52 protein-coding genes and 3 pseudogenes (1 of these 55 running past the window's edge) are annotated in these 57,671 nt (G+C 58.4%); 16 read left to right on the top strand and 39 right to left on the bottom strand.

The window, feature by feature from the left end:
- From C7401_RS31180 to C7401_RS31170, 3 genes are all read right to left on the bottom strand, one after another.
- Positions 1 to 256, bottom strand: the 5' end (the start) of a protein-coding gene (locus C7401_RS31180; RefSeq protein WP_112175253.1) for a VOC family protein. It extends 383 nt beyond the left edge of the window; 256 of the gene's 639 nt are visible here — the first part of the coding sequence; it begins with the start codon at positions 254 to 256; the stop codon falls past the left edge of the window.
- A gap of 46 nt (positions 257 to 302) precedes the next feature.
- The gene (locus tag C7401_RS31175; RefSeq protein ID WP_258397307.1) at positions 303 to 1,478 is read right to left on the bottom strand and encodes an acyl-CoA dehydrogenase family protein; all 1,176 of its coding nucleotides are present in this window, start codon (positions 1,476 to 1,478) and stop codon (positions 303 to 305) included.
- A gap of 130 nt (positions 1,479 to 1,608) precedes the next feature.
- Positions 1,609 to 2,916: an MFS transporter gene (locus C7401_RS31170; protein ID WP_112175251.1), complete on the bottom strand. Its 1,308-nt coding sequence runs from the start codon at positions 2,914 to 2,916 to the stop codon at positions 1,609 to 1,611.
- 364 nt (positions 2,917 to 3,280) lie between these two features.
- Here C7401_RS31170 and C7401_RS31165 point away from each other — a divergent pair, with 364 nt between their 5' ends.
- From C7401_RS31165 to C7401_RS31155, 3 genes and pseudogenes are all read left to right on the top strand, one after another.
- Entirely contained in the window at positions 3,281 to 4,483 is a 1,203-nt protein-coding gene (locus C7401_RS31165) for a porin (RefSeq protein ID WP_112175250.1), read from the top strand.
- 29 nt (positions 4,484 to 4,512) lie between these two features.
- Entirely contained in the window at positions 4,513 to 5,133 is a 621-nt protein-coding gene (locus C7401_RS31160) for a flavin reductase (RefSeq protein ID WP_258397298.1), read from the top strand.
- A 145-nt stretch (positions 5,134 to 5,278) separates the two neighbouring features.
- Positions 5,279 to 5,884 (top strand): annotated as a pseudogene (locus tag C7401_RS31155) (IS6 family transposase).
- A 317-nt stretch (positions 5,885 to 6,201) separates the two neighbouring features.
- Here the strand turns inward: C7401_RS31155 and C7401_RS31150 are convergent.
- Positions 6,202 to 7,122, bottom strand: coding sequence for a LysR family transcriptional regulator (locus tag C7401_RS31150; protein ID WP_112175249.1), 921 nt, complete (start codon positions 7,120 to 7,122; stop codon positions 6,202 to 6,204).
- A 249-nt stretch (positions 7,123 to 7,371) separates the two neighbouring features.
- On the opposite strand from C7401_RS31150, the gene C7401_RS31145 reads away from it, so the two are divergent.
- A complete protein-coding gene (locus tag C7401_RS31145; RefSeq protein ID WP_112175248.1) occupies positions 7,372 to 7,872 on the top strand; it encodes a hypothetical protein in 501 nt (166 codons plus the stop codon).
- 114 nt (positions 7,873 to 7,986) lie between these two features.
- Here the strand turns inward: C7401_RS31145 and C7401_RS31140 are convergent.
- From C7401_RS31140 to C7401_RS31125, 4 genes and pseudogenes are all read right to left on the bottom strand, one after another.
- A pseudogene (locus C7401_RS31140) lies at positions 7,987 to 8,188 on the bottom strand (IS6 family transposase); the annotation flags it as partial.
- 699 nt (positions 8,189 to 8,887) lie between these two features.
- Positions 8,888 to 9,724 (bottom strand): IclR family transcriptional regulator, encoded by an 837-nt coding sequence (locus C7401_RS31135; protein WP_181565739.1) that lies wholly within the window; start codon positions 9,722 to 9,724, stop codon positions 8,888 to 8,890.
- A 218-nt stretch (positions 9,725 to 9,942) separates the two neighbouring features.
- On the bottom strand, positions 9,943 to 11,055 hold the full coding sequence (locus C7401_RS31130; protein WP_181565738.1) for a porin: 1,113 nt from the start codon (positions 11,053 to 11,055) through the stop codon (positions 9,943 to 9,945).
- Positions 11,056 to 11,174: 119 nt separating this feature from the next.
- Positions 11,175 to 12,548 (bottom strand): MFS transporter, encoded by a 1,374-nt coding sequence (locus C7401_RS31125; RefSeq protein ID WP_112175245.1) that lies wholly within the window; start codon positions 12,546 to 12,548, stop codon positions 11,175 to 11,177.
- Positions 12,549 to 12,938: 390 nt separating this feature from the next.
- Between C7401_RS31125 and C7401_RS31120 the strand changes: the two genes are divergently transcribed.
- Together C7401_RS31120 and C7401_RS31115 are read left to right on the top strand one after the other, a co-directional pair.
- Positions 12,939 to 13,949, top strand: a complete 1,011-nt coding sequence (locus C7401_RS31120; protein ID WP_258397297.1) for an SMP-30/gluconolactonase/LRE family protein — start codon at positions 12,939 to 12,941, stop codon at positions 13,947 to 13,949.
- Between the two features lie 59 nt (positions 13,950 to 14,008).
- A complete protein-coding gene (locus C7401_RS31115; protein WP_112175243.1) occupies positions 14,009 to 15,616 on the top strand; it encodes an AMP-binding protein in 1,608 nt (535 codons plus the stop codon).
- A gap of 1,025 nt (positions 15,617 to 16,641) precedes the next feature.
- Here C7401_RS31115 and C7401_RS31110 read toward each other — a convergent pair.
- Together C7401_RS31110 and C7401_RS31105 are read right to left on the bottom strand one after the other, a co-directional pair.
- On the bottom strand, positions 16,642 to 17,280 hold the full coding sequence (locus C7401_RS31110) for an NADPH-dependent FMN reductase (RefSeq protein WP_112175242.1): 639 nt from the start codon (positions 17,278 to 17,280) through the stop codon (positions 16,642 to 16,644).
- A 12-nt stretch (positions 17,281 to 17,292) separates the two neighbouring features.
- Positions 17,293 to 18,657, bottom strand: coding sequence for an LLM class flavin-dependent oxidoreductase (locus C7401_RS31105; RefSeq protein ID WP_373864470.1), 1,365 nt, complete (start codon positions 18,655 to 18,657; stop codon positions 17,293 to 17,295).
- Positions 18,658 to 18,817: 160 nt separating this feature from the next.
- Between C7401_RS31105 and C7401_RS31100 the strand changes: the two genes are divergently transcribed.
- Positions 18,818 to 19,735 (top strand): LysR family transcriptional regulator, encoded by a 918-nt coding sequence (locus tag C7401_RS31100; RefSeq protein ID WP_112175240.1) that lies wholly within the window; start codon positions 18,818 to 18,820, stop codon positions 19,733 to 19,735.
- A gap of 63 nt (positions 19,736 to 19,798) precedes the next feature.
- Here the strand turns inward: C7401_RS31100 and C7401_RS31095 are convergent, their stop codons facing one another.
- The 4 genes from C7401_RS31095 to C7401_RS31080 all read right to left on the bottom strand — a co-directional run bounded on the left by C7401_RS31095 (position 19,799) and on the right by C7401_RS31080 (position 24,463).
- Positions 19,799 to 20,950, bottom strand: coding sequence for a porin (locus tag C7401_RS31095; protein ID WP_112175239.1), 1,152 nt, complete (start codon positions 20,948 to 20,950; stop codon positions 19,799 to 19,801).
- Between the two features lie 123 nt (positions 20,951 to 21,073).
- Entirely contained in the window at positions 21,074 to 22,414 is a 1,341-nt protein-coding gene (locus tag C7401_RS31090) for an MFS transporter (protein ID WP_112175321.1), read from the bottom strand.
- Between the two features lie 63 nt (positions 22,415 to 22,477).
- Positions 22,478 to 23,611, bottom strand: a complete 1,134-nt coding sequence (locus C7401_RS31085; protein ID WP_112175238.1) for a CaiB/BaiF CoA transferase family protein — start codon at positions 23,609 to 23,611, stop codon at positions 22,478 to 22,480.
- A gap of 45 nt (positions 23,612 to 23,656) precedes the next feature.
- Positions 23,657 to 24,463 carry a citryl-CoA lyase gene (locus C7401_RS31080; protein WP_112175237.1) on the bottom strand — a complete coding sequence of 269 codons (807 nt, stop codon included), beginning with the start codon at positions 24,461 to 24,463 and terminating at the stop codon, positions 23,657 to 23,659.
- 142 nt (positions 24,464 to 24,605) lie between these two features.
- Here C7401_RS31080 and C7401_RS31075 point away from each other — a divergent pair, with 142 nt between their 5' ends.
- Complete coding sequence (locus tag C7401_RS31075; RefSeq protein WP_112175236.1) at positions 24,606 to 25,418, top strand: IclR family transcriptional regulator domain-containing protein; 813 nt, start codon at positions 24,606 to 24,608, stop codon at positions 25,416 to 25,418.
- A 279-nt stretch (positions 25,419 to 25,697) separates the two neighbouring features.
- Here the strand turns inward: C7401_RS31075 and C7401_RS31070 are convergent, their stop codons facing one another.
- Positions 25,698 to 26,570 (bottom strand): LysR family transcriptional regulator, encoded by an 873-nt coding sequence (locus C7401_RS31070; protein WP_112175235.1) that lies wholly within the window; start codon positions 26,568 to 26,570, stop codon positions 25,698 to 25,700.
- 232 nt (positions 26,571 to 26,802) lie between these two features.
- Between C7401_RS31070 and leuC the strand changes: the two genes are divergently transcribed.
- From leuC to C7401_RS31055, 3 genes are all read left to right on the top strand, one after another.
- Positions 26,803 to 28,215 carry a 3-isopropylmalate dehydratase large subunit gene (gene leuC, locus C7401_RS31065; RefSeq protein ID WP_112175234.1) on the top strand — a complete coding sequence of 471 codons (1,413 nt, stop codon included), beginning with the start codon at positions 26,803 to 26,805 and terminating at the stop codon, positions 28,213 to 28,215.
- A 10-nt stretch (positions 28,216 to 28,225) separates the two neighbouring features.
- Positions 28,226 to 28,921 carry a 3-isopropylmalate dehydratase small subunit gene (gene leuD, locus C7401_RS31060; RefSeq protein ID WP_112175233.1) on the top strand — a complete coding sequence of 232 codons (696 nt, stop codon included), beginning with the start codon at positions 28,226 to 28,228 and terminating at the stop codon, positions 28,919 to 28,921.
- 938 nt (positions 28,922 to 29,859) lie between these two features.
- Complete coding sequence (locus tag C7401_RS31055; protein WP_112175232.1) at positions 29,860 to 30,540, top strand: IS6 family transposase; 681 nt, start codon at positions 29,860 to 29,862, stop codon at positions 30,538 to 30,540.
- A gap of 363 nt (positions 30,541 to 30,903) precedes the next feature.
- Here C7401_RS31055 and C7401_RS31045 read toward each other — a convergent pair whose 3' ends face one another.
- On the bottom strand, positions 30,904 to 31,308 hold the full coding sequence (locus tag C7401_RS31045) for a winged helix-turn-helix transcriptional regulator (protein WP_112175231.1): 405 nt from the start codon (positions 31,306 to 31,308) through the stop codon (positions 30,904 to 30,906).
- Between the two features lie 90 nt (positions 31,309 to 31,398).
- Here C7401_RS31045 and C7401_RS31040 point away from each other — a divergent pair, with 90 nt between their 5' ends.
- Together C7401_RS31040 and C7401_RS45715 are read left to right on the top strand one after the other, a co-directional pair.
- A complete protein-coding gene (locus C7401_RS31040; RefSeq protein WP_112175230.1) occupies positions 31,399 to 31,992 on the top strand; it encodes an FMN-dependent NADH-azoreductase in 594 nt (197 codons plus the stop codon).
- A 135-nt stretch (positions 31,993 to 32,127) separates the two neighbouring features.
- Positions 32,128 to 32,838, top strand: a pseudogene (locus tag C7401_RS45715) (DUF2867 domain-containing protein).
- Here the strand turns inward: C7401_RS45715 and C7401_RS31030 are convergent.
- The 13 genes from C7401_RS31030 to C7401_RS30970 all read right to left on the bottom strand — a co-directional run bounded on the left by C7401_RS31030 (position 32,839) and on the right by C7401_RS30970 (position 45,782).
- The gene (locus C7401_RS31030) at positions 32,839 to 33,120 is read right to left on the bottom strand and encodes a YciI family protein (RefSeq protein ID WP_258397295.1); all 282 of its coding nucleotides are present in this window, start codon (positions 33,118 to 33,120) and stop codon (positions 32,839 to 32,841) included.
- A 37-nt stretch (positions 33,121 to 33,157) separates the two neighbouring features.
- Positions 33,158 to 34,123 carry a sugar ABC transporter substrate-binding protein gene (locus C7401_RS31025; protein WP_220092875.1) on the bottom strand — a complete coding sequence of 322 codons (966 nt, stop codon included), beginning with the start codon at positions 34,121 to 34,123 and terminating at the stop codon, positions 33,158 to 33,160.
- 74 nt (positions 34,124 to 34,197) lie between these two features.
- Positions 34,198 to 35,898, bottom strand: coding sequence for a GMC family oxidoreductase (locus tag C7401_RS31020; protein WP_112175228.1), 1,701 nt, complete (start codon positions 35,896 to 35,898; stop codon positions 34,198 to 34,200).
- Positions 35,899 to 35,901: 3 nt separating this feature from the next.
- Positions 35,902 to 36,960, bottom strand: coding sequence for a maleylacetate reductase (locus C7401_RS31015; protein ID WP_112175227.1), 1,059 nt, complete (start codon positions 36,958 to 36,960; stop codon positions 35,902 to 35,904).
- Between the two features lie 35 nt (positions 36,961 to 36,995).
- Positions 36,996 to 37,598, bottom strand: coding sequence for a malonic semialdehyde reductase (locus C7401_RS31010; protein ID WP_112175226.1), 603 nt, complete (start codon positions 37,596 to 37,598; stop codon positions 36,996 to 36,998).
- 63 nt (positions 37,599 to 37,661) lie between these two features.
- On the bottom strand, positions 37,662 to 38,510 hold the full coding sequence (locus C7401_RS31005; protein ID WP_112175225.1) for an NAD(P)-binding domain-containing protein: 849 nt from the start codon (positions 38,508 to 38,510) through the stop codon (positions 37,662 to 37,664).
- Positions 38,511 to 38,561: 51 nt separating this feature from the next.
- Entirely contained in the window at positions 38,562 to 39,536 is a 975-nt protein-coding gene (locus C7401_RS31000; protein WP_112175224.1) for an ABC transporter permease, read from the bottom strand.
- Positions 39,533 to 40,420, bottom strand: a complete 888-nt coding sequence (locus C7401_RS30995; RefSeq protein WP_258397294.1) for an ABC transporter permease — start codon at positions 40,418 to 40,420, stop codon at positions 39,533 to 39,535. The genes C7401_RS31000 and C7401_RS30995 overlap by 4 nt, the downstream gene beginning before the upstream one ends.
- A gap of 67 nt (positions 40,421 to 40,487) precedes the next feature.
- Positions 40,488 to 42,074, bottom strand: a complete 1,587-nt coding sequence (locus C7401_RS30990; RefSeq protein WP_112175315.1) for a sugar ABC transporter ATP-binding protein — start codon at positions 42,072 to 42,074, stop codon at positions 40,488 to 40,490.
- A gap of 26 nt (positions 42,075 to 42,100) precedes the next feature.
- Complete coding sequence (locus C7401_RS30985) at positions 42,101 to 42,997, bottom strand: NAD(P)-dependent oxidoreductase (RefSeq protein WP_112175223.1); 897 nt, start codon at positions 42,995 to 42,997, stop codon at positions 42,101 to 42,103.
- 41 nt (positions 42,998 to 43,038) lie between these two features.
- Positions 43,039 to 44,397, bottom strand: coding sequence for an amidohydrolase family protein (locus C7401_RS30980; protein ID WP_112175222.1), 1,359 nt, complete (start codon positions 44,395 to 44,397; stop codon positions 43,039 to 43,041).
- Between the two features lie 60 nt (positions 44,398 to 44,457).
- Entirely contained in the window at positions 44,458 to 44,793 is a 336-nt protein-coding gene (locus C7401_RS30975; protein WP_112175221.1) for a Dabb family protein, read from the bottom strand.
- A 104-nt stretch (positions 44,794 to 44,897) separates the two neighbouring features.
- Positions 44,898 to 45,782 (bottom strand): intradiol ring-cleavage dioxygenase, encoded by an 885-nt coding sequence (locus C7401_RS30970; RefSeq protein WP_112175220.1) that lies wholly within the window; start codon positions 45,780 to 45,782, stop codon positions 44,898 to 44,900.
- A gap of 111 nt (positions 45,783 to 45,893) precedes the next feature.
- Between C7401_RS30970 and C7401_RS30965 the strand changes: the two genes are divergently transcribed.
- Positions 45,894 to 46,847 (top strand): LysR family transcriptional regulator, encoded by a 954-nt coding sequence (locus C7401_RS30965; protein ID WP_112175219.1) that lies wholly within the window; start codon positions 45,894 to 45,896, stop codon positions 46,845 to 46,847.
- 3 nt (positions 46,848 to 46,850) lie between these two features.
- The gene (locus C7401_RS30960) at positions 46,851 to 47,201 is read left to right on the top strand and encodes a sensor histidine kinase (protein WP_112175218.1); all 351 of its coding nucleotides are present in this window, start codon (positions 46,851 to 46,853) and stop codon (positions 47,199 to 47,201) included.
- Here the strand turns inward: C7401_RS30960 and C7401_RS44575 are convergent.
- Complete coding sequence (locus C7401_RS44575; protein ID WP_220092873.1) at positions 47,178 to 47,600, bottom strand: response regulator; 423 nt, start codon at positions 47,598 to 47,600, stop codon at positions 47,178 to 47,180. The two genes, C7401_RS30960 and C7401_RS44575, sit on opposite strands and share 24 nt — an antisense overlap.
- 117 nt (positions 47,601 to 47,717) lie before the next feature.
- On the opposite strand from C7401_RS44575, the gene C7401_RS46175 reads away from it, so the two are divergent.
- Positions 47,718 to 48,260, top strand: coding sequence for a transposase (locus tag C7401_RS46175; protein WP_112175217.1), 543 nt, complete (start codon positions 47,718 to 47,720; stop codon positions 48,258 to 48,260).
- 117 nt (positions 48,261 to 48,377) lie between these two features.
- On the opposite strand, the gene C7401_RS30950 is transcribed toward C7401_RS46175, so the two are convergent.
- The 9 genes from C7401_RS30950 to C7401_RS30915 all read right to left on the bottom strand — a co-directional run bounded on the left by C7401_RS30950 (position 48,378) and on the right by C7401_RS30915 (position 57,359).
- Positions 48,378 to 49,595, bottom strand: a complete 1,218-nt coding sequence (locus C7401_RS30950; protein WP_112175216.1) for a porin — start codon at positions 49,593 to 49,595, stop codon at positions 48,378 to 48,380.
- Positions 49,596 to 49,808: 213 nt separating this feature from the next.
- On the bottom strand, positions 49,809 to 50,636 hold the full coding sequence (locus C7401_RS30945; protein ID WP_258397293.1) for a porin: 828 nt from the start codon (positions 50,634 to 50,636) through the stop codon (positions 49,809 to 49,811).
- Positions 50,551 to 50,973, bottom strand: coding sequence for a porin (locus tag C7401_RS45710; protein ID WP_258397292.1), 423 nt, complete (start codon positions 50,971 to 50,973; stop codon positions 50,551 to 50,553). The genes C7401_RS30945 and C7401_RS45710 overlap by 86 nt, the downstream gene beginning before the upstream one ends.
- A 321-nt stretch (positions 50,974 to 51,294) precedes the next feature.
- A complete protein-coding gene (locus C7401_RS30940) occupies positions 51,295 to 52,032 on the bottom strand; it encodes an EthD domain-containing protein (RefSeq protein WP_112175215.1) in 738 nt (245 codons plus the stop codon).
- Positions 52,033 to 52,091: 59 nt separating this feature from the next.
- Positions 52,092 to 53,426, bottom strand: coding sequence for an MFS transporter (locus tag C7401_RS30935; protein ID WP_112175214.1), 1,335 nt, complete (start codon positions 53,424 to 53,426; stop codon positions 52,092 to 52,094).
- A 367-nt stretch (positions 53,427 to 53,793) separates the two neighbouring features.
- Positions 53,794 to 54,714, bottom strand: coding sequence for an SMP-30/gluconolactonase/LRE family protein (locus tag C7401_RS30930; RefSeq protein WP_112175213.1), 921 nt, complete (start codon positions 54,712 to 54,714; stop codon positions 53,794 to 53,796).
- Positions 54,715 to 54,727: 13 nt separating this feature from the next.
- Positions 54,728 to 55,297, bottom strand: coding sequence for a nuclear transport factor 2 family protein (locus tag C7401_RS30925; RefSeq protein WP_112175212.1), 570 nt, complete (start codon positions 55,295 to 55,297; stop codon positions 54,728 to 54,730).
- Positions 55,298 to 55,506: 209 nt separating this feature from the next.
- The gene (locus tag C7401_RS30920) at positions 55,507 to 56,448 is read right to left on the bottom strand and encodes a LysR family transcriptional regulator (protein WP_112175211.1); all 942 of its coding nucleotides are present in this window, start codon (positions 56,446 to 56,448) and stop codon (positions 55,507 to 55,509) included.
- A 566-nt stretch (positions 56,449 to 57,014) separates the two neighbouring features.
- On the bottom strand, positions 57,015 to 57,359 hold the full coding sequence (locus tag C7401_RS30915) for a hypothetical protein (RefSeq protein WP_112175210.1): 345 nt from the start codon (positions 57,357 to 57,359) through the stop codon (positions 57,015 to 57,017).
- Positions 57,360 to 57,671 lie beyond the last annotated feature (312 nt).

Raw genomic sequence — 57,671 nt, 5'->3', positions numbered from 1 at the left:
AGCTGAGAATGGTCGGCTGTGCCAATGCGGCGATCGCTGCAGCCAGCCCGCCGCGGGATTCGGGTTGAGCCGGATCCGGCGCAACGATTTCAAAAAAGCTGCTCGGACTAAGGCCAGACAAGCGGTTTCGCGTCCCAAAGCCCGCATGGCTGCCGCCGGTCACCGGTGCAATACCGGTGAGGGTCTCGAACGACGCGCACGCCGCATCCAGATCGGGCGCGCCCCAGGCAATGTGATCGAGTAACATTGTTGTCATTGGAAAGTCCTTAATTTGATTGATCGAGTTGATCTGACCGCGACGCTTACAGAAACAGCTCGTCGGGATCGCCGTTAAGCATGGCCTGCCCGACCGCTTCAAAATGGGCTGTGCGCGACTGCAATTGCTGCGATAGCGTATGGATATCGCGGAAGCGCCGCTCGAACGCGCTACCGACGAAGATCGCCGTAGTGCCGGCGCCCCGATATGCGGCGTCGGCCACTTCCACCGCGGTCTGGATCGCGTGGGTCGCCGCCAGGCGCACGCTCAACCGGTCGTCGAGCGCGATCGGCCGAATCTCGTCCGCGCGGTGCCAGACCGTCTTCAGGACGTCAATCAACCATGTGCGCGCCGCTCCGAGCCGGGCCTCGAGGCGCGCATATTCGCCTTGGACGACAGGATCATCGGCGAGTCGCTTGAGACCTCGCGGCGTCTTATGGGTCGCGAGATCGGCGAATGCGTCGAGCAGTCCGCGCGCCAGTCCCAGCGCGACCGCGGCCACGCCGACGGCGTGCAGCCCCTGTGTGGTGAATGCATAAAGGGGGCCGGGCTCTTGCCGCAGCGACGGGTCCTCGCCGAAAGTGCCGCTAAACGCTTCTGGAATGAACAGATTGTCGACCCGATAGCCCTCGGAGGCAGTACCGCGCATCCCGAGCGTGTGCCAGTTGTGCACCGGCTCGGTATGAGACTTGCGGAACAACAGCGAACGCACCGTCGGACGGCCGAAGCGATTCAGACGCAGCGCGCCGTCCGGCTCGACCACCTGGCAATGCGCGGCGAGCCAGTCGGCTTGACGGCTGCCACTGCAGAAATTGGCCCCTCCATTGATCCGGTAACCGCCCGGCACGGCAAGCGCCTTGAACTGATGGGGTGGACCCGATGCGACGATCGAGCGCGGATCGCCAAAAATCTCCGCGGCAGCTTCATGTGGAATGTACGGAACGATCAACGTGTGACTGTTGGCGACATACATGTTCCAACCGACTGCGCCATCGTGTCGACTCAGTTCTTCGATGACCTCGACATAGGTCCAAGGCGTCGCTTCCTCACCGCCGATCGAGCGCGGCAGCAGGATACGCGCGATTCCCGTGGCGTGGATCCGTTCGAGCAGCGCGTTCGGAAAATCCTGAAGCCGCTCGATTTCGTCGGCCAGCGCATCGATCAGCGGCCCCAGATCGCGAGCTCGCTCGGTCGCGTTCTGCGCAAAGGTTCGGGGTAGCACAGCTTCCAATCTCAGTTCTCCTATCAATAGATGATGCGCGGTAGGGAGTTTAATATCGGCGCATCATTGCACAACGCACACCCAGCAATCACCTGATACCCCTCAAGCATATCGGCGCGCGTCACGCTTTTTACTCTGGCGCTGCCTCTTCGCGGTGTGGCAAGGTCAGCACGATCAGCGCGGCGACCACGACCAGCGCCGAGATTGCCAGCAACGCACCGGTGAAACTACCGGTCGAATGCTTGATGCTACCCATCATATAGGGCCCGACAAAACCACCGAGGTTGCCGAGCGCACTAATAATGGCGAAGCCGCCAGCGGCTGCGGCGCCGGACAGAAACGCCGCGGGCAAGGTCCAGAACACCGGCAGTGCGGCAAACACGCCAAAGCTCGTCACCGACAGCGCAATCATCTTGGCGACCGGATCATCGAGAAAGGTCGATGCGGCCAGCGACACACCGGCGATCAGAATGCCGAGGCCGACGTGTTCCTTGCGTTCACGCAATCGGTCGGAGCGTCGTCCCCACCAGATCGAGCCAATGGTGCCGAGAAGATACGGGACTGCGGTGACGAAACCCACCGCAGTCAGGCTCAAATTGAAGTCACGGACGATCTGCGGCATGAAGATCGCCATGCCAGAGATCGCCGCCGCCATGCCAAAGCACACACAGGACAACAACAAGACCCGCGTGTCGAGCAACGCTTCCCGCACGCCGTAGTTCTTGAGTGCAACGCGCAAACGACGTTCCGTTGCCATACGCTCAGTCAGCCAGTCGCGCTCGGCCGGGGAAAGCCAGCGCGCATCCGCCGGCCGGTCCGCCAGATATTGCAGCACGAGAAAGGCGAGTACGAGCGTTGGGCCCCCTTCGATGACGAAAAGCCACTGCCAACTCGCCAGTCCGGCAACCCCATCCAGATGTTTCATCAGCAGTCCGGACGCGGGGGCGCCAAGCACTGACGAAAACGGCACTGCCGCCATGAAGTAGCCGATGACCCTGGCTCGGTAGTTCGCGGGAAACCACAGCATCAGGTAATAGAGAATGCCCGGAAAGAAGCCGGCCTCGGCCGCGCCGAGCAACATACGCAGCACGTAAAACACCTCAGTGGCCGCCAGATGCGTGGCCGCTGCGATCGACGGAATTGCCGCCATTGCGATGGACAACACGCCCCAGCTGAACATGATCCGAGCGATCCATTTGCGCGCTCCGACGCGCTCCAGCAGCAGATTCGACGGCACCTCGAAGATGAAATACGTGAGGAAGAAGACGCCCGCGCCAAAGCCGAACGCCGCAGCATCCAGGCCGAGGGTGTGATTCATCGTCAACGCGGCAAAGCCGACGTTGACACGATCGATGTAGGCAAAAAAATAGCATACGATCAAGAACGGCACTAAGCGGATGGTCGCTTTCCTAATTGTTGTGCTTTCCAGCAAATTCATTCACCTGCCTCCAATTTGCAAATATCGTTTCGGCCGAGACCGACTACGCCGGGTCCGACTCAAGCATGGTCTGAACGATAGTCTCGCCCGACCGATCGGCGCCATACGCGCCAAAAGATGATGCTCATAAACCGTATTGATGGCAGGAACGGGCCAGTACATGCGCGACTCCTCGCGTATGACGGGTAACCCCAATTGCGCGGGTACCGCGACGCCATACACGCGATTTATGCGTCGTATATTTTTTACGTGATGGCGAGAGGGCACAGGCTCGCACTATCGTGCTTCTGAACGACTGGCGCGACACCGCAACGACGGTGTGTACGAACTGGCGTTTTGATCCCTCACTCGCTAGCGGAGACCAATGAAAAAGACCCTTGCCACCCTCGCCGCGCTGAGTAGCGTCAGCGTCGTCGCTCATGCGCAGCAGAGCATCACGCTATACGGCATCGTCGATGCCGACCTTAACTACATCAATCATGTCGGTGTCGCGCAGACTCCGGCCAGCGCAGGCCACCCGGCGACCCTCACGAACAGGTCGCTGCTGAGCCAGAGCGGCAATGGCTACCAGGCGAATCGCTGGGGTCTGAAAGGCAGCGAAGACCTGGGCGGCGGAAACAAGGCCTTTTTCCAGCTCGAAAATGGCTTCAGCATCAATACCGGCGCGTTCGCCGCGAGTGGTAGCGAATTCAATCGGCAGGCTTTCGTCGGACTGTCCAATGCGCGCTACGGAACGGTATCGCTCGGTCGTCAATACGACGCTATGTTCGACCTGGTGGTGCCGTACGGCCCCTGCTTCTATTTCGGCAGCTACGTGTCGGACTACGCGGGCGACATCAGCGAATACGATGGCTACGCGCGGGTGAACAACGCAATCAAATACCGCACGCCGACGTTCGGCGGGGTCACCGGCGAGGTGCTATACGCACTCGGAGGCGTGGCGGGTTCGCTGAGCCAGCAGGGTACGTTGAGCGCAGCGCTTCAGTATGACAACGGTACGGTCGGCGTCGGGATCGGATACCTGCGTTCAGACAATTCCGATTCACCCTCCAACACCTGGAACGGTACCACCGCGGGCAACTTCGCCAGTTCAGTCACCTACGGGTTCGCCGGTGCGAAGCGCGTTCAATTGGTCGACATCGCCGGTGTCTACCGTTTGAACGCATTGTTGCTCGGCTTGAATTACGGCTATGTCAATTACACGCCATCTGGGGTGTCGCTGTTCAAACGCACGCTAACCTATAACTCGGTCGGTGCCAGCGCCTTTTATCAGATCACCCCGGAACTCGGCTTAGGGCTAGGATGGAACTACACGCGCGGCACCTCGATCGACGGCATCGCGTCGCGTCCGTACTATGAGGCGTTCACCGTCAGCAGCAACTACAACCTGTCGAAACGTACGATGCTGTATGCGGCCGCATCCTATCAAGCGTCAGGCGGCAAAACGCTCGACGCCTACGGCAACATCGTCACCGCGACCGCGTCAATCGGCGATTCGGCCACGGGCTTCTCGTCGGGTTCGACCTCGCAGTTCCTGGCACGCATGGGCATTCGTCATCTGTTCTAGGGCGCTGGGCACACCAGCCAAACGATGCTGTGTACAAAATATTGGCCGCCTCGATTTTTATTAATATTTTAGTTATGCAAAAAAACTCCGCGAACTTAGATACCCTTCGTTTAGCTGTTCAACCCGCCTCGTTCGAGATCGATTCGATCACCCGTCGACAGTCGTTTCGTAACGCGATGTCGCGTCTGGCTGCCGGCGTCAACATCGTGACCACCGATGGGCTAGCCGGTCGCGCCGGCTTTGCCGCCACTGCGATATGCAGCGTGACCGATACTCCGCCGACACTGCTGGTCTGTCTGAATCGGAACTCGTCCGCCTTCGCCGCTGTGAATGGCAATCGCACTCTGTGCGTAAACGTGCTCGACGACAGCCATGCCGATCTGTGCCGGCTATTCGGCGGCGGCACGCCGCTCACGCAGCGGTTCAGTTCGGGGGCGTGGGGAGTCGGCGACGGCGGCTGTCCGCGGCTCGACGGTGCGCTGGCGTCGTTCGACTGCCGTATCACTTCGATGACCTCGTGCGGCACGCATGTGGTGCTGTTATGCGAGGTGAATACCGTGATTACCCACGAGGGCGGCTCCGCGCTGATTTACTTTGCTCGGGGATATCATACCTTGGCGGCCTGCCAAACTGACACGAGTTCGTCATAAGTACGCTCGTTGGGAGATATCGAACACGCCAACGTCGCGAGCGCAGCGCTCACTACGGCCTTGTCAGGTTGAAGGTGGCGCTGGGTAGAATGGCGGAAGGAAGAAGAACCCCTCGCCGTATCACGGCTTCCGTTTTCCGGCTGCGATCCTCAGCGGTGCGGCGCGCTGGTACCACCGCTTGAACGTGAGCCTGCGCGACATCGAGGAATTGCTGCTCGAGCGCGGCGTGACTGTTACGTACGAGTCGGTGCGCAACTGGTGTGATCGGTTCCGCACGATGTTCGCCTGCCGGGTGAAAGCGGTGCGGCCGCGCACGGGCACGAGGTGGCATCTTGATGAGCTGTTCGTGAAACTGCGCGGTGAGCCTATGTCTTGTGGCGCGCGGTGGATGAGCACGGTGTCGAACTAGATATGCTGCTGCAAAAGCACCGCGGCAAGTCCGCTGCAAAGCGCTTCCTAACAAAGGTGCTGCGCCCGTACCCGGCGCCGCGCAAGATTGTCACTGACGAGCTGCGCCGCTATCCGGCGGCAAAGGCCGATGCGCCGGCGTGAGAGCCAGATGCAGGGTTTCCGTGATCCGCAGCGCACACAGTACTTTCTGTCTTGCTTCGGCACGCTCCGTCGGCACTTCGCGTTGCCCCGGCACACGAGAGAGCAGGTGATCATCGCGCCTCACTGCGGGCACGCCTGGCCAGCCGGTTACAGCACTTTCGGGTCGACCAGCAACTGCAACGGGGTACGTTCCGGCTGAAATGCGCGATTGCGAGCCTCGCGCACGAGTTCCTCACCGAGCGCGTTCCGCTGCGCGTGCGTAAGCGACGTGGCACCTGCCGGGCGGTGAACAGATACCACAGGCCAATCTGGCCGATCACGCTGTTGAACCCTCCTTCGACGACGAACATGTCTGCCAGCCATGCAGGCCGGCAAGCCCGTCGAGTTCGAGCAACGCGCGTACACCGGACCACCGAAAATGAATGTGAACGACAAACCAGCATTCGCAGTCTTATCCGGTCGCGGGCGGGAATGCTTTTCGAGGATGCCTACGTGCCTCGCGCGAACTGCAGACAGTCACCTTGACTCTTTTGAGCGGTAGTGTGTAACCAAAAAGTCCCGAAACCACTTGTGCCCTTCATCGTCATGGGTCCGCGCATGCCAATAGAGGGAAATGGGGATCGGAGCGATGTCCAGAGGCGGTCTATGAACCCTCAAAGGCAAGATCCGTTCGCCGAAGCGCGCCAGCCGTTCGGGAACAGTAGCAATGAGATTGGAGTTTGCAACAACAGAAAGCAGCGGCACGAAGCTGGACTGCCGCAGCGCTACACTTCTCCTTAAGCCTTTCGCCTGCAGTGCCTGTTCTATCGGACTCGAATACATATCCTTGTCGAACGGGAAGACCTGCGCGTGCGGCAACGTTATATACTCGTCCAGAGAAAGGAAATCGCCCCGCACCCCACTGTGTCCATCCCGCGAGATACACATGTACCGCTCTGTCAACAACAACCGCGTATATAAGCTGGGTGCAGCGCTAGGGATGCAGCCAATTGCCAAATCAATTTCGCCCTCGCCCATCAGTGCGTCGAATCTCTGCAATGGAGGCCTCGAGACGATCGTTGCGTTTGGGGCGACGATTGCCAAAGGCGTGATCACCTCCGGCAACAGGATCTGCTCCACAAAATCCGTCCCGATGATGGTGAAAGCACGGTGGCTTTCCGCCGGATCGAAGTGGCCCGGTGTCGACAAAAGATTGTCTATTTGAAGGAACACCCGGTCTAGATTTTCGAGCACCATTTCTGCACGCCGAGTCAGGCTTAAACCGCCCCCGGTCCGGACAAGTAAAGGATCCTGAAATACTTCCCGCATTCTCGCCAGCGATGCGCTCATGGCTGGCTGTGTAATTCCCAATTTCTCAGCTGCCCGCGTCACATGCCGCTCCAGTAGCACTTCACGCAGAGCAACAAGCCGATTCAGGTCAATTTGGCGCAGATTCATTCGACGAGCGTATCATGGTGGAGCCTATGGGCTACTATCAAATTCAGCTTTGCAAATGATGTGCTGAGTGCCTGATCCAAGAGGCCGCTTTCAGAATATCCCAATATGGGTGCAGCTCTCTTACACCGTCGCCAGGCCAGTGCAACGTCCGGGATGAGGCGGCACAGCCGGTGTAGACTGAAATCTCGACCTCGCTGACGCAGAGAACAAGATGGGTGCGATTACGGGGAGTTTTGCGCGGATGCCAGCATGCTCCTGCGCGACCAGCCGTGCGGAACTGCCGCTCGGCTGTTGCAACACGTCATCGCATGGGGAAACGGTCGCAACATTGTTTGCGCCTTTCTGCTTGGTGACAATGAAACGTTGATCGAGGAAGAGTTTGATCCGTTCCACCTCCAATGGCATGATTGGTCCGAGGCTTTTCAACGCTGGCGCGTTGTGCCCGAATTCGAACGGTTCGACGAGACCGGGCACTGGATCCGCGAGCCGCCCCCTTTCGAAACGGGTCATGTCGACTGGGATGCCGGGCAAGCGGCCGTGCAGGCGAACGGCAGGCCTGCGCCTCGCGGGCTGAAAGGCGCGCAAGAACCACTACCTATTTCGATCGCCGACCAGTTTCCCGACCATACTACCCTTCCCCGCTGCTCGCTCCGGTGCGAGCCCGACGATCCGTATTGCGGCGCAGGTAGCAATATTCAGTATATTCGGTCGCGATGGATACAAGAGACGAAGGAATTGTCAATTTACTGACGCGAGTATGCACAGACATAGTATTGGTAGGACTCCTTTCGATAAGGGTGAGATTTCAGCCGGCTCAGTGACGGTCAACCGGAACCGGCTGGCCAGGCGTGCCCGCAGTTATGCGCGATGATCACCTGCTCTCATCGTGTGCCGGGGCAACGCGAAGTGCTGACGGAGCGGGCCGAAGCAAGACAGAAAGTGCTGTGTGCGCCGCGGGTCACGGAAACCGTGCATCTGGCGCTCACGCCGGCGCATCGGCCTTTGCTGCCGGATAGCGGCGCAGCTCGTCGGTGACAATCTTGCGCGGCGCCGGGCCACCTTCAACCTGACAAGGCCCGTGATACATCCCGCGCAACCCGTACTCACCAATCGGGAAAGCAGTTGACCACGTGCATGACCCGCAGCATCGCCTACGCCTTGGCTCATCACGCCGACCACGGCCATCAGGACCGCTCCGGAGTGCGTGCACCACACCGGCCAGCATCCGGAAGGCCGAACGCGTGCTCATTTCACGCGCCGCGCCTTCGCGCCGCACCAAATCCGTACTGGAAAGGACGTTCCCGACCTCCCGGCGTGGCGATATGCCAGGACAGTGGGTACTGGGCTAGCTATCAGGGAAGAGAAAGTCATGGACAACATGACACGTGTCGGCGTGAATCTGTGAAGAACGTCATCACGCGGCCTGACGGAGCCAGTTGCCACATCAACCGGTGGTTGTCGCCAACAAGCTCGCGAGAGTCCGGTGGATAATTCTGGCCCCAGAGCAATCGCACGATCCGGGTATATGGGGCCGCGCCCCGGAACCGCGGCGCCCACACACCGCAACCGGGCAACCGGACAGATGAACAATCTGGCGTCTAACCGTTGGCCACAAAAGGGAACCCGACACACGAGGACTCAACAGGCATAGCCGACAAGGCCCCAGGCGCTTCATCGATTTGCCGCATTCTGGATCGACCTCCAGTTGCGCGATCGGGGCCTGGCCACGGCAATGTTAGTGCTCAGCCAGGTCGCCCATATGCGCTCACAACTCTCGCTTAAAGAAGCGTTCGAGCTCCCGGGCACAATCCACCATTTCAATCCCCATCTGCTCAAGCTTCTTCTCTGGAAGAAGCTTCGGGGGCCCCCCGCATACGAAGCTCAAGACGTTGTCCCGGTTCAGGTCGAGCGCCACCGGTACAGCAACCTCACTTAAGTGTGGCTTCCATTCGGCTTGTTCAAAGCAGTAACCGTTCGCGGCAACCGAGCGCAACGACCGGTCAATACTTTTGCTGATTGAACGCCAGCCGTCCGTATGTTGGGTGCTCATTTTCTCCAGCAAGAGTGTTCTGGCTGCAGGCAACAATCCTGCGAGGTATGCATGACCAGACGCTGTCTGCGCAATCGGTACGCTTGCGCCCACCCAGGCGCGCAGTTGAAAACCCGGGTCATTTTCCATGGCCTCGACAGTGGTCATTTGGAAGCGGTCTCGCATGGCAAGAAGCAGGGTAGTACCGGGGGGCGCCGAAAGTCTCTGCATCAGCGGGCGTATCTGCAAGCGAATATCAAGCCGAGACAAAAAAATATGCGCAAACGAAAGTACGCCAGGCGCAAGAAAGTATCCGCCCGACTTCGGATCGATAGCGACGTAACCCATGTCGGCAAGCGCGTGAATCAGACGGGAAACCGTCGCCTTCGGCAAACCCGTGCGTTCGGCGACTTCCTTGTTTGCCAGTGGGCCATTATCAGACGAACGAAACGCCTCAAGTACTCGGATTCCACGCACCAAGGTCGCAGCGGCGCGCGTTTCAGCCAGGTCAGAGCCCCCATCATCTGCGTGTGCCTTTCCGGCGACTGGTTCGGATTTTGACGATCTTGGCATGTCTCTCTGACTCCCGGGGCCGGCCCACATGGGCCTTCTGGGCGCCCCGTTTTCGAATTTACTCTATGGAAATTGCTGCTGCGATAGCAACTGAGTAGTATGCCACAACACAGTCTGTATGCCATCCAGATGTTGCGGCACAAAAAGGAGGGACCCTGCCGCGGCAAAGCGCGGCTCACATAGCGTAGATTCGAGCCCCCTGGAAAAGCTCGGCCAGCTTAGAAGTCGTGCGTAATTCCAAGCCCCAAATAAACCGAAGACCTTGCCCCGGTCGCCAATGGAGTCCCTGTGTCGAGCGCAGATCCCCAGGCGTTAAACCGCTCATAGATTGAAACGAGCTGAACTGATGTACGTTTTGATAGCAAGTACGTCGGCACAAGATAAAACTTGTCGGCAACCTGGTCAGGCAAGCCGTCCTGTGTGCGCTTGCCATGATAATAGGCCACAACCAGTTCGCTCGTCGGGGTCACAAACCAGTCTGCGCCTGCTGCATACACCTGGGTTTTCATGTTCCGGTATGGCTGTGCAGGGGTCGAGAGGCCGCTTTCGATCCTGTTCTCTGTGTAACTGGCCTTGAGTGTGAGCGTGCCGATCTTGTATGAGAGGCCTCCGGCGACTGCCCGGAACGGAATGCCGGTCGCATCCTTGTACTGCATGTATGAACCGCGAACGGAAAGTGCGGCACCATCGTAACCAAGCAAGAAACCATATGCGCTGTTTGCAGAGAAGTTTCCTGGCGCCCCACCAAACGCGTACAAGGCACCACCACTCAGGCCGTTCCCGGCTTTAAAGACATATTTGGCTGCGTTATCCACACGGTCCAGACTCGCTCCGGATACACCTGGATTTGGGCCGAAATTATTCTGGATGACAGTTCCGGGCCCTCCGAGATAGCCAAACCGGACATTCATATTTGTGGCAGCGGCTCGCGCGCTCAATGGATCCACGACGTAGAACGTGTCTGCGAGCGTATTGACCTGTCGGCCGAACGTTAGACTACCCCACGTGTTGCTCGTCACTCCGACAAACGCATTGCGATCGAAGAGCTTTTGCTGACTGGCTTGTGAGCCCGAATTCACGACGATCGTGGATGCCATATTGAAAATCGTAGACCACCCTCCACCCAGGTCCTCACGACCACTGATACCCCAAAGCGATGGGAGCCAAACACTGGAGTTCATGGCCTGAACCGTTCCACCTGGTGATCTGTTCGTCTGGTTCACAAGCCCGGTATCCAGCCGCCCAAAAAGCGTAATGCCAGAGTTCACATATTGCGCATTTGCAATGCCAGACCATAAACCGATTATTAGCAATGCTAATTTGCTTACCATTTCCGTCTCCTTCATACTTTTTTTAATGAACTACAGCTACATCACGATCTTTTTAAATTGATTCCCTTCTACCTCTATTCAGCGCGACCCCGTCGACCTACAATGGTTGATGGTGACGATTAAATTGTCGAATCCTTTCCAAGATAAAACACGAGACTGCGCAATGCATATGCCAGGCAACCCATCGCCAGATAGGAGAGCATCAGCATGAAAAGTGGTGCGCAGAGTCCATAGATCGTTGTCGTCCAGACCAAGATGAGGGGCAGAGGACCGCCAAACGCCGCGACTCCAACGTTATATGCCAATGCGTATCCTGTCTGGCGTACCGCCGTTGGAAACATCGATGAAAGCAGTCCGGGAATCGGGGCGACAACCGCGCCACTGGCGATTGCAACTGGGACGATTGCCCAGATCAACGCTTGCGGATCACCCCCCAACGCCCTGAGGTTGCTGAATAGCCACGCGCTCGTCAGCGCTGCAACCAACGCCCCGATTCTCATTGTTTTCGCCCAACCGAACCGGTCGTACAGCAAGCCCCAGACCGGCAGGGAAATCATGATGCCCACCACGGAAGACAAACTGGCCGCAAGAGAATCGGCATGTGTAATACCCATTTGAGTTTCAAGCAGTGACGGCCAATATTGAAAATAGATTACATTTGTTATCGTCATGGCAAAAATCGCTAAAAATCCGAACAAACACGATTTTTGATGATCGCGAATGACGCTCCTGGTCGGCGTCGTGCAAATGTTCGCCGTTCGACTTCTCATCTCGACGAATAATGGCGACTCTTCAAGCGACTGGCGCAGGTATCCTGACATCAATCCGAACGCACCACCGATCAGGAAAGGGACACGCCACGAAAGAGACGGGAAATCGGGGACAACGGAGGCGATGAAATCTGCAACCATTGCTGCAGCCGTGCCAAGGAGAAAACCACCGTATGCCATTGACTGGAGAACCCCCCCGGCAAACCCGAGTCTCCCCGAACGTGCGTGCTCGGATACAAACACCGCCGCAGAAGGAAGTTCCCCGCCGACAGCACAGCCTTGGAGCACCCTCAGCAGAAGGAGTAACAGCGGAGCACACCAGCCGATGCTAGCGTACGTGGGCAACAGGCCAATCAAAAGAGTCGACGCTGACATTAGCGTCACCGTAAAAATGAAGAACCGCTTTCTTCCGAATCGATCAGCGTAGTGGGCGATAACAAGACCGGCCAAAGGCCTGATCACAAAGCCGATCGAATAGATACCAAAGGTTTGGGCTAGACGAAGACCACCTGATAGCCCGGCGGGAAAGAAAGCTGCGCCGATCTTGGTCGCCAGGTAGACGTACACGACAAAGTCGTAATACTCGAGCATCGCACCAAGCGAAGCCAGGGTGAGATTGCGTCTAAACCTTCCGATACCCTCTCCTGCCGCGGCAGGATCGTCTGGCCTGCCAAGCTCCGCCCGGGCGTTCGGCAGTGAGGCCTTTGATGAGTCCTGGATCATGTCGTGTCTCCTGTAACCTCTTATGAAACTTGCGTTTTATATGTTGGAACTCCGTTTCACTCGAGAAACGATGGTATTCCGCGTTTGGTGCACTGTCAATCAGCGAACACATCAAGGCATGGTTCGTGTGCCGCCCGTTGCTCCGGTGAACTGATCGCTTCCTCTCGGTCGATTCGTTCGAACACATACCGACACTTTTCCTGATCACCGTCTTGCTTGTGCCGGACGGGGCTGCTGAGCCTCAAAATCCGCGACGCCGACAGCAAAGCATGCGAAACCGGGTGCGCCGCCATCCATTCGTAACTCCTGTCGACGCACGACGATCGCGTTGACAGCACCCGTTTCAACGCTCTAAGATAAAAAAATAAATATGAAACGTTGTTCCATTTAATGAAACATGAACTGGGTGCCACCATGCTTGAAGTACGGATCATTGCCTCTGGGCTGCGTTTTCCCGAAGGTCCTGTTGCACTGCAGGACGGGAGCGTGCTTGTCGTCGAAATCGAGCGGGGAACATTGACCAGGGTTTTGCCAACCGGAGAAACGCACGTCGTTGCCAATCTGGGTGGGGGGCCAAATGGAGCCGCCATTGGGCCGGATGGTCGCTGCTATGTTTGCAACAGCGGCGGCTTTATGTTCCACGAAATCGACGGTGCAACTTTACCGGGGCTCACGCCTGCCGATTACACAGGCGGCTGGATCGAAGCGGTTGATCTTGAAACAGGCGTGCGCGAAGTTCTCTACAGGAACTGCGGCAATAATTCCCTTCGTGGTCCGAACGATATCGTTTTTGATGAACATGGCGGATTCTGGTTTACCGACACGGGAAAGGTCACGGCACGGCAACGTGATCGTGGTGCGGTGTATTACGCTCGCACGGACGGTTCGATGATCAGGCAGGTCATTTTTCCGTTGGACGGGCCAAACGGAATCGGCCTGTCCCCCGACAATCGCACGCTGTACGTGTCCGAAACGTGGACTGGACGCGTCTGGTCCTATGAAGTAACCGGCCCTGGCGAAATACGGAAAACCGTTGGCGGAGTGCCGTGGGAGCGGGGCAGCCTGCTTGTAGGTCTTGGAGGCTACTCAGTCCTTGACTCGATGGCAATCGACATTGAAGGCAATGTCTGTGTCGCAGACATCCCTTATGGCGGAATCACCGTCATTTCACCTTCAGGTGAGGTCATCGAACGACACCCACTGCCCGACCGGTTCGCGACGAATATCTGTTTCGGTGGGCCGGGACTTCGTACAGCGTACATCACCCTCTCGTCAACCGGAAAGCTGGCGTCAGTCAACTGGCCTCGCGCAGGGCTGCCGTTGCACTGGCTCAACCGGACAGAGCATCCCGTCGCTGAGTGCGATCAGATTGACCACCCGTCCGGGTCACGAGCGTCTTGAGGTTTGTCGGGATTCCCGGCCGGACGTAGGTGTTTGAAAATTATGACAGGAGGCAAAAAATGGATATCAACGGAAGAACTATCCCATGGCAGAACCTGGATCAATTGATCCGCGAGAAGGCGGCGAAGCATGGAGACAAGGTATTTGCTGTGATAGACGGAGACGACCTGACCTATCGGGATCTGGAGATCACTTCACGAAAAGTCGCATTTCGTCTCCTTTCAAAGGGCATCAAAAAGGGGGATCGAGTTTCGACCCTGCTATTCAGCTGCACGGAACTTATCATCACCTGGTTTGGCGTCGCCCGAATGGGTGGAATCTGGACACCGCTCAACTCGGGACTTGTCGGCGCTGATCTTGAACACACGTTGCGCGATTCGGGTGCGAAAATACTCGTGACCGATACCGAAGGCTTGGACAAGATTGAGCGCCTCGACCCGGAACTGCGGCACCAGTTTTCGACGTACTGCATCGATGGCGGGCGGCGTGGCTACGCCTCGTTTGCCGAACTGCTTATGGGTGAAGAAGCCGACCAGCCTCTGCCCGTGGTCGCCGCAGGAGACCCCGCCGTCATCCTGTACACCGGTGGGACCACCGGGCTCCCCAAAGGGGTGGTCCTGTCATCCATTTCGCTCATCTACGCCGGCATTCGGTACGGCGAGGCCTTTGATGTGCGCCCCAATGAACGACACTTTACGACTCTGCCCCTATTTCATGCAATCGCGGTTCAGATGGCTTTGGTCGGCCCGTTGATGTACGACATGACAACTGTGATCGATCGGCGTTTCAGCGCATCGAACTACTGGCAGCGAGTGAGGGAGACCCGCGCGAATGTGATCGACCCCATCGGCGCAATGCTGACCATGTTGTGCCAGCAGCCCGAACACGCGCAAGACGCCCAACATGATGTAAGAGTCGCGATCGGGGTGTGGAACCAAATTCCGGCAGAAATTCCGGCGTTGTTCAAGCAGCGTTTCGGCGTTCCAATGGTTGATGTCTATGGTTTGTCCGAAGGTGGGGGAGCATTGATCACCACCAACCGGCTTTCTGACTACACAGCTGGTTCCAACGGAAAATGCCACGGCTGGTACGACATTGCCATTGCCGATGAGCACGGCATTCCAGTGCCCACCGGCGAAGTTGGAGAGCTCCTGCTGCGACCGCTTTACCCCCATCTGTGCATGATTGGCTACCACAATGCGCCACAGAAGACGCTGGAATCCTTTCGCGATCTGTGGCTGCATACCGGAGACCTCGCGCGTGTTGACGCCGATGGCAATATGTTTTTTGCTGGGCGTATGGCGCACTGGATACGGCGCCGAAGCGAAAATATTTCCGCATATGAGATCGAGGCCGTCTTGAGGAACCATCCAGCGATAGCGGACGTAGTAGTGGTTGGTGTCCAGGCCGAAATTGGCGAAGACGATATAAAGGCCTTCATCATACCCATTCAGGGCGAGCGCCCCATCGCTGCCGAGCTTGTTTCATGGTGTCGAGAAAAGCTTGCAGCATTCAAAATCCCTCGCTACATCGAGTTTATCGATGCGTTTCCCCGTTCTTTGGCCAAAGGCGAAATCGAACGCGGGGTACTGAAGAAAATGGCGCATGACAATGCGTGGGACAGAGAAAAGGAGGAACACGTGGTAACCCGGAACTCGCGACGCTAAGCTCGGTCCATTGACAGGGCATGGATAGCAATGGCTACCTTGATCGCAACCGCGGCTCACGGCTGCGACCTCAGCGGCACGTCGAAAGCAGCCGGTACCCACACCGGACGCGGGTTACTGGCTACCACGGTTACTGTCCGCCCGGCGTTGTCTGCAGCGCCGGTGGCATGCAAGGTGCCATTGTCCCTGCCCCATTGATATGCGAAGCGCTGTCAGCGCCCTGCCTGCGCGCAGCGCTTCCTGCAGAAGTGGTGACCGTACCAATCGAGGATTTCGAAAAATCCGGAAACTCCGTGGTCGATGTGCGACGCATACGTCTTGTTCCGGGCATGCAGGGACCTGCCGGTATCGGTAAGTGCCTGCAACATCTGGATCACTTGAACGTGCCGATCCACTTTATATCGACGACGCGCATGGACCCATTTGCGGGCGTCCACATCAGTCCATTCCAGACACGTATCCGAGTCGTGCCCGCTAGACAGGTTGCCGGGCTACATTTCGCGGTCTTCGCCATGCTTGTACTCGTTCATGCAGCCCCGGTACCTCATGGCCCCTGACAGACTAGCAATTCCGACGCCGTTTCAGCAGTTTTTTCAACATCCGAAGAGCAAATGGCCGGGCTGAACGGAAACCCGTCGACGAGATGCCGCACTGGCCCCTCATGAGGACACCCGCCCCGGGAATGATCAAGATCGTTTGCAGGATCTGGCAGCGGACCACCATGTTCGATCAGGTCCCCATGAAAGATGCGACGGATGTAGAAGCAGTCGATCGCGCGCAGATTTCGTCAAGTAATTTTACACGCGACAATACTTGACGAATCGTGGCCTGCGGACTCACGCTACCAGCCACGCGCCCACGATCAGTCGGACGGAAGCGCCGAAATCAGTTTTGCGCTATTCGTGTGTCAGTCCGCCGGTCGACCGCGCGCGATGACCTCGCAATTCAGATCAGCACTGGCGCTGCCTGAACGAGTGCACTGCGAGGCCCCAGGTCTTGAGAGCTGTTGATCGCAATCCGGCCTGTTAAGCCGCGAGACGATTCAATGTCGCCCAGTGAACCGTCTGATGCGCCAATAGCTCCAGCTGACGCATGACGTTCTCATCCTTTGCGTTGCCGCCAACGAATGGTTTGTCACTGACGTTGAACGTGGCGCCGTACGGCGTATTCCATCCCCGCAGGCAATGGACGATCGAACGCAGTGTCGTCAACGTCGAGCCCAACGCCTGCGGTCCTTCCGCGCAAACGATCGTCCCGACGGAGCGACCCTCGAAATACGGACGCCGGTCTCCGCGTAAGTCTTCGACGTAGTCGAGCGCATTCTTCACCATCCCTGAAACGGAACCGTGATAGCCGGGCGATGAGATGATGATACCGTCGGCGCGCCGCAGTGCTTCGATCATCTGCGTCGCATGCGGGTGGCGTTCCGGCGAACCCGGATCGAATACCGGCAAATCGATCGAGGTGCCGGCAAAGAGCTCGGTCTGGGCACCATACTGGCGGGCGACCTGCAACGTGAGGCGTAGCGCCGTCTCTGAGGTTGAACCAGGTCGCATGGTGCCGCCGATTCCGACGATCAATGGTTGATCACGCGGAGCCGACGTCGATGCGCGACACTCACTGATCAATCCGGGGCGGGCGTCATTCGCTGTACTGTTCGTCATCTTTCACTCCTTTCAGGCGACATGAGCACGGGTCGTCGGTATCCGGTGCGCAACGCGCGGCAAGCCGAGATTGTCACGTAGCGTCTTTCCGTCATACTCGGTGCGGAACAAGCCGCGACGGCGCAATTCAGGCACAACCAGGCGCGCAAAGTCATCAAATCCCCCCGGATGATGAGAGGCCATGATGTTAAAGCCGTCGGCGCCTTCATTGATGAACCAGTTCTCCAATTCGTCGGCGATGTCCGTCGGCGACCCGACGATCGTATGAAGACCATGCGAGCCGATTTGTCGAATATAGAGTTCGCGTATTGTCAGGTTTTCGCGCCGGGCAGTCTCGACAAGGCGTTCGCGCAGGGCTTTCTGCTGGTTACTCGGGGGCAAATGTTCAGGCAGCGGGCCATCCACGGGATAGCTGCGCAGGTCGACCCCCATCAACTCTCCGAGCAACGACAGGCCAACCTCCGGATGAACAAGCTCAAGCAATTGCTCATTTTTTTCCTTCGCTTCAGCCGTCGTTTCGCCGATTACCGTGAAAACGCCAGGTAAAATCAGCAGGTGATCCGGATCGCGCCCGTTTCGCAGCGCGCGTTCTTTCAGGTCCTTGTAGAACATCTGCGCGCTGGCAAGACTGTCCGACGAACCAAAGATCACGTCCGCTATTTGTGCAGCCAATGCGCGACCAGGCTCGGACGCGCCGGCCTGCACGATCACGGGATGGCCTTGCAGCGGTCGCGCGACATTCAACGGACCTTTGACCGCGAAGTGTTCGCCCCTGTGGTTCAGGTAGTGCAGCTTGTCTGGATCAAAAAACAGGCCGCTCTGCTTGTCGCGCGTGAACGCATCGTCCTCGTAGCTGTCCCAGAGACCCTTCACAATATCGACGAATTCGTCAGCCTGACGATAGCGCGCATCGTGCGGAGCATGCTTGTCCCGATTGAAGTTCGTCGCGGTCGCTTCCACAGCCGAGGTGACGACGTTCCAGGCAGCGCGACCGTTGCTAAGGTGGTCCAGTGATGCGAATTTACGTGCAATATGGTACGGCTCGTTAAATGTCGTTGATGCGGTCGCAGCGAGACCGATATGCTCGGTCGCAACAGCCAACGCTGACAACAGGGTCAGCGGTTCGAATTGCGAAACGGAACGCGATGGATCGTGGCTCAACGCAGGTAGATCACGCTCATAGCCTCGTATCCCGTCGACGTCTGCGAGAAAGAAAAGGTCGAATTTCGCATTCTCGGCAGTGCGAGCGATATCCCGCCAGAACGCGAAATCCAGCTCCGCCCCAAGCGGAACCTCCGGTAGTCTCCATGCCCCCTCGTGATGCCCGTTTGCCCGGACAAATACCCCCAGCTTCATTTGATCATTCGGCTTGCGCACTTTTTCCCACTCCCATCTCTAAACAAGCGTTGAATAGTGTTGCTTCACCCAGCGAGCGGACGTCACGCTCAGAACAATCCTAGTCGGCTGGGAATAAGCCGAATAGACAGACAGTGTCGATCGCGATAAAAAGCATTGAATCCATTGCAACAGGCGAGTGATGAAACTGCACCAGCTGGAAGCCTTGATCGCGTTGGTTGACGCCGGTAGCGTGCGCGCGGCCGCGCGACAACTCGAGATCACCCAACCTGCGATGACTGCCCGGATAGTCGAACTGGAACGCGAGGTAGGTGCGTCGTTGGTCAATCGCACGTCACATGGCACGTCGTTGACCGAAGCCGGCCGCGCGTTGTTCGCTCACGCCAAAGCTATCGGCAATCATCTGCGACGGGCAGAGGAGGAAATCAGTCAACTGACCGACATGAAGATCGCGACAGTCTCTGTCGGTGCTTCACCGCTTGCTGCCATGGAGCTCCTTGCGCCGCTGATCGATAGCGTACAGGGTATTGAGAAACGCATTCAGATTCATGTCATTGAAGGACAATTCCACGAAATGTCTGTTTCGTTGCGCGAAGGTGCACTCGATATGGTTATCGCACCGCTACCGGTCGAAACCGGATCACACAATATTTACCATTTCGAGCAGCTCGTGGCGTACCCGCTGTATGTGGTCGCGAGGGTCGGACATCGTTTCGAACAATGCACCAGCGTTGCCCAGATCGCCGAAGCGCAATGGATCGTTGGCGCAACGACCACACTGCGACGCTCAACCCTTGAGGAACTGTATCTACAGTATGATCTCGGGCAACCTGTGATTGCGGTACGGGCTGACGCCGTAACCATGGTTCAGGCGACCGTGGCAACGAGCGAACTACTCGCACTGTTGCCACAACCGATGTTTGTCAATTGGGAAAACATCACCGCACTGCCGATTCGGGAGCCGATTCGCTCGATGCACCTAGGGTTGATTACGCTCGCCGGGAGTCCACTGCCGCCTGCCGCCGGGCGTCTGGTGACGCTGATTCGGGCGCGTTCGCGAGTGCTCGCGAACGCGTTAGCGCTGAAACGCGGCGCGTAGTTAACGCGCGCCAGGAGATTCGTATCCGCGATTTGATAGCACTGCCGTCGCGGTTGTATTTACTCAGAACCTGTGGCGAATGCCCACAATCGTTGCGACCTGACTGGCGGTCGAAGATGCCGACAACGCATTGATGTTCGCGACCGCCATGTGACCGGTCGAGTCTGTGCCACTCGCGCGCTGATAAACGCAGTCGAGGTAAAGGTCAGTGCGCTTCGACAGAAAATAGTCGGTCCCCACAACCACCTGATTGTAGTGCGCCTCGTTTACACCGTAGCCGCGCGTGTAGTCGTAGGCTGCGCCAACCAACCAGAACGGCGTGATCTGGTATTTAAGGTTGAACTCAACATTATGGAATTTGGCCGTACCCGCAGTAACCTGACCTGCCGCAACGACCGGGGTCGTACCAAGGTTTCGAAATTGCGTATTGCTGTATGTCGCGCCAAGCGTTGCTGAGCCGAGCGTGTAGGAACCTCCGGCCGAAATCACCTCTTCGGATCCCGCCGTCGCATAGCCAGATATGACCGTCGATCCCCCCATGTTTGAGCCGCTCGCACTGGATGCAGACATATTGCCATACAGCGAGAAATTCGGGTTTTTGACGTTCAAATACGCTACGCCTAGCGCAAATGGCCCGTTGCTATAACCGATCCCCCCGGAGAAAATCTGATTTTTGCTGAGTTGTCCCGCGACACCACCAAAACTGTATAGCGCCCCAAACTTCAGGCCCGCATAGTTAGCGCTTGTGTACTTGACAGAATTGTTGATCCGGTTCGTGTTGTTCATGTTGTCGAGATCGCCCGGGTGCGCTCCGAAATAGGTCGCCCATTGTGTCCCGACTTCGAATGGCCCGGTGAAGTCGACAACTGAATCATACTGACGACCCAGTGTCAACGAACCATAGTCGGAGGAAATCCCGACATATGCCTGGCGACCGAACAGGTCACCACCTTGTGCGAGTCCACCGGTATACATGTTGAAACCGTTTTCGAGTACGAACACCGCCCTTAATCCGCCTCCAATATCCTCGCTTCCACGCAATCCCCAGCGATTCCCCTGAAGATTGCCTGCTCCGGTGGTGTAGAGCGGATGACCCTTCGAGTTATTGTTGTAGATGAAACCAGCATCGGCGACGCCGTACAATGTCACACTGCTCTGAGCCTGAACGACGCACGTGAACGATCCAAGTACGGCAGCGGTCACAAACCATTTCATATGTTCTCCTTAATATTTGTATCAAGTTTTATTTATGACTTTTTTTGTCGACAGGATGCCGACGACTACGGGTAGCAGACGTTGGGGCAGCGGGAGTGTCGTCGACCGTGTAAGCCCGGTCGTCTATGAATCGCTGACAGTGGAAACCAGCTCACGTGGCAGCGTCAGGATCAGGATGCAGCATGCCAGCAGCGAGGCACCGAGCACGTACGTGCCGTCGGTCACGCTACCTGTCATGTTTTTGACGACGTTGGTGATCATTGCCCCGGCAATGCCAGACAGACTCCCGATCGAATTGATGAGCGCGAGTCCAGCGGCGGCCGCAATGCCCGACAACAACTGTCCAGAGAACGACCAGAACAGCGGAATGATTGCCATGATGCCTGCCGCCGCGACGGTAATCAGCAGCATCGACAATGGCAGATTGCCGGCGAAGCGCGCACTGAGTATCAACGCAATGCCGGCTACCAGAGCCGGGACTGCAGCATGAAAGCGCCGCTCCTGCGTCTTATGCGAGTGAATGGCGTTCGCGATCATCGCGACGCCGGATACCGCGTATGGAACTGCAGCGAGCAGTCCAACGTGGAATGCATCTTTCAGGCCGCTCGCCTGGATGATTGTCGGAAGCCAGAACGACAATCCATAGAACCCGGTCAGCATTGTCAGCGAGATTAGCGCCAACGTCCACATTCCACGACTCCTCAAGGCGGCGCCAAAGTCATGGATTTTCTTGCTGTGTTCGCGTTGCAGGATGCCTTGCCAAAAGTGCTTTTCTTCCTCACGCAACCATGTCGTCGTCTCGATGCTTTCGGGAACCGAAAGGAACACGACGAACCCCAGGATGACCGATGGCACGGCCTCCACCAGCAGCAGCCATTGCCAGCCTTGATATCCGAGGACATCGTGCATGTTCTGCAGGATCCAGCCCGACAGCGGGTTGCCGATGCATAGGCTTATCGGTAGCGACAACATGAACGCAGCGAAGACGCGACTTTGCCGTTTCACCGGGAACCAGTTGTTCAGCAGGTAAAACACGCCAGGCCCGAATCCAGCTTCGCACACACCGAGCAGGAACCGCAGGATGTAGAACATCGTCGATACACGCGTGTGGAAGAAGTCTGCGAGCGGCTGGACGTACATCAACGACGCTGAGACCAGTCCCCACGTGATCATAATCCGGGCGATCCATTTACGCGCACCGACCCTATGCAACACGACTCCACTCGGGATTTCGAATAAGACATAGCCCCAGAAAAGAATGCTTGCACCCAAGGCATAGATGTCATCATCCAGATTCAGGCTGCTCAGCATTTGAAGCTTGGCAAAGCCTATATTCACACGATCCAGATACGACACGATATAGCAGGCGAAGAAAATCGGGATCAGCCGCCAGAAGATTTTCCGATACGTGGGTGCTTCCAGCGGATGTGCGCGAACATCGCCAACGATTGGCGCATGCGACATGTCTAGCGATGGTTCCTTGATGTCCATCGATGTCTCCTATGGCTTTCTAGTTTTTTTAGTGGCTCAGCGTAGCGCGGCGCGAATCTCGGCGTTATGTTCGCCGAGGATAGGTGCGGCACGAAATGACAGTGATCGCTGCCCGTCGAACTGCGCAGCAGTACGTATGGTCCGAACCTCGCCGTGCACCGGATGCCGCCCCTGGACTTCGAGTTGCAGATGCTGTGACTGAGGATCAGCGAGCATTTCTCCGAGATCGTAGACAGGTGCAGACGGGACGTCCAGCTCGACCAGGCGCTTCAGCCACTCGGCGCGCGTCCTGGTCCGGAATACGCGGTCGAGCTCGTCACTGAGCTGTGAATGGTTCTCGATTCGCAGCCTGCGGTTCGCGAAACGACTGTCATCAGCAAGCTGCGGGCGCTCGATCGTCTCCAGCAGATTGGTCCAGAACTTCTCCGGTGATGACAGATGCAGCGCCAGCAGGCGGTCGTCCGCGCATCGAACCACGTACGATTGCGATAACCGCGCGCGGCCGTACGCGCCCGGAGTGCGTCCGGCGAAGTGCTGGGCGAACGGCTCACAGCAAAGATACGTCATCGCCTCAAGCATCGATACCTCGACCAGCCGCCCCCGGCCGGTCGTCTGCCGTTCGTGCAGCGCCGCGAGGATCGCATGCGAGGCTGTCAAACCGGTGACCGCATCCGCGAGTGCGGGGCCAGCGATCCGGGGGCTGTCCGGATCAAGCTGCATGCTCAGGAAACCACTATAGGCCTGCGCAACGGTGTCATAGCACGCGTGCTCGGCATAGGGACCGGTGGGACCAAATCCAGTGATCGAGCAGTAGATCAGTTTAGGATTGAGCTCCATCAGCCGTTCCGGACCCACGCCGAGTCGTTCGGCGATACCTGGCCGGAAGTTCTGAACGTAGACATCTGCCCGGCCAATCAGTTGGTCGAATACGTCACGATCTTCGAGCTGTCGCGTATCAAGCGTGATGCTGCGCTTGTTGCGATTGCAAGATTGAAAGTGAGGCGCGTACAGGCCGCCCTCAAAGCTGCGAAACGGGTCTCCGCCGTCAGGTCGTTCCACCTTGATCACGTCCGCACCAAGGTCGCCTAGCAGCATCGTTGCGTGAGGTCCGGTGATAAAACCACCCTGCTCCACGACGCATATGTCTGATAATAGATTAGGATAACTCATTATTTTTGCCTTCGGATTCCAATATTTGAATCGTGCAACGGTGTGTTAAGTCGCGTCAGTCGGCTGCGACGACGCATCCTGATAACTGATCACTGCCTCCCCGGCGTGGGCCATGGCGAAGCCGATCGGGTTTGCTGCTTCCTCGAGCAAATGGGCGACAAGGCTTGCGGTTCGTGCAAGTAGCGGAATACCCTTCATCGCCTTCATCGGAAAGCCAACATCAAGCAATACCGCGGGAATCGCACCGGACACATTGACAGCGAGCGTGCGGCCATACGCTGCGGGCATCTGCGTGACGATTTCGCGCAGCGCAGCAACGTGAGCTCCGGCAACGCCGTGCCTGTCTGCAAGGGCAAGCAGACGGGTCGCGCGCGGGTCTTCGTCGCGGTGAAGCGGATGGCCAAAGCCCGGGAGCGGGGTACGTGTTTCACGCATGGCCGCAAGCCTGTTACGGACTACTTCCGCGAGCGGACTACTGGTATCGGCAGCCTCGGACACAAGCTCCGAGAACAGACGGCCGGCCGTCTCGGAACTGCCAAGGACCACTGACCCGCAGCCGAGCAATCCAGCCGCAACTGCGCCTTGCCAGGCATCCGGCGCAGCGGCGAGCGTCATCCGGGCTGCCGCGACTGATGGAACCAGTCCGTGTTCGGCGACGGATACCAGCGCGGCGTCGATAAACAGGCGTTGCATCTCGGTTGGCCGTACGCCGGTCAACAGAATATAAAAGAGTTCGGTCAGGCCGACGTTGCCGATCAGGTCGGCGCTAAGATCGTAACCGCGCACGGTGATCCGGTCGGCTGTCGCGGTCGCGATTGCTGAAGAAAGCGTCCCCTGCTTGCCAATACGCATTGTTGTCTCCTGTCTGGAATAGTGAAGAAACGCGCACAAAATCCGGTGCCGCGGACATTGCGTCGCCCATCTGGAAGTGCTACAATTTCGCTAGGCGAAAATAACTTCGCTGTGTGATAAATAATGATCCCGAGGGGATGTCATGTCAAGCGAAAAGGACAATCGCGAGTTCGTCACCGCGCTCGCGCGTGGGCTGGACGTCATTAAGGTTTTCACACGAGAGCGGGCCGAACTGACGCTTAGCGAAGTCGCGTCGTCCTCTGGCCTGACGCCGGCGACTGCGCGACGCTTTCTGCACACCCTGCAGAGCCTGGGCTATGTCACCGCCAGTGGACGTCGTTTTCTGCTAACCGCGCGGGTACTGGATTTGAGCGCACCATATCTGGCGTCGATGAACCTGCAGGAAGTCGCGCAGGACCACCTGCAGGATGTTGTCGCTGCGACTGGCGACAGTTCGTCAGTGACAATCCTCGACGGCACTGAGGTCGTCTACATCGCAACGGTAACGGCGAAGCGCGCCGCTCGCCACGCGGCGCATCTCGGCACCCGCTATCCAGCGTTTGTCAGTTCGACCGGCCGGATCCTTCTCGCCTTCCAGGACCTCGACGCACAGAAGGCGATCCTCGCTGAGAGCCACTTGAAGAAGTTCACCGAGAAGACTGTCACCGACGTCGAGGCGTTGCTTCAAATTTTCGCCGATGCAAAGAAGAACGACATCGTTAGCGTCGAAGATGAGTTTGACTATGGCGTCGTATCAGTTGCGGTGCCGATCAGGAGCGCGCAAGGCGCAGTAATCGCCGCGGTTAATTGTTCCACCTCGCCGTCCCGAGTCAAGCGCGCGGAAATGTTGAAGACGCGCGAACCCATCCTCCGCGATGCCGCGCGAAAGATCTCAGATGCGCTACGCCAATACCCCATGCTGGTGCACTCGATCCTGGCCGAGCGGCAGGGGTAGCGAAACGCGTTCGGTCGCAGCGGCAATGGAACACTGGCGATGCCTGCCCACTGGTTCCAGCGGACACAAAGGTTCCAGAAACCTGTGTTGACGCGTTGCTTGACATATTCGCGTACGCAGGGCACGACGCTTGCCACTGCAAGCCGGGTGTGCAGACGCTCTGCGCGCGCCGGCCACAAACGCCTCGCCGCGAACGCTGAAAGCGACATCTCGTGCGAGCCCGGATTGCTTGTCCCCAGGCGCGGACGCCACCGTGAACGAACCCTCAATTTGTTGGCTTCAGACCAACTGTTCCATCAGCAGTTTCGAGACGATGGATAGCGTCTCAAGGTCACGGTACACGATCTGCAATGCGCGCTCGGCCCAAGGCTCATCAAGCGCAATCTTGACAATGTCCGCCATCCCGTCCGGGATGCCGACTTCCGGTAACAGGCCAATACCTAAACCCGCCGCCACCATGTTTCGTACCGCCTCAAAGCTCGTTACCTGTATGCGCAATTTCAGGTGCCGTCCGTTTAAAGCTGCAGCACGTCGACTGAGTGTATGTATCGACGAACCGTCCTGCATGCCGACGATGTCCTCTTTCAGCACGTCTCCGAACGACAGGCTGCGACAGCGCGCGAACCGATGGTTCCTCGGCACAACGACAAACAGCCGGTCACTTCGATACGGAACGCAGACTAGTCGTTCCTGCCGATCTGTCAGCGCGCAGATGCCAAAGTCGACCATACCGCTTTCCACCATACGGATGACCGCGTCACTGGTCTTCTCAATGAGATCGATCTTGATTGCGCTATTCGCTTTCAGAAAACGATGCAACACTGCAGGCAAATAGTGGACCATTGCAGTCAAATTGACCGACAGCCGTACATGGCCTCTCACCCCATTCGTGTACTCGCTCAGTTCTCCCTCAGTCTGACGCAACTGCTCCAGAATGCGCTGCGTGTGACGGTAGAGCGTCTGCCCTGCAGCGGTAGGATGGACGCCACGGCTATGACGCTCGAAGAGTGGCGTGCCAGCGTTGCACTCGAGCTCGGCAATGCGCCGGCTGACTGCAGACGCCACGATATGCATGGCGTCAGCGGCCGCGGCGATACTGCCTTTTTCGACCACGGCAGCAAAGAGCCTCAGCGAATCGAGATCGAAGCGCATAGATTATCCTGATAGCTCGCCTGGACTGTACATATTATTGGCGCACTCCAGCCATCACGATACGACATGGCTGCGGTGCCGAGAAGGCACTGGCGTGCAAACCGCACGACCGATAGCATGCGTCCGGATTCCTTCTCTGGCCCGGATCACGCTGACGACACGCTACTGGTCGACGAATCATAGTGCATCCGCCCCGCACGGGACTGTCTATTTTTAGGTTTGCCAACCTGCGATGCCTCAAACTCTGTTCGAAAAGATCTGGTTACGACATGCTGTTCGCGAGAACGACGATGGCTCCACGCTGCTATATATTGATCGCCACCTCGTGAACGAGGTCACCAGCCCACAGGCCTTCGACGGTCTTCGGCTGGCGGGTCGCGGTGTGCGACGCCCTGGTTCGGTGCTCGCCATGTCCGACCACAACGTGCCGACTACGGGTCAACGTATCAGTGCGAACGCCATCGCCGACCTCGTCGCCCGCGCGCAGGTCCTTACGCTGGAAGCGAATTGCCGCGACTTCGGTCTTGCTGCACTCCCACTCAATGATGTCCGACAAGGCATTCTGCATGTTGTCGGACCCGAACAGGGACTGACACTGCCTGGTACAACGCTGATATGTGGCGACTCCCATACAAGTACGCATGGTGCATTTGCGACGCTTGCCTTCGGGGTCGGCACGTCTGACATCGAACATGTGCTCGCCACCCAGTGTCTGCGACTGCAACGCATGAAAACCATGCGGATGACAATCGACGGCGCGCTGGCTGAAGGTGTGACCGCAAAGGATGTGGCGCTTGCGATGCTTGGCGCATTTGGCACCGCCTTCGGGACAGGCTACGCTCTGGAGTTCTGTGGTACCACCGTTCACGCGATGAGTATGGAAGCACGCATGACGCTGTGCAATCTGTCAATCGAGGCGGGTGCGCGTTGCGGCATGGTGGCCGTCGACGATACAACATTGGACTATTTGCATGAACGCCCGCTCGCGCCACAAGGAAGGCAATGGGACAGGGCCGAGGCTTTTTGGCGCACGCTGCGAAGTGACCCAGAAGCGGCGTTTGATTGCGAACTGACGCTGGATGCCACTGCAATCCGGCCACAGGTGACGTGGGGCACTACGCCCAGCATGACGTGTACCGTTGACGATGTCGTACCCAATCCCGAACATGAGGCCGATCCCGTCAAACGCGCCGGCATGCGCGACGCGCTGACGTACATGGGCCTCGCTGCCGGTGCGCCGATTAGGAGCATTACACTGGATAAAGTCTTCATCGGTTCGTGCACAAACGCACGCATTGAAGACCTGCGCGACGCCGCGCGCATCGTGCAAGGCCGCAAGGTTGCAGGCAGTATTGTTCAGGCGCTTGTCGTACCCGGCTCCGGACTCGTCAAACGTCAGGCGGAGCAAGAGGGCCTTGACGCCATCTTTCGGGAGGCCGGCTTCGAATGGCGCGAGCCGGGCTGCTCAATGTGCCTCGGCATGAACGACGATCGGCTCAGTCCCGGCGAGCGATGTGCCTCCACGTCAAATCGCAACTTTGAGGGTCGCCAGGGGCGCGGCGGCCGCACGCACCTGGTAAGCCCCGCAATGGCGGCGGCCGCTGCAATTGCAGGACACTTTGTCAACATTTCTGAACTTCCCTGAATTCTCGCGTATGCAGGCCTTCACCACAATTGAGCGGCTAGTCGTTCCGATCGACCGACCAAATGTCGATACCGACGCGATCCTGCCAAAGCAGTATATGAAAATGATGGGGCGCACAGGCTTTGGAGCCTATCTCTTCGACGAGTGGCGCTATCTCGACACCGCTGAGCCCGGTGACGATTGTTCGACCCGCTCCCGGAACCCCAACTTCGTCCTTAACCTGCCTCGCTACCAGGGTGCTGGCATTCTGCTCGCGAGGGCGAACTTCGGTTGTGGGTCGAGCCGGGAACACGCAGTATGGGCGCTTTCCGAATGGGGAGTCCGCGCGCTCGTGGCGCCCAGCTTTGCGGAAATTTTTCGAAACAACTGCCTGAAGAATGGCCTGCTGCCAGTTGCCCTGCCTGAAACGCTGATCGATGAACTTTTCAACGCCGTTGAGCACGTTCCGGGATACCGCCTTACGGTGAATCTTGTCGATCAGTTCGTACGGAGACCGGATGGCAAAGAGCATGTTTTCGAGATCGATCCGTTCAGCAAAGCCATGCTGCTTGAGGGACTTGACGAAATAGGTTCTACGCTTCTCCATGCGCTCGACATTGATGCGTTCGCGCGCCAACGGCTGGCGGACGAGCCCTGGCTTGAGAAAGTGCCAGTCGCATCCCGATCCCCGTGCTCAGCGGGCAAGACCGCGGACTGGACAGATTGATAGAGGCCGGCAACTCCGCAGAGCACACACGGCCGACGCAGGCTCCGAGCAATACGCGCGACTCACGCCGCACTCCCCCTCCCCCAGTGACGGCCATGTTGGCGGGACGATCACGATGCGTCTGAACGCGCTGTTTAACGACGTCCTGTCTCATCACTCTGCGGTACCAGACCAGTGTCGGAAACGGTGTCCCCGGGATTGGCCAGTCTCCCTGCGGTCAGCTTCACTCGCCAGCGCGTCAGATATTCCATGGACAGAGGTCCGATGCAGTTCCTTGAATCCGGGCGCGAAGGTAGTGCGCAACATGGCCGCCCCTTTTTCCAACCCTCGCCGATAGGGGTCCTTTTTTCGCTCTCGAGTGAAGGGAATCTCACCCGTCAGCTCGTAAGTACGGCACGCATACCCTTCACCAGGAAGCGTAGCGGCTGTGGCTTCGGCGGCGTCAGATAGCTGTATCGCGGTAATCCGTGCGTTCTTCGTGGCGCCAAGATAAGTACCACGGGTCAGCGCATGTGAAAGCTGCTCCATGGAGTTTTCGCGATACCAGCTATTGCGCAGCATGACCCGAGACGGCCCGCAAGCACAGAGGTCGGTCTCCCGATGCTCCTGCACGAGGCCAATCCACGAATTCATGGCACCATGGCGGTATAGAAGATCAGCTCGACCCCTTCCTGCTCTGTTATCCTAACTACTGCTCGATGCTGTGTGGCGCGCGGGAGCGACGATGCCATCCATCCTCGCACCAACGCTTTCACAATACCGTGGCGGTAGCACGACCAAGCCCTCCAGCGGTACCCAAAATCGCAACGGCATATCAGGCCCCCAATGCCTTGACAGATCGATCGAAATAGGACGGTTTTGTCGCGATAAGGCGAGCTGCTATGCTGGCAGCGTGAAGGCGAGCGTTTTGATCAATCAAACAGAACCTGAATCCGGCCATGGCGAAGGTGCTCCAGCGCCTGCACTACCCGCTCGACGTCATCCTGATGTGCGTGCGATGGTACGTGGCGTATCCGTTGAGTCTGCGCCATCTTGAACAGATGATGGCCGAGCGCGGAATTTCGGTCGATCATTCGACCGTGCACCGCTGGGCCATGAAGCTGTTACCGGTACTGGAGAAAGTGTTTCGCTGCCGCAAGCGCCCGGTTGGCAAGAGCTGGCGTATGGACGAAACGTACATCAAGGTCAAGGGGCAGTGGAAATACTTATACCGTGCAGTCGACAAGGCAGGCAACACGGTTGATTTCCTGCTGCGGGCCCGTCGTGACACGGCGGCAGCCCGGAGGTATTTCGAGAAATCGATCGTTCAGAACGGCGAACCCGACACCGTGACGATTGACAGAAGCGGCGCCAATCGCGCCGCGCTCGAAGCGATCAATGCCGATCGTGAAATGCCCATCAAGATCCGCCAATCCAAATATCTGAACAACATCGTCGAGCAGGACCATCGGGCAATCACGCGACGAACGCGGCCCATGCTGGGGTTCAAGACTTTTCGCTGTGCCCGGATCCTTTTGGCCGGCATTGAGCTAATGCATATGATCGCGAAGGGGCAGATGAAGTGTGCTCACGGAAACCATCCATCCGCCGCTGATCAATTCTATGACCTTGTAATATAAGCAGTACTTCGCATATCGATATTTCTCGCCCCTTGATCCTTACCGCGACAAAACCCAAGACATGTGCCGACGGTAAGCATCGGTACGATCCCGAGGGCAAACGCTAGCTTATCGAGGCTTGTCGCCGACCTGGTGCCTCGCTGGCTGTCCTGGCGCTGAAGGCCTGCGTGGACGCAAACCAGCTGCACAAGTGGGTACGACTGGAAGAGCGGCGGGAGCGCGCTGCTGAGGCGAATGCTGACGTTGAGCAACCGCCGTCGGCATTTGCCGCAGTCGTCACGGTCGACGAGGCGCCTACGATATTGGCTCCTAGGGTCGCAGTGTGCTAATCACCGACGCGAGCCGCTCTTTCGCCGGCGGACGTCAGGCCTGCCCGGTCCCGCGTCGACCGGCGCGAGCGTGTTTGTCCTGATCATAGCGTGCCCGGTTGTTCTCGATCTCGTTGAGATGCTCTCCCGCCCATGCACCCAACGCACGAACCGGTACGGCGAGGGATTGTCCAAGCTGAGTCAGGGCATATTCGACCTGCGGGGGCACCGTCGGGTAAACCGTGCGGCTCACCATGCCGTCGCGCTCGAGTGCTTTCAGGGTACGCGTAAGCATCTGCTGCGAGATCCCGCCGACGGTCCGTTTGATCTCGTTGAAGCGGCGTGGCCGATCGATCAGTACCCTGACAATCATCACCGTCCATTTGTCGCCAACGATGGCGAGCACCTTGCCAACCTTATGGCACTGGGTGCTGACCCCTGATGAGGCAGGCATATCCATGTGACTTGGTCCTAAAAATATGCGTTCTTGGCGGATCGCCCCTGATTGCATAGCATAGTGCTGGTCACAAATCCAGACCAGAGGCCAAAAGTGAACCTGCTCCATCTCGATTCCAGTATCATGGGTGCAAACTCGGCGAGCCGCGTGCTCTCTGCCGCCATTGTCGAGCGGATCGTCGAAACACACGACGCCGTGAATGTCACCTATCGCGATCTTGCCCGCGAACCCCTCCCCCATCTCTCCTTCGACGCGTTCATGGCGCTCGACGCTGGCAACGACGTGCAGCAGTTCCTCAACAGCGACATCGTGGTGATCGGGGCGGGCTTCTACAATTTTTCGGTTCCCACCCAGCTCAAGGCATGGATCGATCATATCGTCGTGCGCGGGAAGACCTTCGCACGGGGCGAGAACGGACCGATTGGTCTTGCCCAGGGCAAGCGCGTGATCGTCGCGCTGGCGCGCGGCAATGTTTACAGCGAGGGCTCCCCCTATCAGGCGTTCGAGCATGCCGAGACCCTGCTTCGCTCGGTGTTCACGTTCATAGGCGTCTCCGATATCGAATTCGTCGTCGCGGAAGGGCTCGGGCGCAGTGAGGAGGTGCGTCGCGCCTCGATCGCGAGCGCACTTGAAGCGGCGCGCAAGGTTTCTCCGAACGCTGCCGCTCGGGCTACCCCTGGAGCTTGAGAGCGGCGGTGCACTCACGCGTTTTCGAGTGCAAGGGAACGTCCCCGTATATGGGGCATCTGGAGGGCGGTCGAAGGCGAGAACTCGCTGCTCCGACCGCATAGACCCGGTCCAACGTCATTTCGTTGATCGGATATGCACACAGACGCGAACATCAAACAGGCGGGCTTGCCGGCATCCTCACAACTGACGTCCTGCTCCGGCAGAGCCGATTTCGCGGACGCATATTCGATCGATCTGCCGGAGGCCGCGTCTCACGACGCGGAATGTATCGCCCGGCACATCTTCAAACATCAGCGGGAATGGATTGCGGCGCCGCTGAAATTGCGCGACTTGCTGGTACTGCCGTTTGGTCTAAAGGGCACAGCGGATCTCCGGGGCGCAGGCGGCGACCGGATAAACATTTTCCGCGCATTCGGATGATATCCAAACGAGAGCGTGCTTGGAGAGGACGACACGCATCTGGATTTCCGCGTGTCGGTACTCGTGCAGCCGCCTTCCGACGAACGCTCCCGCCGGGTGATCGTGACAACGCTCGTCTTCTACAATCGCCTACTCGGCCATGCTTATAGACCACCGTGTCGAGGGAATGCTTTGTGTTTGATGGAATGGACAGGCAGCGTTCCGGCCGCAAGACCCATGCGCCCGAGTCCGTACGGATCGACGCTCTGCCTTTGGTCAACGCCATCAGCTGCGCATGTGAGTGACTCGACGTGTGCCATTCGGTCGATCCAGCGCCAAAGTAAACAACGAACAACCTGCCTTGCGTCTACGCCACCCTTTCCTGAAGCATCTCCTCGGTCGTTGGCATTTTCAATGATTCATCGGTGTCGGGAAGGTGTATGACTACCCAACCCGTTTATAAAAGCGATGGATACGGATTTCCGACCACAGCTCGAGCCCGAAGAACGGATCCTGGCGGTTGAACGATTCGACTTCTTCGCGCGAATCCGCTTCGACCAGAAAGAAGCTGCCGTTCATCTTCTCGCCGCTATCGTCGGTAAGAGGCCCCGACATCACAACCTTCATCGACGCCTTCTCTAGATACGCGCGGTGCAGCGCGATATTTGCCTCGCGCAGCGCCAGCGCGCCCGGCTTGTCAGTGCAATAGATAATCCAATGCATCATCGGCTCCTTGGGTTCGTCCGTTAAAGACTATTGCGGATCACTGCGCAGTCGCATCGGCCCACGTCGGGCACGTCAACTTGTCCGGTGCGACATCGAACTGCTGGTAGTTGGCGGATGTCACGACCTCGGTCTTCAACGCAATGCTCTTCGGCACCGGCTCTCCGCGCAGCGACCTCACCGCCGCCATCACACCAATACAGCCTTGCTTAAAGCCCGAATAGTCGCCGCTCGCGAGCAGCTTGCCCTTCTTGATCAGATCCACCGCTTCCTTGCTCGCATTAATGCCGACGACCTTCGCGTCGTGCTGGTTGGCTCCGTCAAGCGCGTCGAGCGCGCCAATGGCCATCGCATCGTTGGCGGCGAGAATACCATCTACATTCGTGTATGTCTGCAGCAGATTTTCCATCACCTGAAGCGCCTGCAAGCGCTGGTAGTTGGCAGGCTGCGAGCTCAGCACCTTGACTCCCGGGAACTCCTTCAGCGCATCGTGAAAGCCGCGCATACGCTCGTCCGATGTCGACGTGCCCCGCACCCCTTCCAGAATGATGATGTTGCCCTTGCCATTCATTGCCTTGAACAGATAACGCGCCGTTTGAAGGCCAATCTGATAGTCGCTGGCACCCACGAAGGAAACGAAATCACCGGACTGCGCCTTGTCGACGATATTCACGGTTGGAATCTTCGCTGCATTCAGTTTGGCGACGCCCGGCCCCATGGCTTTGTAGTCCACCGGAATAAACACCACTGCGCTGGGCTTCTTGATGATCACGTCGTCGATCTGGTTCATTTGCTCAGGAATGCTATCTGGTTTTGTCGGCGTGTAATTGATCGAGTTCGCGTGCATCTGTTTAGCCGCATCCTGAGCGCCGAGCCGCACGCTCTGGAAATACGGGTTCGTCAGATTTTTCGTGAATACCGCAATGTTCTCGCCGTCAGCGTTGGCTGACGTTCCGCATCCACACAAGGCAGCGAAAAGAGCCGTTTTGATAGCAAGCTTGTCCATGTCTGTCTCCATGTCTTCGTTAAAAGTCCTGGGTTTAATCCGCTAGGGCGAGTGCCTTATCGAGTGCCATAACACTAGCGCACGCTCTCCAGCACTTTCTCGGCTGCGTGCTCTGCAACCATCAGGGTCGGCAGATTCGTATTCGCGCTCGGAATGACCGGCATCACCGAGGCATCGACCACGTAAAGATTTTCCAGCCCGATAACCCGGTAGCGCGTATCCACCACCGCCTTTGCATCACCAAGGTCGCCCATCGCACAGGTGCCCACCGGGTGCCCCATTGGCGCTAGCGCCGATAGAATTTCATCGTCGGTGATCCCTGCGCTGCCATGACGTTCCGACAGCGGTCGTCCTGTGCCGAATGCGCGTCTCACTGCAAAGCGCCGCATCGGGCCCGGCGCATTGAGCGCAACGCGCGCGCCGGCGGCCAGTGCCGTTCCCGCCAGTCCCGGACGATTGAACTGATTGACGGCCATACCCGCAGGCAACAGAAATGCTTCGCTGTAGCAGGCAGCTACGCCGGATTGGCGCAACAACTGCTCCGCGAGACGCGCGCCTTGCACCACGCGTGGCGCATCGCGTGGATCGTCCAGCATGCGGAAGTCCACGCGCGGGTTTGCGAGCGGATCGTTACTCGCCAACTTCACGAAACCCTTCGAGAACGGCGAATACAACGCCGAGCCAACCATCGCGACATCGGTGCCGAAGCCGCGCGGACTGACCCGTCCGAGCGTGAACAGCAGCAGATCGCCATCCGGGCAGTCCGGCAGCTTCGATGACGCGCGTAGACCCGCCACTACGAACCGGCGCAGATGCGACGCGAGCCGCTTGCCGCGCGGCAAAGTCAATGCAAAGAACAGATACGAATGGTTCTGCAGATTCCGTCCAACGCCGCTTCGATCGATCACAGGCTCGATACCCGCCTCTCTAAGCTCCTGCGCAGGTCCAACACCGGAGCGCAACAGCAGCGCCGGAGAATGGATCGCACCGGCGGAGACAATCACGCGCCGCGCGAAAATCGTGCAGACGCTACCGTCATGCCTGGACTCGACACCCACCACTTTTCGTCCGTCGAAAATCAGCCGCGTAACATGCGTGTTGGCGACGATCGTCAGATTCTTGCGCCTGCGCGCTTCGCTCGTCAGATAGCAGCCGGCGCTCGTGGAGCGCGTGTCTGCATCGCGGCTCGACGGCATCGCGAAGAAACCATCGCCTGGCATTTCGTTGATATCCGGTACGTACGCAAACCCTTGCGCCCTGGCCGCGTCTCTCATGGCCGAAACAAACGGTGGCCATTCCTGTGCGGGCATTCTGCGGATGGGGCTCGTGCCTTCGTGATTGTCAGCGCGTGACGGATCGTTTTCGATCTTCCTGTAAAACCTGACCGCCTCGTCCCACGACCACCCGGATGCGCCGGACTCCGCCCACCGCGAGAAGTCCGACGGCAGACCTCGCAATGCGAACATCCCCATGATGCTCGAACCCCCGCCCATGATCCGCGCCTGAGGAAAGGGACGCGGGCGCTCTCCGGCCACGATGGTTGCCTCCAGTCCAGGCCAAAAGTAAGCGGGATTCAGCGTGGAGCTGGGAAAGGTGTCCCGTATGTCGGCCGGCGTCGATTCCGGAAGCGTGTCCACACCGGCCTCCACCAGCATCACGCTATGCCGGCCGCTCTCCGACAGGCGCGCGGCCAGCACTGCTCCTGCAGTTCCGCCCCCAACGATCAGAAAATCTGGTTGCTGTGCCGGGTCCTGATCCCTCGTCAAAGCATGCATACGTCACACTCCCGTGCCAGCCCACGCGCTCTCCAGAAGCGCGCGCAGACCTTCCGCGTCGACTGGCTGCGGATTCTTGTACGGATTGGCCATCGCCTCCTCGACCGCGCGCGCAACACCCTCATGTGGCATGCCGATGTCACGCAACGCGAGCGGAATGCTGCACTCATGCTCGAGCTTCATCAGCGCGGCGAGCGCGTCGTCCGAACGCGTCGCGCGGTTGAGGCGCTCTATCGCCTGCGGCACAGTTGGCGCATTGAATGCCAACGCGTAGGGCAGCACGATTGCATGCGTTTGCGCGTGGGGCAAATCAAACAGTCCGCCGAGCGTGTGGCACAGCTTGTGATGCAGACCCATGGACGACGCGCCGAGACAGCACGCGCATAGCCACGCTCCATACAGCAGTTCGCTACGCGCAACGGGATTACCGGGCTCGTGTAGCACGTGGGGCAGCGCATCGAAAATGGCGCGCACACCCTCTTCGGCCATCAGCGACACGATCGGATTTCCGTCCGGCGCGTAAAGCGCTTCGACGGCGTGGGCGATCGCGTTCAGTGCGGAGAGCGCCGATATGGTGGGCGGCAACGTCAACGTGAGATCCACGTCGTACACCACCACTTCCGGCTGGATCTTCGGGCCACGCTGGGTCGTTTTCCGGCCGTCCTGGGTTTCACCGAGAATCGGCGTCATCTCCGAACCCGCATACGTGGTCGGCAGAACGACCTGCGGCAAATCCGTGCGCAGCGCAATCGCCTTGCCGAGCCCGGTCGTGGAGCCACCGCCGACGGCCACCACGCCGTCGGCATCCAGTGAGCGCACAACCTCCAGCGCACGCTCGGTGACGTCCACGGGCGTATGCATCGTGGCCTCTGAAAAGATCCCTGCCGCACGCGCGCCGAGCAGCCCACGCACGCGCTCGGCGAGCGCGGTTTGCTCTGGTGTAGAAAGAATCAGGAGGCGCTGCAAGCCAAGGCGATCCACCTCGGTGGCGAGTTGAGCGCTCGTTCCCCGGCCGAATATGACTCGGGAGGGCAGTCCCTGATAGACGAAGGCGTGCGACATGGACGTGAACCTCGTTGAAAGTGAGCGGATTGCGGTTACAGCAGCGTGCAGGCGTCGCCGAAGGCCAGGCGCGGCAGACGGTTGAGCACCTTGCCCGAATCGCCATAGCCGAGATTGCACAGGAAGTTGACCGCGACATCGCCTTTAGGGAAGAACTCGTCGTTCACTTTCTTCGCGTCGAACCCTGACATCGGTCCACAGTCGAGCCCAATCGCACGAGCCGCGATGATCAGATACGCGCCCTGCAGGCTGCCGTTGCGGAACGCCGTGCTTTCGATCAGTTCCGGCTTGCCTTCGAAGATTGCATGGGCATCCGCCTTGTGCGGGAACAGCGTCGGCAAGTGGTCGTGAAAGCGCCGGTGGTAGCCGACCACAACGCACACCGGTGCCTGCTGCGTCTTCTCGACGTTGCCTGGCGCCAATGCGGGCAACAGGCGTGCTTTGGCCTCGGGCGTGCGCAAGAAAACGAAGCGCGCCGGACTCGTGTTCATGCTCGTCGGGCCACACTTCAGGAGGTCGTAGAGCTCCTGAAGTTGCGCGTCAGTGACAGGCTTGTCGATCCAGCCATTCTGGGTACGCGCGGAACGGAACACCAGATCAAGTGCTTCGGGGGCGAGTTTGTTTTCAATCGTAGTCATCAGCGGTCCATTCAGTTTTAAGTTCTACTCAACAGTTTTCAGAGAGCAATCCATGAAGCGGCGTTACGCCTGTTTCCAGTCTTCGGCGCGTATGCCTGCTGCCATGCCGAGCCAGGGAATCACCGCAGTCGCGCCATGCTCACCCGCGCCGCTCGCCACCGTGCCCAGATACATCTGATGCGCAATGCCAGTGAGCGTCAGCACCACGCCCGTGGATCTCCCGTGTGCCAGCACCGCGCCGAGACGTTCCGTCAACGTCTCGCAGGTGAGCGCGGACTCGTAGTCGTGCTGCACCACCCGCGCGGCGTGCTGCTTGATCAACGGTGACGCGATTGCACTGGTCTCCATGACCTGAACCGTTTCGCTCCAGCTCAGCCCAACCGCTTCACCAAACACCAGCGCCTCCGCCCACATGCCGAGCGAGACACCCGTCATCACGTCGAGGACACGCGTCATTGCACGCGCTTCCTCGTTTTCACCGAAGACCGTGATTTTTGCGGCAAGCCCTTCCAGCAGGAAACGCGCGGCTTCGTATACTTCCGGTTTGCCGCTGACCATCGCGGTGTAGACCGGTGTGTCATTGGTTGCGGGTCCCCGTGTCAGGGGTGCGCACAAATACATGGCTCCGGCTGCTTCAGCGGCTTTCGCAATTTCAGCAGACAGATCCTCGCTGATGCAGCTGATATCCACGTACAGCAAGCCCGCACGCTTTTCGCTGAACAGTCCCCCGGGACCCAGCACCAGCTCGCGAAGCTCAACATAGTTGTCGCAAGCCGTGATGACTGCGTCAGCGTCATGAGCCAGGCCACCGGGCGTGAGCTTCGCGCGGCCCTGAAGATGTTGAGACAGGCGTTCCTTTAGCGGGTCACTGGCAGCGTTGCCGAGCCAGACCACGTGTTTCACGTGTTTCATGTCGCTCCTCAATTCGGTTTGTCGCGGGTTGTATCTGCGCCGCTTTAAAAGTTACGCACGCGCTTCCTGTCGCTGACGGCTGACGGAATCAGCCAGCACTGCGACGATGATGATTGCGCCCGTGACAAACGGTTGCCAGTTCGCATCTATATTCAGCAGATTCAGGCCGTTCAGAACGAGCGTCAGGATCAGCGCGCCAATCAGGGTTCCGTAAGGACTCCCAATGCCACCGAACAGCGACGTGCCACCAATCAGCACGGCTGCAATTGCAGGTAACGTCAGCGGCTCGCCAATATCGCCTTCCGCGGAATTGAGGCGCGCCAAAAACACGAGGCTGCCGAGGCCCGCCATCAGGCCGCTCAGCGCATACACCAATACGAGCCGCCGTTTGACCGGCACACCGGAGAAGCGCGCGGCAACCGGATTCGAGCCGATCGCGTAGACCTGCTGCCCCCATGTCGTACGCCCAACAAAGAGCGCGGCCAACGCAAGGAAGATCAGCATCAGATACACCGGTACGGGAATCGAAAACAGATAGCCTGCGCCGAGCTGGCGAAAGCCATGCGGAAATCCGTAGATGGTGTTACCGCCCATGAAGTAATACGTATAGCCGTTGATGAGCCACATCATTCCGTAGGTGGCGATAAACGACGGCATACGCAGCGCGGCGACGAGCAGACCGTTCACGAGGCCGATCATCGTGCCGCAGGCGAGCGCGATCGCCGCGCCTTCGAGTGCCGAGCCGCTCGCCTTGATCACCGTCCCGGCGAGGCATGCGGACAGCGCGACATTCGCGCCAATCGAAAGATCGATACCCGCCGTCAGGACGACGAGCGTCAGTCCCGACGCCATCAGAAACAGCAGACTCGTCTGACGCAGCACGTTCAGCAGATTGCCGGTAGTCAGGAACGCGTCGGTTGCGAGAGCGAGCGCAAGGCCAATCACGAAGACCGCCGCGAGTCGCGAAACCAGCTTCGATACATTCTCGGTAGGCCGGAGCGCCTTGGGAATATTGAGCGAGTTCATGATTGTGTCTTCCATCCTTCAACGAAGAGGGCGAGCAGCACAAGCACGCCGATACACGACACCTGTACGGACGACGGCACCCCCACCAGATCGAGACCGTTTCTCAGCATACCGATAGTCAGCACGCCAAGCAGCGTACCGGGCAAACCGCCCTTGCCCTTCTCGAACGACGTACCGCCGACGATCACCGCGGCGATCGCATCGAACTCGAGGCCGAGCGACGCGGTGGGGTGCGCCGTGCTCATGCGCGCGGTCAGCAGCACCGCGCCGATGCCGAACATCGCGCCGGCAAAGGTATAAACGCCAATCAGCCACGCCCGCGCCGAGATCCCCGCAAACCTCAGCGCTTCAGGGTTCCCGCCAATCGCTCGCGCGTAGATCCCCACCCGGCTGCGATACATCAGCACGTGATTGAGCAGATAAGCCGCGGCGGCGAAGATCAAAGGCGCGGGTATGCCGAAGATGGAGCCGTTATAGAGCGCCGGAATCGTGGTGCCGATATCGGTGATGCTCTGGCCGCCACTCAGGATCAGCGCGAGGCCTTGCGCCATGCCCATTGTTCCCAGCGTGACAACAAACGGCGGCAGCCTGAGCCACGAGATCAGCGAGCCGTTGACGAGACCAAACAGCGCGCCAACGCCAATCGCCGTCACGATGCCGACCGCGCTGTTCGCGCCCGCCTGTATCACACAGCCGAGCGCCACGCTGCTCGCGGCGGCCACCGCGCCCGCCGACACATCGATCCCCTCCGTCAGAATCACGAAGGTCATCGGGAGCGCGATGATCAGCAGGATCGACGATTGCGAGCCGATGTTGACCAGATTCGCGATGTCGAGGAACTGGCGGTTCAGCGCCGTGAAGACCACGATGACCAACGCCATCATCCATGCGACACCCGGCACCCGCGCAGGTATGCGCGTCCACTGCACCGGTTGAGCGATTCCGTGAGCGTTACGCATCATGCATCCCCAACGCTAGAAGGTTCTCTTCGGAAAGCTGATCGCGGGCGAGTTGCCCCGCCACGCGACCTTCCCTCATCACATAGGCGCGATCGCATACGTGCACGATCTCCGGTAATTCGGAGCTGATCAGCAGCACCGCAGCGCCCTCCTCGACGAGCCGCCCAATCAGCGCAAAGATTTCCGCCTTCGCGCCGACGTCGATGCCGCGCGTCGGTTCATCGAAAATGAAAAACCGCGTCCCGGTGGCGAGCCATTTGCCGATCACGATCTTCTGCTGGTTGCCCCCGCTCAGCACGGCCGTGCGACGGCCGATGGTCGGCGTTGCGATGCGCAGCTCGGCCACCATCTCGCGGGCGATCTGGCGGGCGAGACGCGGACGGAACCAGCCGCCCGGAAAGCGCTTCGCGAGGCCGGACAACATCAGGTTGTCCGCCACGGAGCGCGTGACCGCGAGGCCTTCGTGTTTGCGGCTTTCGGGAATCAGCGCCATGCCGAGCTTCACGGATTCGTGCGGCTCACCTTTGCGCGGCACCCCAAACACTTCCACTTCGCCGGCGCTCACCGGATCGATGCCGAACGCGGCTCTCGCCACCTCGGACCGCCCCGAGCCAACCAGACCCGCCAGCCCGACGATCTCGCCCGCGCGCACTTCCAGATTCACATCGCGAATGCCGTTCGGCGAGTTCACGCCACGCATGACCAGCGCCGGCGCACCAGGCTTCTCGCAGCAGCGTCGCGCGTAGGTCAGATCGACATCACGGCCCACCATCATGCGTACGAGTTCGGCAGGCGTGGTTTCCGACGGCGACGCGGCGCCGACCATGCGGCCATCGCGCAACACGGTGATGCGGTCGCCGAGTTCGAACACCTCGCTCATCCGGTGCGAGATGTAAACAATCGCCACGCCTTGCGCCTGCAGCATGCGGATGACCCGGAACAGGTTCTCCGTCTCGCGCTCCGAGAGCGGCGCAGTCGGCTCGTCCATCACAAGAATGCGCGCGTTCTGCGAGAGCGCCTTCGCAATCTCCACCATCTGCTGCTGTGCGACGCCAAGTTTATAAACGGGCGTATGGGGATCGCAATCGAACGCAAGCAGGTCGAGCACCTTCTTCGCTTCTTCATGCGCCCGCGCGTTATCCACGGTGCCAGGCAGACGGCCTCGAAACTCTCGGCCGATGTAGATGTTTTGCGCAATGTCCAGATGCGGAACCAGCGAGAATTCCTGATAGATCACCGCGACGCCGAGCGCCTGCGCATCTTTGGGCGACTGGATCTGCACCGGTTGCCCGTTGTGCAGGAATGCGCCTTCGTCAGCGCGATAGACGCCGCTCATCACTTTCATCAGCGTCGATTTGCCGGCGCCGTTCTCGCCGAGCAGCATGTGCACTTCGCCGGCGTGCACGGCGAACGTCACGCCATCGAGCGCACGCACGCCTGGAAACTGTTTGGCGATATTGCGCAACTCCAGCAACGGATGAGCACTCACCGCAGCCTTGGCATTGTGGCCGACGGGCTGGCGGTCTGCGCTACTCGTTCCGCTTGCGCCCGTGGTGCCGTAAGAAGCAGTGCTGCTCATCGCAGCGAGATTGGCAGGGTTCGCGTTCATGCCACCCCCGAGAGCGTTTCGACGTGTTTGACAAGAGCGATGTAATCGTCCTCGCCGCCGTCCATTGAAATCAGCCCCTGGAACATGCCGCGCACGGCGGAAGTCAGCGGCAGCGGCACATGGCTTTGCGCCGCGCAATCCAGAATCAGATCCACGTCCTTGGTCTGCGTGATTGCGGACATCGTCGAAGTGAAGTCGCGGTCCTTCAGCGGCGGCACCTTGTAGAGCACCATTGGCGAAGCGACATGGCTCGACGCCAGCACGTCGAGCATCTTCGACCAGTCGAGCCCGCTCTTGCGGCCAAGCGTGAGCGCTTCGCCGATCATGCCCGACGAGACCGAGATCATCAGGTTGACGGCCAGCTTCATGAGCCTTGCCTCTTCCGCCTGCCCCAGATAGAACTCGCGCCGCCCGATTGCATTGATCAGAGGCAACGCCAGCTCGTAGGCGTCTTTGGGGCCGGACGCCATCACCGTAAGCGCCGCTGCTGCCGCAACCACGCCGTTGCCTGAGACTGTGCTGCGCAGGTATTGCACACCACGGCGAAGCGCTGCGTCGGCCACTTCGGCGGAAACGGTGGCGGACACCGTGCTGGTATCCATCAGCACGGCACCCGTACGGGCGTTTTCAACCACACCGTCTGGGCCGAGCGCGACTGCGCGGAAAACCTTGTCGTTGGGCAACGAAGTGACGATCGCGTCGGATTCGCGCGCAACTTGCGCAACCGAAACGGCCGGCACCGCGCCGCGAGCGACGATTTCATCCAGACGGTCTTGTGCAAGGTCAAACGCCAACACTTCATAACCCGCCTTCAGCAGATTCGTGCCCATCGGCAAACCCATGTTGCCGATTCCAATGAAACCGACACGCAAGGCCGGCTTGGTTTCATTCATGACATGCTCCCAAAGTGACAGCGGAGAAATACGGGTGAAATTCAGTGTGAGCCCAGCAATTGGCTCAGGCCGCCGGCGATGCGCCGTCCGGACGCATCGAGTTCGTCGAGGCGGCGCCCCAGCGCTGCATAAGTGAGTTCACCGTGGCGCTTGCGGTATTCGCCCGCCACCAGCACCGTATCGACATTGGCAGGACTGGCCTGCAAGACAATCGCGGCTACCGGGTCGTGCAGCGGGCGCATGCTGATCGTGTCCGCGCGCACCAGTACGACATCGGCCTCTTTGCCCGGCGTGAGCGAGCCGATCCTGTCGGCAAGTCCGAGCGCCTCAGCGCCGCGCAACGTGATCCATTGCAGCGCGTCGTCGCACGAGAGTGTGGAAGTAGCGGGCAGATGACCCAGCGATGCTCGCGACGCCGCGTTGTCCAGCGCGCGCTGCGATGCAAGCGCCATGCGGGCCACCGTGAACATGTCTCCAGCAATCGACGATTCGAGGTCGACGCCAAGCGACGGAGCATGTCCCGCGTCGCGCAGACGTCCGGTAATAGGATGGCCATGCCCCTGCTGCATTTCCGTTTCGGGCGCGATGGAAAACGTCACGCCACGTTCGAGCATCATCTGCAATTGCACATCGCTCAGGTTGTTGCCGTGAACAACGTTGGTCCGCGCATCGAGCAACCCCTCTGCGGCGAGACGCTCCCACCCATCCGGCGTTTTGGCTTCGAGGCCCGCGCAATGCATGCTGGCCACCAATCCATATTCGCGCGCGAGCTGAAAGTCCTGCACTGCCACGTCGTAGGTCGAATAGTGCGGCCCAAGAATCGCCATGCCGAGCGTGACCAGCGCATCGTCGTTCGCGAAGCGGTCTTTCAGCAACCGTTCGACTTCTCCGCGCGGGTGCGGAACTTCACTGAAGTGCTTTTCGCCTGGCCTCGGGTCCGGCTTGGGTGAGCCGTGAAAAAACACGCTACGGATGCCCGATTCGATCAGGCCGTCAATAGCGCGGTCGGTGTGCGCAGGTGTCTGGTTGTTGTGACACCAGTCTCCCAGCGTCGTTGTGCCGGAATTGAGCTGGTTCAGCGCGCCCACCAGCGTGCCGATATGAATGTCATCCGGCGAGAATAGCGTTGCCAGACCCGCGTGCACACTGCGGAAGTATTGCGGCAAGGTCCAGTTCGCGGCAATGCCGCGTAATGCGGTCTGCCACGTGTGCATGTGCGCGTTCACCAGACCCGGAATCACGATACATCCGGTGGCATCGATCACTTCGGCGTCGGGCGTGTCCAGTCCTGCGGATACGTCCTCGATACGCGCACCGTCGATCAATACAGTCAGCAGCCCTGATCCAATGCGCTCGTCCATGGAGAGCACATATCCGCCTTTGATCAGTTTTCGTCTCATTTGCTGTCTCCTCCAGGCGCCGGTTATATCTGGCTCGGCGCTTTACGTCGCTTACGTTGCCTAAGCTGCCTCGGCTGCTGCGCAAACCGGGAGCGAGGTAACCGGATAATCCACCTGATGCCTCGCGATTCGCAAATGGCCCAGTTCCTCCCTGACGCGCAGATGCTCGGCATGCTGCGCATAAGCGGCCAATGACTCGTGTGAATCGAACTCCGAATACAGGACGACGTCGCACGCGTAATCGACGCGGCTAATGTCTACCCCTACCTCCATACGCAGCAAGCCGGGGATCTTGCCCATCAACCCTTCGAACGCCGTCTTGAGGCGCAATGCCCCGTCGGCTTTGTCCTCCGGCGTATCGCCTTTCACATTCCACATCACGATGTGTTTGATCATCGGATCACTCTGTTTTTTGAAGGTGAAGATGCGAGTGGCTCGGGCGCCGGCTGCTGGGCCAATGGACCAATGGCAGACTGGCGTTACACGGCAATCAACGCCCCTTACTGGTTGCGGTGACGTTCGCCATCGAGCCGGTTGAGAACAAACGTGAAATCGAGCGTGCTGAACGGGCTTTCCTGATGACTGCCGTCCGGTGCCTTGCCGGATTCGTGACGCTCCCAGTTGGCGATCAGCGACGAACGCACGCCAAACACGGCGTCCGAGTCGAGGTACTTGTCGCCCGAACGGAACACATGCGTAATGAGCCGTTCGTAGCCCGGTGCGTCGATCATGAAATGCAGGTGAGCGGGCCGCCACGGATGGCGCCCCAGCGCCGCGAGCATGCGGCCCACCGGGCCGTCGTGCGGGATCGGATACGACTCCGCAGTGATCGAGCGGAAATGGAACGATCCGTCCGCGAGACTGTGCAGTGTGCCGCGTCCATGCGCGCTCCCCGCCTCGGCGTACTGAACATCGTAGAAACCGTCGGAATCCGCCTGCCAGACGTCGATACGGGCGTTCGCAATCGCTTCGCCGTCCAGACCGGTTACCCGGCCGGTCACGAAGCATGGCTCGCCCTTTGCGCCGTTGCCGACATCGTCGCCGTTCTCATAGTGCGGCGCGTCCTCGACAAAGAACGGCCCAAATACGGTGGACTCGGTGCAGCCTCGCGGTTTGCGATTGTTGAGCGCGGTGACCAGCATCGACAGCCCCAAGGTGTCCGAAAGGAGAATGAACTCCTGCCGCTTGTCGTCGGTGATGTGTCCCACGTCGGTCAGGAACTGGATGCCGTGGAACCACTCTTCTTCGGACAGTTGAACGTCCCGGGCGAACGCATGCAGATGCTGCACGATGCTCGTCATGATCTGCTTCAGGCGCGGATTCTCGGCCTCGGTGTGGCGGGCCAGCACGATCTGCGTGATCGTGTCTTCGTCGATATTGCGCATGACGTCTCCAATATGGGTCTGCTTTGGGTCAAAATATAGTCGACCGATGGACGGTGAAAAAGTCTCGTAGCGGGAAACACAATCCCTCGTAGCGGGAAACAGGAGACGTCAGTGGATAAATGGATGGAAATCCAGTTGTTCGTGCAAACGGCAGAACGGGGAAGCATTTCGAAAGCTGCGGAGGCCTTGGGTCTGTCCACGTCAGCGGCCGGCCGCCACCTCGCGAATCTCGAGCAGCGGCTGGGCGCCCGGCTGGTGGAACGCAATACGCGGCGGCTCTTTCTGACCGAGGTGGGCGACGAGTTTTATCGGCGCTGCCGCAATATCACGTCGGAAATGAACGAAGCCGAGGCGCTCGTCAGCTCGGCGCTGCTAAGCCCAATGGGGACGCTGCGCGTCACCGCCTCCGTGTCGTTTTGCTCGCAGATCATCGCCCCGCTGCTGCCCGAATTCTCCGCGCGTTATCCGAAGCTCAACGTCGCGGTCACGGCGGCAAACCGATACTTCGATCTGATCGAAAGCGGCATTGATCTCGCCATCCGCACGCGCGAGCACGAAGCGGATTCTGGGCTGGTGATTCGCCGTCTTGCGGAAACACGGCGAATTCTGGCGGCCTCGCCGGAATATCTCGCCCGGCACGGCACGCCGAAAACGCTCGACGAACTCGACGGCCATCAATTCCTGATCTATACGCTTGCGAACAATCCTTACGAACTGACGTTTTCGAATGGCGACGAGAACCGCACGGTGAAGATCAACGGTCTGCTCGAATCGAACGAAGGACAGGTGATCTGCAAGGCGGGACTCAATGGCCTCGGCATCGTGATCCAGCCGGTCTACATCATTCATGACGACGTGATTGCGGGCAGGCTCGTGCCGATTGTCGACGACTGGGATTTGCCGCCATTGAAGATCAACCTGGCCTATCAGAACCGCAAATACATCTCGTCCAAGGTGCGCGCCTTTACGGATTTTCTGATCGAGCATTTCGGCTCGATGGAGTATGAGCGGAGATGGACCCAGAGGTGGCTGCACACCGGCGGCGAGAAGGCCTCGTTGCGGTAAGGTGTGCCGGCAAAATGTCAGATTAGCGGTGAGGACTTACACCTCAACGACCTGGCCGCGATTCCATTTTTCCGCGCGGCACAGGACGCGCTGACGAACGCCCCACGGCATGCCACGGCTATGCAAGTGGCCGTGACGCTATCTGCGGACGACCACGACTGCCATCTGCGCATCCACGACGATGGGGTCGGCCTCCCGAAAGAATGGAAGCTTCGGCCTGACGCGTTCGGCCTGCGCGGCGTGCTTGAACGAATAGCTCAGCTGGGCGGAAATCTGTTCATCAAGGGCAAACCCGGCGACGGGGTGACGATCGCCGCGAAAGTGCCGCTGTCACGAATCACCGTCCCAGGCTAGTTCCTCGGGCGCCCTTTCCGTTGCCAAACTAAAGATCAGCGATCCGTTGCCGGGCAAGCCTATTGATCGTAGCAACGGCGATCGTAAATTCGCCCGCCTTGTCAAAGAAATAGTCGGCCCCCGCTGCTGCCGCCGCGCGTCCGACACCGGCAGGAAATGTTTGGTCAGGACGATCTGCATCGCGGGGCAGCGTGCCGACTGGAGCCTGCCGATAATATCCAGCCCGCTGCCAACCCGAAGATGGAAGTCGACGAGCACCAAGTTTGGCGTCAGCTGAAGAATCTCTTCGACTGCAACGATTGCGTCGTCGGAGGTTCCGACCACTATCGCCGGTCCCGATGATTCGATTGGCGCGACCAGTTGCCGAAGTACGACCTCTGAATGTAAGCGGCTCGGCATGGCCGGTCCCCGAGGGGCGCGCGCGTGAGGCATGATGTGAGGGCGCGGAGAGATCTGGATAGATCACGTGAGATCGTGTCCGTGTTCGTCTGAACTGCACGCCAAAAGCTAGACCTTATGGGTCCAGTTCAAGCGAGGATTGGACACGGTGCTCAGACAGTCGAGTTATCTGCCAAGCGTCAGAACCAACGACATCCGTTGGAGAGGAAGCGATCGGTCGTCGAGCGGACCTTTGACCCCGGTGCCGCAGCCCCCCGGATCGCCCGCGAAAACAACATCAACGCCAACCAGGTGTGGGCGTGGCGCAAACTGTACACACAGGGTCTGCTGGTAGAAGACACGACTGATCGAGGTTGGCCGCTATGCGGGGGCAGGCCAACGAGCCGCACTCTTCGCCGTCCGGAGACGTTCGCCTTTCTGGGCTTCATCTTTATCTGCGGCCGGTCGCGGCGCGGTGCCTTCCTGCTGAAACGGAAGAGTCGCGGCGACCGGATGCGGGCGAAGCTCAGGGAATGCGCAACGCCGATCCTGCTTTCCGGTCCACTCGGGCACGTTCCCGAAATGCCCGGTCACGTTCGTCCGAAATACGCAGCGAGGATCTGTAGCGTGTGGGCCCGTGCGCACCTTGAGACAAGTATTACCCCGAGGCAGCGGCGATGAGAGCGTGCTCTTTGAGCGAGAGACGCACATCAATGCGCTTCTCCTTCGCAACAGCCTTTCGCCTGGACATCGCCCCGTCAAATGCCCGGTGGCAGTTCCGGTGTGCTTCGCCTCTTATCAGAATCGATGCACGATTCCGACGCCTGCGGCAAAGAGGCTCCGTGACGATGACGGCGTGCCGTTGAAGCCGTCGCCGATCGTCGCAGTCGCACCAATAATCTGAGACTTACCAGCTGTGCCTAAGGTCTGGCCACCGGCACGCTCGTAGGCCTCAAGCGCATACAACCCCGTTCGCTTGGAAAGGCTGTAGTACTGTGACAGATTGAACTGTTGATAACTGGCCGAGCTTGTGATGCCGTTGGAGCGCGTCGCGCGGGTATAGCTGTACCCCCCTCCAAGATCAACTGGAGGTACTGGTCGCCAATGAAGCACGACGCCAACGGTGTTGAATATCGCAGTGTCGGTAAAGGCAGACTGCTTTCCTGGAATGTATTGGACGTTTGAATAGGCTATGGATACGTCGAAGGTTCTACTGACTCGATACACTCCGTCCACTGCATAGCGTTGCTGTGCGCGCCCTGTTTGATATCCGTTGGTCACGGCAGAGACCCCCAGCTCGGCTCCATTGTTCGACATCGTTGAGGCTGCGCCCCACGGACCACCGTTAGGATTCGAATTATTTGTCTTCTGAAAAGCCGTTGCAACGCCAATCGGCCCGATTTCGTATTGAAGTGCGCTGGCCCAGGTACTGCCACTATTGAAACTTCCTGGCACGCCTCCAACGGAATATGAACCGTAAGCAGTTAGCCCGAAGAAATTTGGCGACTGATAGAGCACCGTGTTGTTAGCGCGATAGCCTGTGTCGAAGCCATCCAGGTCGCCAGGATGAGCGCCAAAATATCCCGTCAGGATGTTCGTGGGACTGTAGTGGGATAACGCCTGATAGTATGCGGCGTACTGGCGCCCGATCGTTACAGTTCCGTACGCTTGCTGCGTCAAACCGACGTATGCGGCACGTCCAAACATCGCATTCGTATACTGCAGTCCGCCGTTTGCGCTGTTTATGCCGCTTTCAAGCCTGAAGATTGTCTTCAGTCCGCCGCCCAGATCTTCAGTTCCGAAAAAGCCGAATTTGCTGGCATTCCAGACGCCCTGCGACATTTCCACCACCGATCTTCCCTTGGTGGTCGAACCCAGTGATGTCTGGCTGCTCGCATACGCAAGTCCAGTATCAATGCTCCCATACAACGTAACGCTGGATTGAGCAACCGCAGACAACGCGATTGTTGCTCCTGCTCCGATTACAGCGCCATTTGCCATCAACTTTCTTTTCATCGACTGTCTCCATTCACAAGTTTTTTTAGGAAAATATTTCAACCCGTACATCAGCTGACTCCCGCCAAGAGTTCGCTGTATTTGCCATGCAGTTTGCCGCTGTCCCAGCGTCATCCTGAGTCGAGTCTGTTCCTACTGCCAATACCACCGTTTCAATCGGCAAACCTCCAGACTTCAACGCACGCAGTTCTGTAAGCTGCGGTCATTCTGTATCTAGAACTGCTGCGTTACGCCGATAGTTGCCACGATTTGGTGATTGCGGGCAGCAGGACTAGCGGCCGTGATCGCAGCAACTGCATGCTGCCCTGTCGAGTCAGTCCCACTGGCCTTTTGGTAGATACCAACTGCATAGAGTGACGTCCCTTTCGACAGAGCGTAGAACGCACCAACATCGACTTGCTGATATGTCGCGCCGTTGGCACCACTCGCCCCCCCGTTTCTCATATAGACATAAACGGTTCCAAGCTGGAGAGCCGGACCGACCTGATATCTCAGATTGACCTCCCCGGTGTTGAACGTTGCGGTACCCTGGTACGCCTTCTCCGTGCTGTTCAAACCGGCAACTGTCACGGTGCCGAGGTTCTTGAACTGTGTGTTGCTGTAGACGAGTCCGACGGTTGCCGGGCCAACTGTATAAGATCCATCCGCCGCAAGAATCTGTTGGGATCCGGCCGCCGCATAGCCTTGTTGCACAGGACTTGTAATGTTGATTCCGGTCACACTATCGTTAGCCTTGTTTCCGTAGAACGAGAAATTCGGATTCTTGATAAACGTATAGACCGCACCCAGCACGACGGGTCCGAATTGGTAGCCCGCTGCAAAGTCGAAAATCTCGTTCTGTGTGAAGTTGCCAGCCTTTCCGCCTAGGCTATACAGAGCTGCGACATTGAAGCCTTTTGATGTTGGACTTTGATATCTGAGCGCGTTGTTGGCGCGGTTAAAGTTGTCGAGATTGTCAACGTCTCCCGCGCGCGCCATATCCGGTACCTGATGCCGCCCACTGCCCACCCGCCTCCAGTGTGCCGACGTACTGGTAGCCATCCGGATTCTGGCGGCCCAATGTAAAGGTGCCATAGCGGCTGCTGCTAAGACCGACCCACGCCTGCCGTCCTATCAGGGTTCCGTTCTGCCCCAAGCTACCTGTAGTTGTACTGAATCTTCCCTCAAGGTCAAATACCGCAGAGAGACCGCCACCAAGACCCTCTGAGCCTTTCAACCCCCACCGGCTTGCATAACCATTCCCGCTTGTAACGGCATATTGGCGAGCGCCGCCAGCGTTCGAGTTGAACGTTAGCCCTGCGTCAACGATACCGTACAGGGTCACACTACTCTGAGCATACGAATGGGTTGAATAGATGGCGATCGCTAACGCGGCCATCGAGGCGTTTTTCTTGGGCTACCCCAACCCTTAAAAATTAAATTTCTTTGTAATTCGGATACTAATGATATGTAGTATGCAAGACGGGTTATCTGCATCACCTCACCAGAGAGACCCGTTGACAAGTCAACGGCGGGACCATTTCAAGGACTTCTTCCAGAAGTCGGACTGCAAATCCCGGCAACAGCGCGAACTTGGTTCACTTCATACCTCGGCAAAGGCGAAAAAGGTACCAAGTAGGGCTGGGCACCTACGACGTTCGTGTAGCCCGAGAGCGAACGTCAACCTCCGATACCGTGCGCTAAACCCGTCGAATGCAGATCATTCGGGAAGGATGACACGAGGATCGACGGCGCATGCAATCTCGCGACTCAAGTCAAAATGGCCGGTCGAGCCGCCACCGATTTCTGACTTGTATGCGGACGTACGAAAGGCATCCTCCGCAGCCTCCACCGAATCGAACCAGAACTCTGATGCACCGTCGAAATCTTCATGAGCGGGGAGCACCTCTCCCGCGAGATATCGACTTTGTCCGGCTATCAGCACGTTCTGGCGGTAGCCGCGTAATTCCCTGCTAAAATCCTTTTGATCAAGTACGATTTCTCTGTGCTGGGACGTCCAGTAGTCAGTGAATTCCCGCAACGACAGATCGGCACGTCGACGATGAAAGATGAACACCTTCACCGCTGAGCTTCCTGGCACAACAACGTGTTCCAGCGTTTTGAGAACGATAGTGCGCTCTCGATCCAGAAAGCTCTTCTCGTCGGGAATTACACGTTCGCGAAATACAGGAAGTTCAGGAAATGTCGGTCCACTCTCCGTTCCCGGACGAACGTAAACTTGAGTTACTCCATCATACGGAAACTGCCAGTCGGCCAGATTACCCGCACCAATCAAATGGCTCTGCACGTACCCACTGCGCAGTTCTACCCACTCCGGAATCGACCTCAGAACCGTGGGATGGACTTCGTACCAGTGATCGCAGAACTGCTCATGGCTGAGCGTCGGCAAGCGTTTGAGCAGGTAAAGGGGTTTCTGTCGTGGTTTGGATGATGCCATTTGTTTCCTCAACGTAAAAAATCTGGAAATCTTCTCAAGATGTAGGGTTGACTCAAGCTTTAATACGAAATATCGGCCTCGCGTGTTTCTTTTGAAATCAGGACACAGAGCATCGAGATCAGACAGAATGCGATCAGAAAAACAATGACTCCGACGACGCTGGTGCCGCCGCTGGAAGCGAAGATGGATGTCACGATCAATGGAGTAAGGCCAGCGCCGAGCGTGGATCCGAGTTGATAACCGATAGAGGCGCCCGTGTAGCGAGTTCTCGTGCTGAATTTCTCACTTAGAAAGGCACCGAGTGCTCCATAAATTGGCCCCGCTGCAAATGAACCAAGGAGCCAGAAGGCAAACATCGTCAGATAGGGGTTACCTTTGGAGACCAGCACAAAATTTGGACCCACCAACATAATGGAGAGCAGAAATCCGACCAGCAGCAGTGGCCTGCGTCCGTATTTGTCACTCAGGTGAGCACAGATGGGAAACCAGACGAGGTTGACACCGTTCGCAATCGCCAACGCAAACAATGCAACGCTTGAGTCGAATCCCAAACGCCGAATATAAGTCTGTGTGAAGGTCGCGCCGACAATAAAAATGGCGAGCGGCCCAGCAGCCGTGACCACGGCTAGAATGACCGCCTTCCATTCGTAGCGCAGCAGCTGCACAAGAGGGAAGCGACTAATCTCGCCCTCGTGCTTGAGTGCTTCAAGGAAAAGGGGTGATTCGCTTACCCGCTTACGTATGTAGAGTCCTATGACTAGCAAGAGCGCGCTAAGCAGGAAAGGCACGCGCCATCCCCACTGCAGAAACTGGTTATCGGGCAACAGTCTGACAATCCCGAACGCAAGCGACGCAAGCACAGTCCCCGTTGGCGCACCAATCGCGATGAGCGAGGCGTAAAATCCTCGCCGTTTCTGGTCACAGTGTTCAACTGCCATCATCAGTGCTCCACCGTACTCACCGCCCACGGCAATCCCTTGGACGACGCGCAGGATCAGGAGCAACGCTGGGGCTAACAAGCCTATGGTATGCGGCGTCGGAAGCAGACCGACAAGTGTCGACGCGATGCCCATCATCGTCATCGTGATGACCAGCATGCGCTTTCGGCCTAGCCGGTCGCCGAAGTGCCCGAAGACGATCCCGCCCAACGGCCGGGCCACGTAACCTGCGGCAAATGTCGCATAGGCCGCAATCGTCGCCATCAGCGGCGTCAGGTTACCGAAGAAGACCGGCCCAAAGACGAGCGCCGCGGCGGTGCTGTACAGAAGAAAGTCATAGAATTCGATCGCACACCCGAGATAACCGGAAAGGACGACGCGCCCAACTTCGCGATGATCCAGATTCGAATAATGTGCCGGCCCCGACAGCAAAGCTGCATCTGATGTCGTGCTCATGTGTCTCATGTGTCTCCTCAACTGTGTCTATATTGACACTGCTCCAATGACGCCAATCTGCTTCGCCAATGCCACCAGTCATCGAACAATGATTCGCATTACGAAATACTGTAAAAAAGTAAAACGGATAGCGTTCAGTACGCCGCCTTTTGATCAGGAACCCAACTCAGCATCAACGCTCTTCAGCGATTTCTTTCAGCTCCACCTTTTCAGTAACGTGCAAAGTCCGACAGACGAGCTGGACGGCATCGTTCCAGTCACACTAGTGGCTGCCGGGTGTCCGAAATTCCTCACGAATGAGGCACGCTTCGTTTGCCTTGGTTGGTCATAAACGTCGATGATGTGTGGCGTTGATCACGGCTGGTTGTCATGTCGCGGACGCAAGCATGAAAGGCTCCTTCCGCGGTCCGATCTTTGTCTCGAGCGTGTATAGAGAAGAGGATGCGGTAAGGAACAGCGTCCTCCAGTCCGCCCCCCCCCAATGCATGTTGCCAACGCGCTCAGGCATTCGAACCTTTCCGATCAATCGACCCATGGGCGAATAGACCCACAGTCCGTCGGGTGCGGTCACCCAGATATTGCCGGCCTCATCACATTTCATGCCGTCAGGCAGACCAGGAAGATCTTCTTGCGCGATGCCTTCCGCGAAAATTCGACCGTTGGTCAGGGATCCGTCCGCCTGGACATCGTAGACACGGATGTTAGTCTGCTCGGTGTCGTTGACGTAGAGCAGCTTTTCGTCGGGCGAGAAGCACAGTCCATTGGGTTGATCAAAGGTCGTTCGATTGACCAGAAGCTGCGGCTCACCGCCGTCCGGCTTGATGCGATAGACACCCTGGAAATCGAGTTCAGCCGAAATGGGAAGACCGCCGAACTCAGGCATACGGCCGTAGAGTGGGTCGGTGAAGTAGATCGACCCATCGCTGCGGACCACAATGTCGTTCGGGCTATTGAGCGCGCGCCCCTCGAAATGCGTCGCCAGCTTGGTGCGCGTTCCATCCGGCGCGTAGCGCGTCACTGCGAAATCCGCCTGCTCGCACACCAGGAGGTTCAGAGCGCAATCATAGGTCATCCCATTGCCGTTGTGGCTTGGCCGCGCCACCTCAACGATCCCGTCCTTATCCCACCGGCGACGCACGTCGCCGGGAATGTCCGAGAAGAGCATATAGTGCTCAGTCGGATGCCACACTGGCCCCTCGACCCAAATGTAGCCAGTTCCGACTTGCCGAGGAGCGCTGTCAAGATCAATCAGTTGCTCGAAGCTGGGATGAAGAGCCTTGTGTGGCATTGTCAAAGCTCCGCTAGTCAGCCGCTTTCGAACCCGGGCCGCCCTTCAAGGCAAAGCGACCCGGCCACTGATCCTCAATCTCCGACACGCGATACGAGATGCGCCACTTGCCGTCCGGCTCACGGCGCATTTTGTCGAAATACCGCCCCATACCCCAAATGAAGGATGGCTCGCCATCGCGTGGATCGAAGCGGAACATATAGCTCACCACTTCGGCGGTATCGCCGTCGATCTTGACCTGCGGATTAAAGGCCAAGTGCTTGTGATACAGATCAGGAGCATGCGAATGGCGGCTCGCAAAGTCGATCGTGCCGGCTTCGCCCTCCCAACGGTTGACCGAACCGTCGAGCCGCTTCGTCTCGCGGATCGCGTCCTTGGTGAAGACATCGACCAAACGATCGAAGTCGCCGTAGTCGAGCGCCTGGCCATATTGATTGAGCGTATCGACTATTGCATTGTGATCCTCGAGTGCCTGAAGGCGAACCTTAAGCTCCTCGATATCTCTATCCGTCATGCTTTTCTCCAAATCCGCAAGTTTCGAACGGCCTTTAAACCAGCCGATCGACGCGGTGTCGCTATACATACCAAACGGGATGTGGCCGGACGCCGACTGGCCACACCCGCACTATAGTTTGGAAGACACGGCCGGAGGAAGCCGATAGGATGAAATGTCTTTTCCGATATGCGGAAAAAGCGGCGGTGCTTTGGAGCTTTGTGCAGGCGAAACTAGTCTAAAAATAGGGACAGGGATAGGTGCGTCGGATGGTGCGCCTGGTCACCATGTTGGTCAGCCTAGTTCGATGCTTTGGACGGGCGGCGATCGAAGCTCGTCCATTTGCTTTCGTAGTCCATCTGGTGAAAGTGCTCGACCAGAAAATCAATGAAAGTTCGGACCTTTGCCGACATGTGTCGGCGACTTTGAAAAGCCAAGTTGATCTCCAAACGTGGTAAGTCCCATTCGTCGAGAACCGATATGAGGCGACCTGCAATCAAGTCGTCATAGACTAGGCATTTCGGCTGCACGAGAATACCCATGCCTGTGAGAGCTGCTGCGCGCAGCACATGGCCGTCATTCGATTCGAGCAAACCTTTTACCTTCACCTCCACTGTTTCGTCGCCGCGACGAAATACGAGATCATTCGGGTTGTTGTCATAGGTGTAGATGAGCATCGGCAGGTTTGAGAGCGCTTCGACCGAATCCGGCATCCCGTGCTTGTTGCGATATTCGGGTGAAATAGTCAGGATTCGGCGCGTTTGGGCCAGCCGACGGATCATAATGCCGGAATCGTTCTCATATTCCCGTGCTCGGATCGCGACGTCGATATTGTTGTCGACGAGATCGTAGTAACGGTTCGCCACCTCGACATGGACAGTGACGTTGGGATAGCGCGCCGTGTATTTGTCGAGCAGCGGCGCGATATGAACTGAGAAAAACAGCGATGCCGATATGCGCAGGATGCCAGTAGGATTGAGGCGCGTGGCGTTGACCGCGAGATCGGCGTCCCGCATGTCGCCTAGGAAGGCCTTACAGCTACGGTAGTAACTTTCGCCGACCTCGGAAAGCGTAAGCCGACGGGTGCTTCGATTGATCAAGCGGGCTCCAAGCCGCTCCTCAAGAGACCACAGATGGCGGCTGGCTGCCGCGTTCGACATATCAAGTGCTTCCGCTGCTTTCGAAAGACTCCCAAGCTCCGCGGTCTGGACGAATACCTCAAACTCTTTCCACCGATCCACGTATCTCTCCCCTGTTCCTCATTGTCGATTGGAGGCCATAATAGTCCTTGATCCGGTTTAGCAGAAATGTGATTTAAGCCGATCCGCGCTACAGCCTGTGGCATGGCTAACATACAATGGGCACAGTCGGAGGCAAAAAGGCACGCGCTGGCACAGCGCGTACACTTCAGGAGGAAGCTGAAAAGTATGTCCCAAGCCTCCCTCGCTATGTCCCATCCGCAGCCCTATGCGGGACATTCCTGTGCGCTTCTTGATCGTTGTCACCCACAGCATACATCTGCCGCGTACTATTCCGATCGTGACGTCGTTCGCGTCGGGGATTGCGGTTACGCTACCGAGTCGGCTCTGAACAATCCGTAGAGCCTTGAACCGTGCGGGTTGCCGTTAGAGATCTTGTTGTTGGAATTGCAGCGACCTGGCATATTGCTGCGTGTGTCCTGCAAATTGTGGCGAGGATCACGACTTCAGTCGCCCACTAGAACACGCATCGTTTATTTCGCGCTGGTCGGGACGCGCCACGCCGATACCCGCGACGAGCGTGCCCGGTTGCAGCGATATGCCGTATATCACCGGTGTCGCTGCACGGTCGACACCACGACGATATCGGCGCCAGCGAAGTGTCCGTCGTTCGTTGCATGCGTGTGGATGCCATGGCGTTCGTGCGGCAACTCGGCGAAAGCGCTTGCTTCGCTCGCATCCGGTGCATACACCGAAATCTGGTCGGGCGCGAAGGTCCCGATGAACGGATCCACATGCGCACGCGCCTGCATACCGCAACCGGCGACACCCAGCCGGCGGCTATTTGCGCGGGCCATAGGAGCGGTCGCCAGTACGGTGTTCGCGGCGGTCCTGAAGCGCGTGAGCTCGTCGCCTTCCATCAGCGCGAGCAGGCAGCCGTCGCTGAGCGACATCAGCGCGATGCGGCTGCGCGGCTTAACGGCGCGTCACCGCGATATTGCCTCGTACACACTGCGCATCGCCGTGAGCGCATCGCTGCCGCTCAGAACGGCCGCGATCTGCGGGTTGCTGTAGAGCTTCGTGGACTCAGACATAAGATGTGCCCTCCGCGATCAGGCAACCGGGCTACTCAGCCAGCAGCCTTGGCTTGTGTCGGCCGGATCGCAGAAGTGTTGGCGTTCACCGAATCCTGACCCACAGTTTTCATCTAAATTTGACCCACCCCGAGACAGCGTAGTACATCTATTCCGGTGTGGATAACTCTT

The organism is Paraburkholderia unamae (assembly GCF_003268775.1).
GTDB lineage: Bacteria > Pseudomonadota > Gammaproteobacteria > Burkholderiales > Burkholderiaceae > Paraburkholderia > Paraburkholderia unamae.
This window is presented reverse-complemented; position numbering and strand designations above follow the sequence as displayed.

What these genes read in the sequence shown, in the direction of transcription:
- C7401_RS30980 (WP_112175222.1), bottom strand. Translation starts at nt 44,397, where the DNA reads ATGAGACGAAAACTGATCAAAGGCGGATATGTGCTCTCCATGGACGAG.
- C7401_RS31085 (WP_112175238.1), bottom strand. Translation starts at nt 23,611, where the DNA reads ATGAGTTATCCTAATCTATTATCAGACATATGCGTCGTGGAGCAGGGT.
- leuC (WP_112175234.1), top strand. Translation starts at nt 26,803, where the DNA reads ATGCCTCAAACTCTGTTCGAAAAGATCTGGTTACGACATGCTGTTCGC.
- C7401_RS30950 (WP_112175216.1), bottom strand. Translation starts at nt 49,595, where the DNA reads ATGAAAAGAAAGTTGATGGCAAATGGCGCTGTAATCGGAGCAGGAGCA.
- C7401_RS30915 (WP_112175210.1), bottom strand. Translation starts at nt 57,359, where the DNA reads ATGTCGCTCAGCGACGGCTGCCTGCTCGCGCTGATGGAAGGCGACGAG.
- C7401_RS31090 (WP_112175321.1), bottom strand. Translation starts at nt 22,414, where the DNA reads ATGTCGCATGCGCCAATCGTTGGCGATGTTCGCGCACATCCGCTGGAA.
- C7401_RS30995 (WP_258397294.1), bottom strand. Translation starts at nt 40,420, where the DNA reads ATGATGGCGTTGGTCATCGTGGTCTTCACGGCGCTGAACCGCCAGTTC.
- C7401_RS31125 (WP_112175245.1), bottom strand. Translation starts at nt 12,548, where the DNA reads ATGATCCAGGACTCATCAAAGGCCTCACTGCCGAACGCCCGGGCGGAG.
- C7401_RS30975 (WP_112175221.1), bottom strand. Translation starts at nt 44,793, where the DNA reads ATGATCAAACACATCGTGATGTGGAATGTGAAAGGCGATACGCCGGAG.
- C7401_RS31095 (WP_112175239.1), bottom strand. Translation starts at nt 20,950, where the DNA reads ATGAAATGGTTTGTGACCGCTGCCGTACTTGGATCGTTCACGTGCGTC.
- C7401_RS31170 (WP_112175251.1), bottom strand. Translation starts at nt 2,916, where the DNA reads ATGAATTTGCTGGAAAGCACAACAATTAGGAAAGCGACCATCCGCTTA.
- C7401_RS31015 (WP_112175227.1), bottom strand. Translation starts at nt 36,960, where the DNA reads ATGTCGCACGCCTTCGTCTATCAGGGACTGCCCTCCCGAGTCATATTC.
- C7401_RS30970 (WP_112175220.1), bottom strand. Translation starts at nt 45,782, where the DNA reads ATGCGCAATATCGACGAAGACACGATCACGCAGATCGTGCTGGCCCGC.
- C7401_RS31115 (WP_112175243.1), top strand. Translation starts at nt 14,009, where the DNA reads ATGGATATCAACGGAAGAACTATCCCATGGCAGAACCTGGATCAATTG.
- C7401_RS31030 (WP_258397295.1), bottom strand. Translation starts at nt 33,120, where the DNA reads ATGATGCATTGGATTATCTATTGCACTGACAAGCCGGGCGCGCTGGCG.
- C7401_RS30930 (WP_112175213.1), bottom strand. Translation starts at nt 54,714, where the DNA reads ATGCCACACAAGGCTCTTCATCCCAGCTTCGAGCAACTGATTGATCTT.
- C7401_RS30935 (WP_112175214.1), bottom strand. Translation starts at nt 53,426, where the DNA reads ATGAGCACGACATCAGATGCAGCTTTGCTGTCGGGGCCGGCACATTAT.
- C7401_RS31120 (WP_258397297.1), top strand. Translation starts at nt 12,939, where the DNA reads ATGAAACATGAACTGGGTGCCACCATGCTTGAAGTACGGATCATTGCC.
- C7401_RS31110 (WP_112175242.1), bottom strand. Translation starts at nt 17,280, where the DNA reads ATGACGAACAGTACAGCGAATGACGCCCGCCCCGGATTGATCAGTGAG.
- C7401_RS45710 (WP_258397292.1), bottom strand. Translation starts at nt 50,973, where the DNA reads ATGGCCGCGTTAGCGATCGCCATCTATTCAACCCATTCGTATGCTCAG.
- C7401_RS31130 (WP_181565738.1), bottom strand. Translation starts at nt 11,055, where the DNA reads ATGGTAAGCAAATTAGCATTGCTAATAATCGGTTTATGGTCTGGCATT.
- C7401_RS31165 (WP_112175250.1), top strand. Translation starts at nt 3,281, where the DNA reads ATGAAAAAGACCCTTGCCACCCTCGCCGCGCTGAGTAGCGTCAGCGTC.
- C7401_RS46175 (WP_112175217.1), top strand. Translation starts at nt 47,718, where the DNA reads ATGGGTCCAGTTCAAGCGAGGATTGGACACGGTGCTCAGACAGTCGAG.
- C7401_RS30945 (WP_258397293.1), bottom strand. Translation starts at nt 50,636, where the DNA reads ATGGCTACCAGTACGTCGGCACACTGGAGGCGGGTGGGCAGTGGGCGG.
- C7401_RS31045 (WP_112175231.1), bottom strand. Translation starts at nt 31,308, where the DNA reads ATGGATATGCCTGCCTCATCAGGGGTCAGCACCCAGTGCCATAAGGTT.
- C7401_RS31010 (WP_112175226.1), bottom strand. Translation starts at nt 37,598, where the DNA reads ATGACTACGATTGAAAACAAACTCGCCCCCGAAGCACTTGATCTGGTG.
- C7401_RS30985 (WP_112175223.1), bottom strand. Translation starts at nt 42,997, where the DNA reads ATGAATGAAACCAAGCCGGCCTTGCGTGTCGGTTTCATTGGAATCGGC.
- C7401_RS31080 (WP_112175237.1), bottom strand. Translation starts at nt 24,463, where the DNA reads ATGCGTATTGGCAAGCAGGGGACGCTTTCTTCAGCAATCGCGACCGCG.
- C7401_RS31005 (WP_112175225.1), bottom strand. Translation starts at nt 38,510, where the DNA reads ATGAAACACGTGAAACACGTGGTCTGGCTCGGCAACGCTGCCAGTGAC.
- C7401_RS30990 (WP_112175315.1), bottom strand. Translation starts at nt 42,074, where the DNA reads ATGAGCAGCACTGCTTCTTACGGCACCACGGGCGCAAGCGGAACGAGT.
- C7401_RS31025 (WP_220092875.1), bottom strand. Translation starts at nt 34,123, where the DNA reads ATGGACAAGCTTGCTATCAAAACGGCTCTTTTCGCTGCCTTGTGTGGA.
- C7401_RS31145 (WP_112175248.1), top strand. Translation starts at nt 7,372, where the DNA reads ATGCTCCTGCGCGACCAGCCGTGCGGAACTGCCGCTCGGCTGTTGCAA.
- C7401_RS31000 (WP_112175224.1), bottom strand. Translation starts at nt 39,536, where the DNA reads ATGAACTCGCTCAATATTCCCAAGGCGCTCCGGCCTACCGAGAATGTA.
- C7401_RS31055 (WP_112175232.1), top strand. Translation starts at nt 29,860, where the DNA reads ATGGCGAAGGTGCTCCAGCGCCTGCACTACCCGCTCGACGTCATCCTG.
- C7401_RS31070 (WP_112175235.1), bottom strand. Translation starts at nt 26,570, where the DNA reads ATGCGCTTCGATCTCGATTCGCTGAGGCTCTTTGCTGCCGTGGTCGAA.
- C7401_RS44575 (WP_220092873.1), bottom strand. Translation starts at nt 47,600, where the DNA reads ATGCCGAGCCGCTTACATTCAGAGGTCGTACTTCGGCAACTGGTCGCG.
- C7401_RS30940 (WP_112175215.1), bottom strand. Translation starts at nt 52,032, where the DNA reads ATGGCATCATCCAAACCACGACAGAAACCCCTTTACCTGCTCAAACGC.
- C7401_RS31135 (WP_181565739.1), bottom strand. Translation starts at nt 9,724, where the DNA reads ATGCCAAGATCGTCAAAATCCGAACCAGTCGCCGGAAAGGCACACGCA.
- C7401_RS31020 (WP_112175228.1), bottom strand. Translation starts at nt 35,898, where the DNA reads ATGCATGCTTTGACGAGGGATCAGGACCCGGCACAGCAACCAGATTTT.
- C7401_RS30925 (WP_112175212.1), bottom strand. Translation starts at nt 55,297, where the DNA reads ATGTATAGCGACACCGCGTCGATCGGCTGGTTTAAAGGCCGTTCGAAA.
- C7401_RS31100 (WP_112175240.1), top strand. Translation starts at nt 18,818, where the DNA reads ATGAAACTGCACCAGCTGGAAGCCTTGATCGCGTTGGTTGACGCCGGT.
- leuD (WP_112175233.1), top strand. Translation starts at nt 28,226, where the DNA reads ATGCAGGCCTTCACCACAATTGAGCGGCTAGTCGTTCCGATCGACCGA.
- C7401_RS31075 (WP_112175236.1), top strand. Translation starts at nt 24,606, where the DNA reads ATGTCAAGCGAAAAGGACAATCGCGAGTTCGTCACCGCGCTCGCGCGT.
- C7401_RS31150 (WP_112175249.1), bottom strand. Translation starts at nt 7,122, where the DNA reads ATGAATCTGCGCCAAATTGACCTGAATCGGCTTGTTGCTCTGCGTGAA.